Source organism: Halostagnicola bangensis, assembly GCF_054653435.1.
In genome coordinates this window covers 287,277-344,261 of the sequence record NZ_BAAIGG010000003.1, presented here as the reverse complement: position 1 = coordinate 344,261, position 56,985 = coordinate 287,277, and the positions used below count along the sequence as shown (strand labels likewise).

The window sequence follows — 56,985 nt, the reverse complement described above, 5'->3', positions numbered from 1 at the left end:
GTACGATCTGGCGTTCTTCATCGGTCTCAACGGGGACGATCTCAAGCATATTCGAGAACAGCTTGATGTAGTCGAACTCGTGGCGCTCGCTGATGAGCAGAAGCTCTAAATATGAATACGTGGAGGTGACGACGTCGTGCTCTTCTAACTCTTCCTCTGCTCGATCTTTTAGCCAGTCAGTGTCTTTGGCAAGGGCGAGGAGATAGTCTGTCTCGACGTACGCAGTCATTCCTCGCTATCCTCCACCGCGCGTTTCCCTCGATCGAATCCCGCTTCAGCATCTTTTTTGGCCTGCTCTTTCGCTTCTTCACGGAGCTCTTCTATCGCCTCACCCTCAAATGCGTCACCGGAAGCTTCACGAATCGCCTGAAGAGGGTTTTCGTCGATAGGGATGAGTTCGAGGCGATCCTCGTATTCAACCACGTGAAACCTCTCGCCATACTTCTGCCTCAGTTCTGAGGACAGGTACACCCGCCCGTGCGAATCCGTTTCCACTGACATAGGTATCAGTTTGTATGGCATGAATAAAGGTTTTATCCCAAATATCGGATGACTGTTCCATAGTCTGTCCTGTACTGGTATCATACTCGTACCCACTCACACCGGGGAGTGTCCCGAGTGTAGATATCTATAGGATTAGTGCAACACGACGACTCCGTTTGTTTCACGCCGAAACCGGTGACCCATCCGTTCACTACACCTGCCAACCTTTTGCTCTGCGTGCGGTCACAAAGCGACCGCACTCGGCAAAATCCTCAAAAGAGCGCGCCGCGCTCTTTTGGACTGGGCGATTCCTTCGGAATCGCTTGCAGTCGGCGCCCTGCGCCGACGACCTCGCGGGAGTTTCGCTCCCGCTTAGCTTCGATGAAAAGCACGTCGTCACCCCCTCAGCCGCGCCGTTGGCGCGGCTTCAAGGGATTCCTCGGCCCGCTCGCTCACTGTGTTCGCTCGCGGTTGGTGTGATATGTGTACCTTCTCCAACCTAACACACCAAAACACTCGAGCGATGACGGCGACCACATTGACTTCCTCGAGACACCCCCCAACCCCCAATCGACAGTACATTCATTATCCCCAAAAACAGTAACTAAGTCACACGTCATGGATACCGCTCACCGCGAGAGGCCGGCCACAAGACGAGTAGCCGAACCCGTCCTCGCCGTCCTTACAGTCCTGTTGGCGGCCGGGGTCGTCACCGAATCCGCGATTCTTTTCGATTCGGCCCTCGGACTGATCTGGCTCCCGGTCGCGATACTCATTCCCGGACTTCTCGCGCTGTCCGTGCTGGTCGGTGCGCTGGCACACGGCATCCGACTCGGGTCGGCAGTCCTCGATACCGGCGATCGGATTCGGCCCGGTGACACGGCTGCGACTCGAGTCCTCGCCTCGGTCGCACTCGGATCCCTCGCCGCGTACGTCCTGTTTTGGGTCGGCGCAACCCTGTACGTCCACTATCTGGCGAACGTCGGCGGTGTTTCCCCGTCGGTCTGGCCGCCGTTGTTCGGCGGGGTGCTCGGTGCCCTCGCGTTGGGACGGGCCGTGTTCTTTCAGGTGTTCCCCGAAGGACCACTGTCTCGACTGCGTGGCATGGCCCTCGAGTGAGCCGGCTTCCATGCGTACTGCGGTGTTCGTAAATCGGATGCTTTACTCGAGTGCTACGCTATTCGTATTCCTCCTTACCCTCAGTTGACTCACAGACAGCGGATGTGAGCACGCTGTCGACCGAATCTTTCGTCGTGGAGAGTACAGCCATCGTGTGCTCGAGAATATCGGCGTGGGAACTTGCGAGCGTTTTCGCGAGATCACTGTCCGTGTTCAATCGGAACGGTTTCGAGTTCTCGGTCGTCCCAGTTTGTTCGATCACGCCGAGAGCCACGAGGTTTCGGTGTTTCTTTTCGGGGAGGGCGTTGAGGCCGAGGAAATTACCGACGACGAGTTCGACGTTCGCGACCGCATAGAGGGGTTCGTCGACGCCGGGGGCGACCTACAGGCGTGTGGAACGTGTCTGGAGCTTCGCAACAGCGAGGAGAGCGAGTACTGCCCAATGTCGACGATGAGCGATCTGCTCGAGGTCGTGACGTCATCGGATCGCGTGCTGACGATCGGCTAGTCGGCGTCGAACGCTATTGTTCCCGGTATTCGTCCTGTTCCAGACGCTTCCGGCGTTGCTCGAACTCCTCGTCGGAGAGGTTGCCGCGCGCGTAAGCGATGCGAAGTTCCTCGAGCGCTGGGTCTTCTTCAGTTTCCCGGGGGCTGACGACGGCTCTATATAGCAGAGATCCTCCGACGAGGAGTATCAGAAGGAGGGGAAGCCAGGCGAGCAGCCACATCCACGTTCCGGCGGGTCCGGTCTGTGCACCGTCGTTCCACATGTGTCCACCACCCCACATGCCCATCATCGGCCAGGCGAAGACCATCAGCAATAGAGGTACGAGTACGACGGTCGCGACGACGAGCACTACGATGCGGAGGAAATCGGAATTATCGGCCATAGCTTGCACTGTGACTGCCACGGGGTTAAAATCCAAGTGCTATTTCGAGTCGTTCACAATAGCCAAAACGTTCAAGGGGCGAGTTTTGCACTCAGGCCGGCGGCACGAGCATCACGTTGCCGTTCGCTCGAGCGACCAGCTCCTCGGAAACGCTGCCGAGTAACAGCCTGCGCAACCGACTGTGACCGCGCGATCCGACGAGGATCGTCGTCGGATCGACGGTATCTTCCACGGCGAGGATTTCGTCGGCCGGATCACCCTGTCGAACCTCGATTCGGGTGTCGATGCCCCATCCCTCGAGTTGGTCGGCCAGCTCTGCCAGCCGCGTTTCGGGGTTGTCCTCTGCGAGCCCCGGATCCTTCGGCGTCTCGACGTGGACGAGTGTCGCCTCCTGGGTTGCGTGACGCAGGTACGAGAACGCCTCGAACGCGCGCTCGGCGTTTTCGGAAAAGTCCGTCGCGTACAGTAACCGCTGGAAGAGGTGCTGTCTGAGGACTGATGGCTCCTCGGCCTCGCGCTCGATTCGGTTGACGAGCAGCGGCGTCTCGGTCGTTCGCGCGAGGTTACGCGCCGTCGAGCCGATAACGCGGTTCTCGAGCGGGCTCTTCCCGCGCGAGCCGACGACCGTGAGGCTTGCACCGATCGTTTCGGCGATGCCCCGAATCCGACGGTGTGGCGTTCCACGGACGACGTGAACGTCGACGTCGAAGCCGGCGCGTTCGATGACGCGTTCGTAGTTCGCGATCGCCTTTCGGCGTCGGTTCTCGAAATCGATGCCGGGCATGCCCGCGTGGACGTTCGACGGAATTACCGTCACCAGATGCATCTCGTCGACGCCGATTCGACCGAGACACTCGAGGCAGGTCTCGTTCTCGATGGTCGCCTCGCTGGCGGCCGAGAGGTCTGTGGCGAGTACCGCTTTCATACACCCCGTAGGTTCCCACGCCATAATATTGTTTGGGTTCTCCAATATTCAAATTGATTCGGACGGCCAGTTGAGGATTGTGAACGGTAACTTCATTTACCACGATGTGTTTTCCAGGAACGGTAGCACTACCCGCGAGCGCTCGCTCACAGATCGCTCCCGCGATCGACCACAGACGTGAGCGCATCCAAAACTGCAGTATCTTCCATATATGACGCGGGCGACGCGCCGTCTCAGCGCGCACCGGGATGAGATTGGGACGTTATATCTCGATAACTTATTCAGATATTCTCGTTGGATAGGTGTGGCATATCCTGTAGTAATATTGTTCTATGATCCCAAAAGCATTATACACACTCTCCGGGTATAGAGTAATGAATAGAAATCCATGAGCCGCACACTATCAATCGTGAACGGAGGTCGGAACGCATGATCGAGTCTGCAGCGTTCCCCCCATCGGTACAGGCGACGCTCCTCGTGGGCGTCATCCTCGTTCAGGCCATCGCTCTCTACGTCGGTTACGGTGCCCTCGAGCGAGTCGCAACGCCACTGATCGAAACGATCACGAACGCCTAATCGATGGAGATACTGGGACTCAGTCTGACCCTGCTGGTGCTGTTCGTGAGCTTCGGCTTCATGGTCGGAGTTTTGTTCGGCTTCTTCGGGATGGGCGGCTCGTTCCTGATCACGCCGACGCTGTTGCTCCTCGACTATCCCGCCTCGGTCGCAATCGGGAGCGGACTGGCGTTTTACTTCGGAACCTCCGTGATCGCCGTCCTCAAACACTACGACATCGGGCAAGTCGACTACAAGCTCGGCGCGATCCTGTTCGTCGTCCTCTCGATCGGGATCGAACTCGGCAGCCGGCTTGTGTTCGGCTTAGAAGCGCTCGGAATCGCAGACCTCGTCACGGGCGTCGCCTACGTCGTCCTGCTGGCGGGGATCGGCGTGCTGTTCCTTCGCCGAGCCGCCAACCTCGAGAATGAGGACGACGACGGCGACGAAGACAGTGTCAGTGACGATGAAATCCCGGCGATCGGCCAGAAGATTCAGTCGTACACCATTCCGCCGATGATCTCGCTTACCTCCGGCGGCCGGGCGTCGGTGTGGACGATCGGGGGTGCCGGCGGGAGCGTCGGTCTCGTCTCCGGGTTGATCGGCGTCGGCGGCGGCTTCATTCGCATGCCCGCGATCTACTACCTGATCGGGACGCCGTTGACCGCAGCTGTCGGGACCAGTCTCTTCGCCGGGCTGTTCTCGGGCGCGTTCGGAACGTTTACTTATGGTATGTCCGGCAGCGTCGACCTGACGGTCGTCTCTCTGTTGCTGGTCGGCAGTGCTCTCGGCGCGCGAATCGGCTCGGCCGCGACGACGATGGTCGACGAGGACGACGTCATCGTCTACTTCGGCCTCATGATGGTCTTGGCCAGTGGCGGAATTGCGCTCTCGGAACTCGCGAACTGGCTCGGAACGGGCGCACTCGATCTGGTGAGCGTCCTCCTGCTCGTTGGCTCATCGTTTTTCGTCGCGTCGATGATCCTCTATAAGGTCGTTCAATCGGCCGGTGCGGATGACGCGGGCGCACAGCCAGCCGCCGACGGTCGTAACTGATGAGCACCATGGATCGTCTGTACAGATTTGAAGACCCAACTTTCCCGCCTGAACGCCCCCGTATTCGGCCATGATGCTCGTCGCGACCGTCGCGCTCGTGCTCGTCCTCGGTGTCACCTCCCGCGTTCTCGCGGATCGCCTGCGGATTCCGAGCGTTCTCTTTCTGATCGTCGCGGGGATTACGGTCGGACCCGAGGTGCTCGGGCTCGTTTCACGGGAGGCGTTCGGCGGCGGCCTCTCGGCGATGATCGGTGTTAGCGTCGCGATTATCCTCTTCGAGGGCGGGTACCACCTTCAGCTCGACAAACTCCAGGAAAGTCCGATGGCACTGACCCGGCTGGTCACCGTCGGCGCGGCACTCACCTGGCTCGGAACGGCCGCCGCCGTCGTCGTTTTCCTCGAGACGAGTCTCGAAGTCGGCCTACTGGTCGGCGCGCTATTGATCGCGACCGGTCCGACCGTGATCGGGCCCATTCTGCAGGTCGTCACCGTACGGGACCACGTCGCCGCCGTCCTCGAAGGCGAAGGCGTGATCAACGACGTTACCGCGGCGATTCTGGTCATCGTTGTCTTCGAAGTCCTCGTCGCCGGGGATGGGACGCCGGCCGCGCTCGTCAGCGACTTTGCGATGCGGTTAGCCGTCGGACTCGCTGTCGGCGCGCTCGTAGCGGCAATCGTTTGGCTCCTCCTCGAGCGCGGACGGTCCCGTCCGTGTGCGGCGCCGCTACACGCCCGGCTGATCGTTCTCGCCGGAATCGTCGTCGCCTACGCCGGTGCTGAAACGATCGCCAGCGAGACCGGCATCGCCGCTGCCGCGATGGCCGGGTTCGCCCTCGGCAACGTGGATCTGCCCTACCACGAGGACGTGATCGACTTCCTCGACGATCTCTCGGTCGTCGTCCTCTCGTTTATCTTCGTCGCGCTGGCAGCGTTGATTGACTTCGCGGACATCCGCGCGCTCGGGCTGGCGGGTCTCGCCATCGTCGGCGCGGTCACGCTGGTGCTTCGCCCAGCCGTCATCTATCTCTCGACGACCGACGCGCGGTTTACGCACAACGAACGGCTCTTCTTGAGCGTCGTCGGCCCGCGCGGGATTATCCCTGCGAGCGTCGCGACGCTGTTCGCCGTCGAGTTGCAGGCACTCGGCCGGCCACAGGAGGCCCAACTGCTCGCCGGAACCGTCTTTCTCATCATCTTCTCGACGGTCGTCCTCCAGGCCGGCCTCGCACGACAGATCGCGGACTACCTTGAGGTATCACCAATGCGCACGATAATCGTTGGCGGAGGTCGAGTCGGCCTCTCGCTCGCGGAACGGCTCGAACAGGACGGAGAAAACATATTGCTGATCGATCAGAACCCCAACGCGGTCGAAAAGGCCCGCAAACGCGGCCTTTCCGCGCTCGAGGGCGACGGTACCGACGCCGACGTTCTCGAGGACGCGGGCACGGACAATACGAAGACGGTCATTGCAACCACGCCCGACGACGACGTCAACCTGCTCGTCTGCCAACTCGCGAAGACGACCTTCGATGTCGAAAGCGTCGCCTCCCGGGTCAACCAGCCCGACAACGTCGACGCCTTCGAATCGCTCGGCGTCCACGCGATCGACCTCTCGATGGCGACCGCGTGGTCGCTCGAGAACGTCCTCGAGCGGCCGTCGCTGTCGGCGTGGATGAACGAACTCGGCCGCACCGGCGACGTCCAGGAAATCGAAGTGACGGCCACGGACCTCGTCGGGAAGACGATCGCCGACCTCAACGCGGAGATCCCCGACGGGGTCATCGTCGGATTGCTCACCCACCGAGACGGTGCGACGGAAGTCCCGACGGGCGATCACGAACTCCGGGATGGCGACCGCGTGACGTTCCTCGGCCAGGTCGACGCCGTCGATCGTGCCGTCAAGCGGTTCCACCCCCACGACTGAGATGGGCTGCTGTACTGGTTTCGCGCGCAACCGTTGCCCAAATCGCGGTTGCGCCGGAACTGACGTTCAGTGGTTCAAGTGGTGCGCTCACCGTCCTCGTCAGCCGCCCCAATAGTGTTGTGCAATGGGATGTATTGTCTATGGGATACACAACTATCGCCTCTTAGGGAGCCTCTCGATACTGTTCCGTTCAATCCTTGCAGCTGAGTCGACGGTTTACTCGACGCCGCGCCAGTGAGCAAGACGTCCTCGGGGTTGACCAGGCCATTCGCGGGATACTCGCGTAAATGCGCAAACGCAACCGCGAGCGTTAGTAGTCGACGAACGCCGGCGACCACACAACGGTTCGCTATCGATCATCGGAGCCATTTCCTCAGGATCGACCTCCGACAGGTGATAGTTGAATTGTCCATCTTGTGCAGTACACACAAAACCTTTAAACACAGTCGGACCCTACGAAGGAGTGATGACAACTGACGCGTACACTGGATCAGCCGATAATCCGATCGACGAACCGCTTCACGTAGAAAGCGCGGCGCACCTCGACGAAATCGTCGACGAACACGACGTCGTACTTGTCGACTTCTTCGCGACGTGGTGTGGCCCGTGCCAGATGCTCGAGCCCGTCCTCGAGAACCTAGCGAGCGAGACAGATGGCGTGATCGCGAAGGTCGACGTCGACCAGCACCAGCAGCTTGCAGGTTCCTACGGCGTCCGGGGTGTCCCAACCCTCGCACTGTTCGCGGACGGCGAGCAAGTCGAACAGCACACCGGTGCACTGCCGGCTGACCGACTCCGTGAGTTGATCGACAAATACACCGAATGAACGAGATCACAGATCAGCACGTCCATGAAATAGTGATCGTCGGATCGGGGGTTGCCGGACTCTCAGCCGCGGTTTACGCCGCGCGAGCTGACCTCGAGCCACTCGTGCTCGAGGGACCCGAACCGGGCGGCCAGCTGACGTTGACGACCGACGTCGAGAACTTTCTCGGGTTCCCGGAGGGAATTGGCGGCATGGAGCTAATTCAACGAGGAAAAGAACAAGCCGAACGGTTCGGCGCCGAGTTCGTCCACGACACCGTCGAAGACGCGACGCTCGACGACCGGCCGTTCGAACTCGTTCTCTCGAACGGGGATCTGCTTCGGACGCGTGCGCTGATCGTCGCGACCGGTGCCAGCGCTCGGTGGGTCGGAGCCGAGGGCGAGGACGAACTGATGGGCTATGGCGCCTCGACGTGTGCGACCTGCGACGGCGCCTTCCACCGCGGCGACGACGTACTCGTAATCGGGGGCGGTGACTCGGCAATGGAGGAAGCACTGTTCCTCACGAAGTTCGCCGACAGCGTCACGATGGTCCACCGCCGCGACGAACTGCGCGCCTCCGAGGTCATGGCCGACCGGGCTCGCGACCACGACGCGATCGCGTTCCGCTGGAACACCGAACTCGTCGAGATCCACGGCTCGCGAGAGGAAGGTGTCACCGGCGCGACCCTGGTGAGCCACCCCGACGGTCACCCGAAGGAGAAACTCGAAGCTGGCACCAAGGTCGAGCGCGAAGAGGTCGATGTCAGCGGCGTCTTCTACGCCGTTGGACACGTTCCCAACACCGACTTCCTCGAGGACACGCCGATCGATCTGGATGATAGCGGCCACCTCAAAACCCGAGAGGGGATGACCACCGAGACGACCGTCGAGGGCGTCTTCGCCGCGGGCGACGTGATGGATCCCGACTACCGGCAGGCGGTCACGTCAGCCGGCACCGGGAGCATGGCCGCTCTCGACGCCGAGGAGTGGTTCGAACGGCAGGCAGTCCGCGAGGCTCCGGCGGCCGCCGAAGCGACAGCCGACGACTAACCTGGGACGTCGAGATCCCTGTATCCATAGGGCATTCGAAACCGGGGGACGCACAGCTGTCACTCAGGAACGCTCTTTCAACCGGTTAGCGAGTCGGGAACGAGTCGGAAATGATAAACGCGATCTCGTCGCGGGGCCGATCGAAGACGCCGACCATCGGAATGTCTACGGTCCATATTCCCTGGACCGTGCCCGACTCGTAGGGCAGGTCAGTAAACTCCTCGAGAATGCCAGTCGCGATGATGCTTCGCCATCCCGCGTCTGTCTCGCCGTACGCGACGAACGAGACGGGGTTGTCGACGATATCCTTCTTTCCGATCGCGAGCAGGAACGAGAGTCGGAAGTAAAAGGTCTCGACTTTGGAATCGTATCCGTACGAGACCGGGAACGACGCCAGTGGCTCGTCGTGTTCGGTTGCACAGGAATTCGTTGCGTTCGTCTTTCGACGGGTGGACCCACCACGTTAACAACGAAACCGTCGTTCACGTCACACTACTAGCTTCATCTACTGGTCGAGACAGAGACCGACGCTTTCACGCCTCGACACGTCCCTTCGAGAACTCTGGCTCGAATGTTGTGACCATATGAGCGCATTCGCGATTGGGGATACCCACTACGAGAAGCCGTATGACGAACAGGAGCCAACGATCCGCCTCGGCGGTGGACGACAGTCTATGGACGTCTCCGTCAACTCCACCGTCGGAACGGTATCTAATGAGGAGTTTACCGACGAATACGACGTTGGGTCGACGACGGTCCAAAGTGCGTCCAAAGTAGATCTGTGAATGTACCGCTGGTACATCTGTCAGGATGAGGTAAATTCGGGCTGGATACAGAGCGGGAATCTCACAGACCATCACGAATCGTTTCGGCGGGTTTCCTGTGTTGAATCGCTTCGATGAGCTCGGCCTCGAACTCCGTGGCTGCGTCTGCGAGGGATTCGAGAGTCTGTTTCCCTTCCGCACGTGGCTCCTCGACGACGTCCCAGTCCAAACTAGCTGGTTCGGCGCCAACGTCGAACCTGTCGAGTGGAACCGGTTCGGCCACCTACAAACCGTGGACGTTCGCGTCGTTTTGAGCTGTCAACTCGAGGCCGTCGTGAACCGCTGTCTTCGTCAAAGCACTGCCGTCAGTCGGTATCTGGATGGTGTCGCACACGTGAGGGCCTTCAAGGATACTGATGTGGATTTCGGGTAAAGCAGTTGGCACTACCTCCTCGGTCACGGGAATCACCCATCGATCCATAACGAAGAACATCGACGGGAGCAGCATCCGGACGATCGAATTACGTGGTGACTACACACCAGATACGCCTGTGATTCTTTTACGTCCTGTAGCAACAACGGTACTCACTACCAATGATCGACGAGACAGCAAAGACGGAGGGGACAATACTGGTACCGATCGCGAATACGGAGACAGCAGAGCGGCAGTTAGACATAGCGATCGATCTTGCGATCGATCAGTCGTACGAAATCGTGCTTTTGTACGTCCTCAGCGTTCCGTCGCAGTTGTCCCTCAAGGATGGGCACCAATACCTCCTCAAAGACGAGAACGAACAGTTGCTCGCAGACGCCGCCGAGCGCGTCGAATGCCACGGCGTTCCCGTCGACACGCGGATCCGAATCGCTCGCGGCATTGCCACCGGAATCGTCGGCGCCGTCGACGCCTACGAGGCCGATACGGTCCTGCTTGGCTGGCGCGGCCGTCCGCCACGAGGTGACGTTGTACTGGGGAGCCACCTCGATACCGTCCTGCGAAACGCCACGTGTGACGTCCTCGTCAAGCGGATCAAGACGCCGACCGACGACGTCAACTCCGCTCTCGTGCCGGTCGCCGGCGGGCCACATGACAGCTTTAGCGCCGAAACTGCCGCCGCGATCGCTCGCCGTCACGACGCGTCTGTCACCCTGTTGTACGTCCTCGAATCGGACGATCCTGAGATGTCGCGACCAGAAGCGGAAGCACTCCTCGGCGAGACGGCAGGGACGTTCGACAGCGCCCAATCGATCAGTCGAGAACTCGTCAAAAGCGATAACGTCGCAGGGACGATCACCGACCGGACGGCTACCCACGATATCACCGTCCTTGGGGTCTCGAGAGGCGGGATCGTGCAGCGACGGCTCCTCGGGACCATCTCCGAGGCAGTCGGACGACACGCTTCCGGAACGGTCATACTGTCAAAGCGGTACGATCCCGTTCCATCGCGGCTCAAGCGGCTGTTGTCGTGATGTGATGGCAAAAATCGAGCTCGGTGGCGGTCTCCGATTTCGATCTTCGATCGCTGTTCGAATTGCTCCCGTCGGGGCTCCTCGAATCACTCAGCAGTGTTCAGATCGTACGGCGTCGGCCGTTCGCCGTTCGAGGACGGTGAAGACCCCATCAAAAATACATGCCGACTGAACGATGCCGTCTTCGTCGACGATCGAACACGCAGTCATAGTGTTGTAGGTAGCTAACACGCAGTCATAGTGTTGTAGGTAGCTATGGCGTTCGGTAGGAAAATGCTGCAGGGTTCTCCCGATTTCTGGGAGATCTAGCGGTTCCGTCTGATCGTGACGAACGGCAATACAGGAGCAGAAACATGTGACACGTGTAGAGTTGAGTAGTCCGTCGCCGCCGTTCGATCGTGCTGAATCTATCGGGCTCGAACGTAACACAGGAAGCAGCCGACGGCAACCGCGAACGCGATTGTTGCGTACAGCACGTCCTGAAACGACAACAGCGTCGCCGCGAGGACGAAGGCACTCGAGAGCACGGCATAACCCAGCCCCGAATCGCCCGTGGTGGGTTCAACGGGGTCGGTCCTAACGACGAGCTCGCCGCGCTCGAGCTGACCGAACACGGTATCGATCCGTGCCGGCAGTCCTGTCACGACTGGCGCGGACCGCCGAACGTCGTCTCGGAGGTCCTCGAACAACACCTCGAGTTCGCTTTCGATGAAGCCGTGATCGACGAGAAACGACCGCGTCGCAGCCAGAAAGTCGAACTCCGGATCGAGGCTCCGACAGACACCCTCGCCGACGGTGCTGACCCTGACGAGCAACATCACGTTCGGCGGAATCCGGAACGGGAAGTCGTGAAGCATCGCAAACAGTTCGGTGATGATCGCACGCCAGGTAATTTCCGAACGCCCCTCGAGCGTCTCGATCACCAGCTCGAGGACGCGACGAACCGCCACCCGATCGACCGTCGGCTCGAGAACCTCGAGCGCGATGAGGGCGTTTACCAGGCCGTCGACGTCCCGTCGGACGAGCGTCCGGTACAGGGCGGTGATGTCGGCCTGTTCCTGCTCGGTGAGCCGCTGACTCATGCCGTAGTCGTAGATGACGAGCCGTCCCGCGTCTGTGACCGCGAGATTACCCGGATGCGGGTCGGCGTGAAAGACGCCATCAATGAGCCCCATCCGCAGGTACGTTCGCGTGATCAGCGTCGCCATCTCGGTTGCGCCGAGTCCCGTATCGTCGAAGATGTCCTCGTTCGTGATTTTCGTCCCTTCGACGTACTCCATTGCGACGATCCGCTCGGAACACAGTTCCGGATATGTGTCCGGGACGACCACCCGGTCGTTGTCGGCGAGGTTGTTGCCGATCTCCTCCATCACCGCCGCTTCGCGCTCAAAATCCAGTTCGTCGCGGATAATCTCCTCGAAGTCGTTCGCGATGTTCTCGAGCGAATATCGCTGACGTTCGTCCGCGAACACGGCGACGAGCGGGATCAGTCGGCGGATAACGCGGAGATCCCGCTCGATCATCGAGACAAGGTCCGGACGACGGACCTTCAGCGCGATGCGTTCGTCCTCGTACTCGGCGGTGTAGACGTACGCGAGTGAGCCGCCGGCCAGCGGCGTCACCGCCTCGAGATCGATGACGTCGTCCAGTTCCGCTTCGACGATGTCGAACGGGTCGCCGCCGGTGTCCTCGGGGACCTCGTCTTGCAGGCTCGAGAGGACCTCGACGTAGAGCGGTGGGACAATATCGGGGCGCGTCGAGAGAACCTGCCCGACCTTGATGAACGCCGGCCCGAGATCGAGCATCGTCTGGGTCAATTTCTCGGCGCGCTCCCGATGTACGGTCTCGTCGACGGAGCGTGGGGGACCGAACAGCAGGAATCGGCGCTGGTCTCTGAGAAGCGCGATCGCGACCGGAAGGAGTCGAACGAGAACCTGCACGTACCGAGAGTAGAATCTCATCGTCGACGAACACCGGGGCCAGCGATCCGATGGTGATCCATAACCGATCGTTGACCGAGATGCTACTAATAGCTGACTGGTTTACCTGCTTCGGGACTGCGGATTCATGTCGGCCGTGGTCGTAGCTGTCGCTATGTACCGTACGATCCTCGTCCCCGTCGACGGTAGTCTCGCCTCGAACGACGCGTTCGCGTGTGCCGTGTCGCTCTCACGAGCGACCGGGGCGACCATCCGGGCTGTGTTCGTCGTCGAACCGATCGAGTACGACCTCGCGGCCAAAGACGCGTCGGCTCGAACGGCCGCCAGACAGCGCGGTCGTGAGACGCTGTCGTCGGTCGTCGGGTCAGTTACCGACTCTGGCCTCACCGTCGACCGTGACGTCCGCGAGGGCGTGCCGTATCAGGAAATCGTCGCGCTCGCACGACGTGGAGCCGATCTAATCGTGCTGGGGACCCGCGGCTCGACGGCAGATACAGGGCTGGGAAGTACGATCCAGCGCGTGTTCACCACGGCGGAGACGCCGGTTCTCGCCGTGCCGCCGGACGCGTCCCTCCCCGATGACGGGCCGCGACGTGTCCTCATCGCGACCGACGGGAGCGAGATCGGGTCCCGGGCGGCTGATCACGCGCTCGAACTCGCCGATCGCGTCGGGAGTGCGGTCGACGTCCTTCACGTGATCGACGAGACGAACCCCGCACTCGCTGACCCGTCCCAGCCGATCGCGGAACTGGCCAGAGAGGGCGGTCACGACGTCGTCGAATCGATCCGCGCCGACGCCTCCGAGCGTGACCTCTCGGTCACGATGACCGTCATGCGGGGCGTTCCGGGGACTGCGATACGCTCACACGCGAGCAACGCTGACGCCGACCTGATCGCCATGGGCACTCGCGGACACGCAACGCCGTCAGGCCAGTTACCCGGAGGAACGACCGCGCGAGTGTTGGGCCAGGCTGACCGACCGATTCTGCTCTGTGGGTAGTCATACGGACCGCTGGAAGTCGGTATCGGCATAGCTGCAATCCGTCTGCGGTTGCGCCGGGAAGTCGGGACGACAGCCGTCTCACTCGTCGTCGGGATGTGCGACCTCGAGGTCAAAATCGGCTTCCGGGAAGGCAACGCAGGTCAACACCCATCCGTCCTCAATCTGCTCATGATGGGGACTGAGAGTGAATCGAACTTGGTGCGGTTCGTCGTCGGAAATGTTTCCCAGCGAGCCGTTCCGAACGCGGCTGTGCCGGTGATGACCGCCCGAACGATCGAGAGCGGGTCTGCAGAGCGACCACGCGTTCGAAACAGTATCCAGTAACTACCTATTTCATCTCTGTTCGTCCCAGCTACCGCCGACAATATTTCATTTCCGATGGTATTTCCCCGCCCTGAAGCGCGAGGCATTCTCCTTGATTCTCCGTAAACTTTTGGAAAGACTCCTACGCTGTATAGGCAAGCTCGTATTAGGGAGCGCGAACACGCTGAAACAGTCCAAATATATCATAAAAGTTCCATCTGGTCGGTATCGACATAGCGATTCGACTCGCCACAACGCGCCGCAGAATAATGCAGTCATCAACATGTTACTCGACCCGGCACGGCGGCCTCGAGTGCGACGCATGCGGTCAGAAAAAGGCGGCGACCGCGAGAACGGCGAGCAACGCGTGCCAGACGATGGCTGTCGCTGCGACCCGCGGATCGGACGCCGGAACCGGTGGGTTACGAAATATTGCATCGTAGACGAACAGCGTCGCGACGGCCGTCCCAACGAACAGTCCGGTCTGGAACCCGAGGGCGGTCGCGATGCTTAGGAGGAACCCGCCTAACAGGCTTCCGGCGATACCGACGATGATCTTGTCGTAGTAGTCAAGCATGGGACTCCCTTCACACCAAGATATGCACCTGACACATAGAATCCTTCCGCCGATTCTCGTCAACGAGGAATTCGATGCTCCCGAACGGGGCGCCACACCCAAGACTGCGAAGTTCGACTAAGAGGAAGTCGTTTAGGGAATATATATGGACTCGACCTGCCAACAACATGTATGCACGTCCTCGTTCCGTTCGACGATAGCGATCCCGCGCGGGAAGCGCTAGAACATGCGGTGACAACGTATTCCGCTATAGATCTCACCGTACTTCACGTCGTGGAGCCGTCGATCGTGACCGACTGGAGCGACAATGCGAACGATTCCGATGCTTCGTTTCCCATCACTGCCGAGGACATGGCCGTCGAGTCGGTGTTCGAGTTCGTCTCGACAATTGCAGACGAACACGACACCACCATCGCGACCGAAGTTCTCCTGGGCTCACCGTCGCGAGCTATCGTCCAATTTGCGGAGGGGAACGACGTCGACTGGATCGTCGTGGGATCACACGGTCGTACCGGCGCGTCTCGCGTGTTGCTCGGAAGCGTGGCGGAACAGGTCGTCCGACGCGCGCCGGTTCCAGTAACGGTCGTTAGGTAACGCGAAACGTGCAGTCGCGCTCGCTACCGTCGGGGCAAACAACTTACAATATAAATGTGGGCAAATGTATAAGTCTCGCGATCCGGGAACCGTTGTTGCGAATGTACTTCGCTTACTCGGCATTGGTGTCGCCGAGAGTTGCAATGTTTCGAATTCGTTTACCGAGAGAACTTTCGGAAACTATCTCGAGTGAAGACCGATCTTCGGGAGGGAGGTCCATCGGGGTATTGGACACTCGTCAGTGACGCTTCGGCTGCTTGAGAACGAAAACGATCAGTACGGTGGCCGCTGTGCCTGCACGACTTCCGCGAGTTGCTGGTGTTCGTTGGCGAGCAGTTCGTTGAGGTCGTCGACCGTGATGATGCCGGACAGCTGGCCGTCGCTGCCGACGATCGGCAACCGCCGGACAGCGTGCTCGCTCATCAGTTCTGTTGCCCGGTAGAAACCGTCATCATGGTCGACTGTACACAGGTCTGTCGACATCACGTCCTCGGCGGTGATACCGTCGGGATGTTCGCCATCCCCGATTACCTGGAGTGTGAGATCGCGATCGGTGACGATCCCGACTGGCTTGCTGTCCTTACAGATGACGATGCTGCCGACGTTCTCGTCGGCCATCGCCGTTGCGAGTTCTTGTACTGCAGTGTCAGTGGTTGCTGTTACGACATCGCTACGCGCGAGGTTCTCTATTGGCATGGTTCGTGTCCCCGTCCCACTCTCGTGCGTATAATACTGGGGATCGTATCGTGCTGACCGGCGACGATGTCGAACGCGACGACGACTGGTTGGGCATGATCAAACGACACGGCGAGAAGCACGGGACGGTGACGGCGATTTCCGGTCTTCTACAGCGAGGACTACCCGGTCAAACTGCTCGAGCCGCTCTGTATCGTCATCGCCTCGCTCGTCGTCGGTCGGACGAATTGGGTGATCTGGGACGGCGATGTCGCCTTCGATCGACGCGAGATCGACTGCGAGGGCTATATCGCCGATCTGCGCCGGACGGTCTCGGACGACGCCTTGCTTGCTGAGTACACCGACGAAGCCGTCGTCACGCGAACTCGTCAATCCTGTTCGTGTTCCTGGAAACCTCCGCATCACCTACGAACGTATCATGCGGTTCGCGTCGATCTTTTACCGATTTGAATCCCGTAAAACGCTCGCGATCCTCGGTCTCTTTTTGGCCACCGCAACGGTCGGCATCGTCGCACTGCTGCTGGTCGCCGGAGTCGTCACGTACCTCGCACGCGACCGCTACCACGCGCTTGGAGTCGACCGGCGGACGTGACTATTCGCGGTTCCCTCACTCGTCCTCGCACCCCTGTTCGGTCTTGCCGGCATCGTGCATCCGACGTTCGTCTGGGGCGGCCGGCGCCTACCATTGGAACGACACGTTCGACGTCACTGTCATCGAAAGCGAGTAGAGCCCAGTCCTGTAGAGCCGGGTGTCACCTACTCCTCCAGGAGCCAGCCGAAGCGTTTCTCCCAGAACTCCTTTCCCGGCGGTTTCTTCGTGCGTCCGTCAGTCTTTGCCTCCCGAATCTGACGCTCGAGTACGTTTCGAGCGTCGTTGATCGCGTGCTTGGCTCCGTATCCCTCTCCGGAAGCGATGAACAGTCCACGATCAGTATACAGGCGAACGCGAGCGAGCAGTAACGACTGGCCGCGCCGCGTTTCGTCGTGCTCCTGCAAGTGGATCTTCGCGTCGAGGATGTTCATGCCGTGATCACGATCGTCGAACTTCTCGATCATCTCGACGATATCGTCGTACGAGAGGTCATCGATTAAGCTGGCCCCGTAAAGTTGCACGCCGCGATTGCCGCCGGCCTCCCAGGTGAGCGAATCGAGGACGTCGGTTTTCGTCACGATCCCGTGGGGCGAACCGTCGTCGGTCACGACGAGCGACGAAGCGTCGATATCGAACATCTTCTCGACGGTCGTTTCGAGCGTTTCGGACGGTTCAACGGTCCGAACTGGCGACGTCATGACGTCTCGAACCGGGAGATCGAGCATGCGTTCGCGTTCGCCTTCCCGTGCGCCGAATCCGCCGCGACGCGCGCGGGCCGTGCTCGAGGAAATTTCACCGCCGAAGGGGTCCACCCCGCCGGCGTCGCCGCCCTGACTCTGAACCTCGGCCCGGACCGTCAGGTCGGTGACGTCGTAGAGGCTCAGGATGCCAACCGCCGTCCCATCCTCGACGATAGGGAGGTGCGTAATTCGGTGCTCCCGGAACGTATTCAGTGCCTCGCCGAGACCCGATTCGGGGGTCAGCGAGAGCAGGTCAGTCGAGGCGGCCTCCGAAACCATCGCCGCGTCGAGGTTCGGTTTCACCGCCTCGAGGATGCTGTCGACAGTGACGACACCACACAACTCGCCGTCCTCGAAGACTGGCAATACCTGTGAATCGCTGTCAATCATCAACTGTGCGACTTTCCGAACGTCTTCGTCGGGCGCCAGCTGGGGAACGTGCCAGACCAGCGAGCCGAGTTTCTCGTTCGGTTGGCGGTGCGACGTAGCCAGTTGCCGCCGGGTGACGACGCCCTCGAACTCGTCGCCGCGAACGACGACGCCTCTCACGCCGGAATCTGCGAACGTCCCGACGAGTTTCGAGACGGTTGTGTCGGGCGTGTACTCAACGAACTCCTCCGAAACGATGGTGTCGATATTCATGGTGATTACGTGTATGGATCGGTTGTCTGACTGTACAGCAACAGGAGATCAGTCGTACGAGAGAGTTTGACAGCCAATGTCAAATACCCGGTGGTCGTTCCCACGTTTCAGGTATTTACGTTCGATCGTAAGACGAGGATATATGCGCTCACAGGACGTTCTGGCGAGATATCGTCTACATCTGGCAGCATTCGCACTCGCAATCCACGGACTCATTCATTTCCTCGGAATCGGGGCATACTTCGAAGTGATCCAGATGGCCGACCTTCCCTACAAGACGACACTGCTCGGTGGTGCCATTGACGTGGGTGATACGGGAATTCGGATCTTTGCCGTACTGACTGCCGTGGCGGGCATTGGGTTCATTATCTCGGCCGTCGGATTGGTGTCCGACTGGCGATACTGGCGGCCTCTATTGGTCGCAATAACAGTGTTTTCACTCGTCCTCACCACTCTCGATTGGACGGTCGCTTCGATGGGGACTCTGGCCAACCTGACAATTCTGGCTGTCCTCTTCGTCCAGCTGCGGCAAGCTTGATGATCCTGCTCAAGGTCGTACGAGTGCGATGAACTTCGACGAGTTCACCGGCGAGATACAGCATCGACTCGAGCTCCCGGACACTGGCCGGACGGTCCGGACGATCCGGGCTATACTCATGACGGTCGGCGAACGGATTCCTGAGGGCGCGGCCGCGGACCTCGCGGCGTCGCTTCCGATGGAAATCAAGTGGTACCTGACCGGCGCGGTCCAGGACCACGGCCAGCGGTTCGACTGGCAGGAGTTCGTCTCGCGGGTCAACGATCGCGAGGGTGATCGGACCGATCGCTCGGAGGCCGCTTACCACGCCCGGGTCATCGTCGACTTCGTGGCGTCGCAGGTGCCACCGTCGGATTTCCAACAGCTTCGAGATCAATTACCCGAGAGCGCGGACGACGGGAACTGGGGCGAACTGTTCGCGGTGGTCGATAGCGGCGGCTGGGGCGACGCCCAGGAAGCCCAGACCGGCGGTGGGCCACAACACGAGTCCGAAGCCGGCCCCGATTCCGGATCGAGCGGCGTCGAACCGGTCGACGAGACCGAAGAGTGATCCCCACGAGCACGGATCGCTACCGACTGTCGCTTTCTGTCTCCGAGAGGCGGCGCCCGATCGCATCGGCGCTGACGAGCGCGTCACGAACGTTGTCGGGCGACACCGGGAACGGTTCGTTGTGGATCGTCTCCTCGTCGGCACAGGCTGCGTCCGCGACGACTGCGAGGTCCTCGCTCGACGGGTCGTCGAGTCCGATTTCGGCTAGCGTGGTCGGCAGCCCGACCGAGGACGCGAAGCCTGCCACATCCTCGACGAACGCATCGTCGTGACCCTCGAGGACGAGTTGCGCGATCGTGCCGATCGTCACTTTCTCGCCGTAGGTCGCATCGTGGGTCGCCTCGAGTTGATATCGACGCCGCACTCGAGTAGCACGAATTCCGTCGCGATATATAGTAGCCACTGAAAGTCAGTTCATACCCAATCACACAACTGTCGTGCGATTGCTGTGTGAACAGTTTCAGTTGTTACTATTGCCCGAAGGCCTCTCGAACGGGTCTCGCCGACCCGGTTGGAGGTTAGTACCGGTCGAAGTACCTGTCCTGAACCTTCACGAAGACGGCCATCAACAGGGCAAAGACCGCGGCTGCGATCGCGATCTGGGCCCAATGGACGAGTGCGAGCGGTTCGACGTCGAACAGCAGTTGCCCGGTCGGCGTGTAGAGGACGAGCAACTGCAACGTTACGGCGACGGCGACTGCGAGCACGAGCCAATTGTTCGAGAAGAGTCCGAGCCCGTACCGGTACCGAATCGCCTGAATTCGGACGATCTCGAAGACGACGAATCCGGTAAAGACCACCGTCTGAGCAAGTCCGCGCCCCACTTCGTAGTCGGGACTCCAGCCGACGAGTGCGGCGGTCACATCGTATCCCGGGACTAGTTCGCCGTAGAAGTTGAGGGTAAACAGCGGCAACAGACAGACTGTCATAAAGAGCGCGATGCCGACGATGGACGTGATGATCCGGTCGGTGATGACGCCTTCGTCGGGCGGGCGTGGCTCTCGGTCCATGACGTCGTCTGCGGCCGGATCGACGCCCATCGTCAGCGCGGGAATGCCATCGGTGACGACGTTGATCCAGAGCACTTGGATCGGCGTAATCACGAGTCCCAGGCCCGCCAGCGTCCCCGTGAAAATCATCGTCACCTCCCCGCCGTTACCTGACAACAGATAGTTGACGAACTTGCGAACGTTGTCGAAGATGCGCCGGCCGCCCCTAACCGCGTCCCGAATCGTCGCGAAATTGTCGTCCAGCAGGACGATGTCGGAGGCTTGTTCCGTGACGTCCGTCCCGCGAACCCCCATAGCGACACCAACGTCTGCGTTCTTGACTGCTGGCGCGTCGTTGACGCCGTCTCCCGTCATCGCCACCGTGTGCCCTTTCTGCTGGAGCGTCTGGAGAATACGCGTCTTGTGTTCCGGCGACGTTCGGGCGAAGATATCGACGTCGTCGACCACCTCCCGCAACGTCTCGTCTCCCATCTCCTCGAGTTCGGGTCCCGCAATCACTGTTGCCGAGCGGAGTCCGACCTCCTCACCGACTGCCCGCGCAGTGATCGCGTTGTCGCCTGTGATCATCACGACGTTGATCCCAGCGTCGAGACAGCCCGCAAGCGCGTCCGTCACCTCGGGTCGAGGCGGATCGATCATTCCCTGCAACCCAAGAAAGACCATCTCCTGCTCGACATCCTCGTCTGGATCCTGCGCCTGCGAATCAGGAACGTCGGGTCGGTACGCAAACCCCATCACGCGCAACGCGTCCGCCGCGAACCCCTCATTTTGGGTCTCGATCTCCGTGCGCTGTTCATCCGTGAGAGAGACGGTCTCGCCGTCGACGAGTTCCCGATTACAGTGATTGAGGACGGTCTCTGGTGCGCCTTTCATGTAGGCGACCGTCCCGCTGTCAGGCGTCTCGTGGACGGTCGTCATTCGTTTGCGAGCCGAAGTAAACTCGACCTCCCCGATTCGGGGGTACCTTCCAGTCAGATCTCGGTGATCGAACCCAGCTTTCTGGGCGGCGACGAACAGTGCGATTTCGGTTGGATCGCCGAGGTAGGTACGCTCTTGGTCGGCGGACTCGTCTGTCGTAGACCCGTCGCGTTCACGGATGCCGATGTCGACGTTGTTACAGAGCATCCCACAGTGCAGTACCTTGGCGACCCTGTCGGTGTCGACTGGCTCGTCGTCCTGTAGAAACTCCCCGTCGGTGTCGTAGCCGGTCCCGGTCACTGTGTAGGTTTCACGGTTGGCGACGATCCGCTGGACGGTCATCTCCTCCTCGGTGAGTGTACCGGTCTTGTCCGTACAGATTACGTCGACCGAGCCAAGCGCCTCGACGATCGGAAGCCTGCGAACGAGAGCATTCTGGTCGGCCATCCGGCGCGCCCCGAGCGCGAGCGAGAGCGTGACGACCGCCGGAAGCCCCTCAGGGACCGCCGAAACCGCGATGCCGACCGCCGTCAGGAAGACCTGCAGCGGCGGTGTGTCGCCGATTACCAGCTCGGTGATCGCGATGATCGAGACGATGCCGATGACCCCGAGCGCGATGAGTTTGCCCAGCCGGTCCATCTCCGCCTGGAACGGCGTATCGCGCTCTTCGGCTTCCTCGAGGGCCGTCGCGATCTGCCCGATTTCGGACTCGGGGCCGGTCTCGACGACAACCGCCATCCCGGAGCCGCGCTCGACGACAGTATCCTTGTACAGCATGTTCTCGCGCTCGGCCAGTGAGGTGTCCTCGTCGACCCGACCGACTGCCTTCGAAACGCCGACGCTCTCGCCGGTCAGGGCCGCCTCGTCGACGCTCAGGTTCGACTCGTCGACGATCCGGGCGTCGGCGGGGACGATGTCGCCGGACTCGACGAATATAACGTCGCCGGGCACAACGTTCGTCGCGTCGATTTCGGTCTTCTCGCCGCTGCGTCTGACCAGCGCGTAGGTCGTCGACATCTCCTTTAGCGCCTGAATGCTCTGTTCGGCACGATAGTCCTGCAAGAAGCCGAAGGCGGTGATGAACAGGACGACACCCGCAATGACCCCAGCATCGATCACGTGGCCAACCGCTGCCATCACCGCCGCGGCGACGATCAACACCCAGATTAGCGCTGGCTTGAACTGCTCGACGAAGATTTGAAGTGGCGAAATTCCCTCCTCGGCTTCGATCTTGTTGGCCCCCTCGTACTCGAGACGCTCGCGTGCTTCAGCAAGATTTAGTCCTTCAGCCGAGGTCTCGAGACCGTCGTAGATCTCCTCGATCGGTCGCGAGTGCCAGTTCGTCGTGGCGTCAGGGTCGGCTCCCATTCGCGCTCGATCTCGGTGTTGATTCTGCTCTGGGCGTGACACGTGTACAATTTCGATTCGAATTGGTTCGTAGTCGCTTCTCGCGTTCGTCACTTGGTTGGGTCGACCGAGCGGCGATCAACTCACGGTGTGAACTTGACGGACCAGTCGCCGGTAGCTCCCCGTTGGGCCTCGACGACGACCGTCAGCTGTGATCGATTGCTCTCACACCGCCGGTCACCGGGTAACAGTCCTGTGGCTCAAGCGACGCTGCGATCGACGACGACTTGCGGAGGCCTTCGACATTGATCTCCACGTGGCATCTAACCCGATTGTCAGATACATCGGCGACGAAGTTCCATGCGTCGTCGACATCTACTTCACACGATGACGGCGTCGTGTCCTCGAGTGCCTGGTGTGAGGTCGCCGTGCCTAATTCGTTCGTCGACCAGTAGGGGAGAGGACCGACTTCACTACTGACTATGCCTGCACGCTGAACGGTCATGCGGCGACCCTACGATGATTCGATTCTTAATACCCCCAGCAACGAGTCCCTATTCTGACTGTTGGCGATTCACGATGTATCTGTTCGAAGCCCTGGAACAGGGCCACGATATCCTTACTGATGCAGCAGCTATCGCGACAGATTACGATCGTGAGACAAATACCGAAATCATCACTGAACACCCCACCACGAAATCGTCAGACAGGCCAAAGAGGCGACCGACGACACGATCGTCATCGGCAGTCACGGTCGAGAGGAAATTGCATCGGCGTACGAAACACACGATGTCGAGGTGGCCAGTGCCGTTCGGCGCGGTCATCCAGCTCACGGCATCGTCGCGTATGCCGAGGACAACGATATCATCCTCGGACGAACGGGCCGAACGGGTGTGATGCGGCTGATGGGAAGTACGGCTGATCGGGTTGTCCGATCGACTTCGATACCGGTCATCGTCATTCCGGAACCAAGCGATGACAGCTAACGGCGAACCCGCAGTGTAGTCTGTCGTTCGAATGCATCTCACCGGTGGATGGCTTTACGAGCGTTCGTGGCGAATACCGAAACGATGTCACGATCGATCCTCGTTCCACACGACGGCTCGTCGAACGCGCAGGCTGCGTTCAAGTATGCTCTCGATACTTTCCCGAACGCCCAGATCATTCTCTTTCACGCGATCGATCCGTTCGAGGTGACGCCTGCTGACGAGCAGTTACCGGCGTTGACCGACGAATGGCTAGACGACCAGCGTTCGCGAGCGGCGCAACTCTTCGAGGACGCGCGGGGAGACCTCGGAGACGAGTACGAGACGGTCGACCTCGAGAACCACGTCGAGACCGAGACGGGAATTGGCTCACCGGCCCAGACTATCGTCGCCGCCGTCGACGGCACTGACGCGGATCAGATCGTGATGGGAAGCAAAGGGCGGAGCGGCGCACCCGGGGCGCGAATGGGGAGTACGGCCGAACTCGTCGTCAAGCGCGTGGATGTTCCGGTGACGATCGTGCGCTAACGCTACCAGTCGTGGTGCCTGTCACACGTCCTCAGCACGAACGACAGTAACTACAACTGGTGATCTCCGGACGACAATCTCGGCGACGCTTCCGAGAAGCAATCTCGTCGTCCCCGTTCGGCCGTGACTCCCCATGATAATCTGATCGACGTCGTTCTTCTCGGCATACTCGACGATTTCACGCGACGGGTCCCCAGTAACACCGTCAGTCTCGAAATCCCCGTCGTAGTCCGTTGCTACCTCGCGGGCTGTATCGAAAATCTGTTCTTCTTCTTCGTTCGCTCGTTCGTACCACTCTTCGGAGCCGTGAATCGGTTCGTTTCGCATGTCGACCTCGGTTGCGGAACTGTATCCTGGATCAGACGGATCGAGGATGTGAAGTGCGACGATAGAGGCGTCGTCGTACTCGTCACATGCGAACTCGAGCGCCTGAATCGACAACGGCGAACCATCGATGGGAACGAGAAGGTTGCGAGCCATCGTTTACTCGTATCGCTCCCAGTGATAAAATGCTATCTGGAGGGGGGAGTCTCCGAGCGAACGCTCGTCGGTGGTATCGGCTGCTTGGAATACGGTTCGCACGATTGGGAGCAATCGCGCCAGACAGACGTTGACGTCATACAAATCGACGCTCGACGATCCATTCGTTTCTTGGCGTATCGGTGCGTTCGGGATTTATGTATCTTCGTGACTGACTTGAGAACGAATCGCATTCGAGTAGAGAGACTGGGTATCGAATTCACTGGTATCGGTACCGTCACGCCAGTCAATCTTGTGACCACACATCCACAGACTATGAATTACAAAGAATTTACCGGGCAGGTTCAGCACAGACTAGAATACGCCCACTTCGGACAGGCAGTCCAAGCGACTCGAGCCGTGTTGACAACCCTCGGCGAACGGCTGTACGAAGGAAAGGCAATGGATCTCGCGAGTCCCCTGCTGATGGAAATCGATTGGTATCTGACCGAAGCCGAACACGGGCAGCGCTTCGACTATCAGGAGTTTCTCGATTGCGTCGCAAACCGCACGAATGTCGATCGATCCGATGCCAACTATCACGCCCAACAGAGAGCCCCAATCGTCGCCGAGATCGTTCCAGCGGACAACATCGAGAAAGCCGATGGACAACTCCCTGACGATTATGATCGGCTGTTCGAGCTAATCGACAAAACCGAGACGTGAGCGGAACGAATTCGGATAACTACGACACTGCGCATCGGTTGACATCGAATGATCTGCCGTCCACACCACCGGGGCCGATCGCTCGCGTACCGCGACCGAAAACCGACGCCCGTGACTGGTACGATGCGTTGAGCGACTGGTACGACATCGTCGCTGATCCGTTCGAGGCACCCGCACGATCGGTTGGACTAGACGTACTCGAGGCCACGCCGGGCGAACGCGTTCTCGACGTCGGCTGTGGCACCGGCAGTGCACTCCTCGAGCTTTCGCGGGCCGTTGCTCCCGACGGCCTTGCCATCGGGCTCGACCTCGCACCCGGGATGTGTCAGACTGCGCGGGATCGGCTCACGGCGGCCGATCTCGAGCCGGACATCGTCCAGGGAGACGGGGCCACGCTTCCGTTCGCGGACGGAGTCTTTGACGCTCTCTTCGCAAGTTTTGTGCTCGAACTCTTCGACACGCCCGCGGTCCGACCGGTCCTGTCAGAGTGGAGCCGCGTGCTCGCCTCCGATGGTCGCCTTTGTATCGTCTCGCTGTCCCGACGGCGGGCCGGACCCGTGACATGGCTGTACGAAGCAGTTCATGAACGCCTCCCGACGCACGTCGACTGCCGGCCGATCTACCTCAGGGAAACGCTGCTCGAAGCCGGGTTCGTGGTCCACGATCACCGGGAGATATCCGCCTGGGGACTTCCCGTCGAAGTCGTCCACTGTGAGATCCCGTAGCGAACGGATTGACGCGTTTCGTCGGCCAGAAATTCGTCGAATCGTTACTGAACGCGACAGACTCGTGTTCCTGCGGACTGGTGTACGTCAGTTCCGGTGCAACCGCCGGGCAGTCGCGGTCACGGAGCACGGTCGTCGTCTCGGGAACAATCGTCGTCGAAACCGGCGCTCGGCGGACGACGGCCTCGCTCACGCGGCCAAGAAACGAGCGCGTAATCGGCGATTCGCCATGGGTTTCCATCACGATGTGGTCGATGTCGGTATTCGCGACCGGGAGAATCTCCGTGTGTGGCCTCCCAGTTCGCAGGAATGTCTGGAGTTTACTCCGGCGAGCGTGGCTCGCCCAACCCGATGTACCCCAACGACAGAGATAAATCCAGACCCCTTTTCTCGGGACACTCTCGGTCATCGGCCTCAAGCACAGCCCGCGTACTCTCGGCGGTATTGCACAACAACGCGCGGACGTCCGTCAAGAGCTCGCTCGGGACATACCGTCGAATCCATGAGATGTTCTGTGATGATCTCATAGCCGATCTCACGGAAGCTGACATCGATTTCGTCGTGATAGGGACGTATTGATGAAATGGAATTCCGCGGTATCTGCTGGAGTGTCACCGAAAAAGCGCTCAGGACGGTCCCCGTTCCGATGATTGCTATCAGGAAAGCGACACTATCTCATTACATCGCATTTCAATCGGATTGAGCAGTCGACAGCAGTACGCCCGTCCTCCCAAAGCGACTTGACGCCAGTAGCGTCTGTCACCTCACCAATTGTTATCCGATAGGCCATGGTACGCAGGGGTCATGGTTGACTTACGACCAAACGTCCTCTTGATCCACGCTCACGATCTCGGGCGCTACCTCGGCTGTTACGGCGTCGATATCGAAACACCTCGGATCGATTCGCTCGCTGCGGACGGTGCACTGTTCGAACGCCACTTCGCGACTGCGCCACAGTGTTCGCCGAGTCGCGGCAGCCTCATAACTGGTCGTGTCCCTCACGTCAATGGTCTGATGGGGCTCGCTCACGGCGACTGGGAACTCCACGAGGACGAACGAATCTTGCCCCAGTATCTCACCGATGTCGGCTACGAAACGCACCTGTTCGGGCTCCAGCATATCACGCAAAATACGGATCGACTCGAGTACGATCGCGTCCACTCGGAGGGGAACCTCTATCCGGGTGTCTCGCCCGCGGTTCACCAGGCGAATCGTGCCCGCAACGTTTCGGCAGTCGTCTCGTCGTTTCTCGATGCATCGGCGTACGAGGAACCGTTTTTCGCGTCGATCGGGTTCTTCGAGTGTCACCGAGTCGAGGCTGACGACGGTCGATTCGGGTTCGACGCCGAGTACTACAAGGCCGACGATCCGGACGCGGTCCGACCGCTCCCGTACCTTCCGGATCGACGAGGCGTTCGCCACGACCTCGCGGAAATGCGCGGGATGGTGTACGCCATCGACGACGCCGTCGGAACGATTCTCGACGCGCTAGCCGAGAACGGTCTCGACGAGGAGACGCTTGTGCTCTTGACGACCGAACACGGGATCGCGTTCCCGCGTGCGAAAGGAACCTGCTATGACGCGGGAATCGAAGCGGCGCTCATTATGTGCTATCCGGGGGTTATCGATGCTGATGAACGATACGACGAACTCATCAGTAATGTCGATGTCTTGCCGACGATTCTCGATCTCACCGGGATCGAGATTCCCGAGATAGTTGACGGAAAAAGTTTTGTCAGTCTGATCACCGATCGCGACGAAACGTACGTCGAGCGGGACCGAATTTTCGCCGAGATGACCTGGCACGATATGTACAATCCGGTTCGGGCCGTTCGAACGGATCGATACAAGTACGTCCGGAGCTTCTGGCATCTTCCCACCGTCTACCTGCCGACGGACGTGTTTGCCAGTGAATCCGGCCGCGAGGTCCGCGAAACCGACGGCGTCCCGCCGCGCCAGTACGAGGAGTTGTACGACCTCCACGATGCACCCCAGGAGGATGACAACGTCGTGTACGAACCCCGCTATCAGGACATTCGACAGGAACTCTCGCGGGAACTCTACGAGTGGATGGACGCGACCGACGATCCGCTCCTTGACGGTCCCGTCCTGCCAGGCGACTACGACGGTATTCAGTCGTGGCCGCACGAATCGGCGTAGCCACGGATCGGTTCCCAAAAGGGTGTCATAGAAGAGTTCGCACAGAATTGATTCTGTCCTCCCCCTCCGATAAAAGTCGAGGCCAGTAGAACTGTAAACTGAACGCTGATGTTATAACACCTTCTTCCCCAAACCAACATTTTGGTATCGGTCACCTTCTGTGCTCTAGAGGCGGAGTCGTCGGTGGATTCTCGTTTTAGCCGAAGCTACTCGACAGACGAATACTCACTGTTCACGTTCAGCGTCCCTGACTCCAGGACGAGGTGACGTGTCGCCCGTAGACAGAGTCGTTCTGGAATAGATATGCCATGTCGTTCTCGCTTTCGATTCAGCTCTCGCTCTCGTTCTCGCGCCCCTTCGCGACCGCGAGCTCGAGAAGGAAACTCGACGACGAGACAATGTCGCCGATCCCAACCGTCCCTACAGGATCCTCGACGACTCGATTAGGACAGGCGGCGACCGTTGGAGTGTAGAGGACGCCGTCATCGGCCGTCTCGTCAAGGTGGTCCGCGAGGAGTTCGATCGCCACCCGACCCTTCGCTGACGGTTCGTACTCCAGGCCAGTCTCGAGATCGCCGGGAGACGTAATGTCACCCAACGCGGCCTTCGTCGCGGCGTTGACGGCGGCAAACTCTAGCCCGCGCTCGACCGCCTCGGAAGGAAAATACGAGTCCATCACGGAGAGGTGATACTCCATCGCATGGAGTCGGAGACAGTCGACGCCGAGTTCGGCCCGGAGCGCGTCGAGCATGCGGTAGTGAGTGAGGATTTCGTCGGGCTCGAACGGGGTGTCTTCCGTCGGTTCCTTGTCGACGACCTCGAGGTCAGCGTCGTCGTGGAGGAGATTGAGTTCGTGCGTGTCCGCACCGATGACGTTCGCTTCCGGGAGGATCCACTTGTAGATGCTCTCACGGAGGTCGGCGTCGTGTGTCACGGCGTACTCGATGTGGACTTTCAAATCGTCCTCGCTCCCCGATCGGAGTCTCCGAATGACCTCTCGGGCATGGCGGTGTGCCTGTTCGTAGCCCTCTTCGACGTGGTCGGGCGTAAGGTTGTGGTAACCGGCCAGCAACGCCCCGTCGACGACGTCGCCGACCTGATCGACGTGCGTGTCGAGGTCGCCGGCGACGAGGTCGAACTCCGGGGGCCTCGAGGCAGCGATGAACCGGGTATCTTCGGTCGCCGTGACGTCAAAGAGCTCGTCGCCGGTCCTGAACTCGAACACCCAGTTGATTTTCGTTCGGTTCGTGTTGACGGCCTCCTGAAGCGGTACGGAGTCCACCTCACCGTCCTCGACCATCGGGTACGCCACTGCGTCGGGATGATCGAACATCGTGAGTTGCCTGTCTGAAAGCAGGTACGTGTACGTGACCGGCGACGCTCCCAGCGAGGAGACGAGGTTGGTCATGATCCCCGTCTGGCCGCCCATCTGCTGGCTGTCGGGTTCGAATTCTGCTTCAAGGATGGCCGCGAATTCGTCCGTCATCGCGACTTCGTCGCCTCGTCCAGCCACCATCGTGTGCGTAATCGCCGTCGCAAGGTCCCGTTTCGACGCCAGCGGACTTGACGGGTGGCGTTCGCCGGGTTCTGGCGGTCGCTCGAGGAACGCCTCCACGTCCTCGTCGACCCGGACGATTGCGTCGACGTTAGCGTTGTACGCGACGAACACCGGCAGACCGTCTAGCGCTCGGATATCGGACTCTAGCTGGGCGTGATCGTCCACCATGATACGGGGTGCTCCCAGTCCCAGAGAGTTAATGCTATCTTCTATAAAATTGTTTGTGGTGGGTCAGTCGCAAGATCGGATCCCGGTCCGTCGTTCCGGAGTCGAGTGCACCCAGGGGAGCGTCGGCGATAAACCGTCGGCGCGGCTAGCGCTCGCCCGTTGCTACGCGGACCCCAGTTCCGCCCCCTGCAACTTATTTTCGTCCGCGTGGTCAGCACTGCAGAGCGATGGGAGGAGATACATTCATCAGGCGGTTAGTGGACGTGAGTAGCGAGGACACGGGGGTCGTCGGCGGAAAGAGCGCGAACCTCGGCGAACTCGCTGGCCTCGACGTGCCCGTGTTACCGGGATTCACGACGACGGCCGGCGCGTACGACTACTACGTTGAACGGACGGGCATCCGCGAGGAGATCGAGTCGGAACTCGCCGGGGTAGACCCCGAGAACGTCGCCGACCTACAGCAGCGCGGCGAGCGGGTGCGAGCCCTGATTTCGGATGCGGAGATGCCAGCGGAACTTGAATCCGCGATCGTCGATCAGTACGAGGAACTGGCAGACCGGATCGAGATCGACGAGCCGGACGTCGCCGTCAGGAGTTCCGCGACTGCCGAGGATCTGCCGGATGCCTCCTTCGCGGGGCAACAGGAGACGTTCCTGAACGTTTCGGGGACGACGGAACTGCTCGAATCGATCAAACATTGCTTCGCCTCGCTGTTTACCGATCGGGCGATCGTCTACCGCGAGAACAACGACTTCGATCACCTCGACGTGAAACTCGCCTGTACCGTCCAGAAGATGGGGCGGGCCGATCTGGCGTCCTCGGGGGTGTTGTTCACCCTCGATCCCGACACCGGCTTCGACGAGGTCGTCGTCATCGAAGCGGCCTACGGGTTCGGCGAGCCGGTCGTCCAGGGCGTGGTCGATCCCGACAGATACGTCGTCTTCAAGCCGACTACCGGCATCGTCGAGAAGCAACTCGGCGGGAAGACCCAGCGCATGGTGCGGCGCAACGGCGGCACGAAGCTCGAGTCGGTCCCGGACGACGAACAGGGTGAGTTCGCCCTTTCGGACGGCCGAATCCGAGAGCTCACGACGTACGCAACTCGCATCGAAGAGCACTTCGACGCCCCGCAGGACATCGAGTGGCTCATCGATGGACAGCTCGAAGAACTGTTCGTTGTCCAGGCCCGGCCAGAGACGGTCCACGGGGCGACCGAGGGGAACGTCCTCCGAACGTACAGTCTCGAGGAAACCGACGAGGAGATCTTTGACGGGATCGCGATCGGCAACGCCGTGGCGAGCGGCCCTGTCCGCGTCCTCGAAGACCACCGCGAGATGGACCGCGTCGAGGACGGCGATGTCCTCGTCACGGAGATGACCGACCCGGACTGGGTCCCCGTGATGAAGAAGGCGAGCGCCATCGTGACCGATCGGGGCGGGAAGACGTCCCATGCAGCGATCGTCTCGCGCGAACTCGGCGTCCCCGCGATCGTTCGGACCGGCGACGCGACCGAGACGCTGATGAACGGCGACCCCGTGACGGTCGACTGTTCGACCGATGTCGGCCGGGTCTACGAGGGCGAACTCGAGTACGACGTCCGTGAGGAGGTGGTGGACGACCTCCCCGAGACCGACACCGAAGTCAAACTGATCCTCGGCGACCCTGCGCGAGCGTTCGCACTCTCGAACCTCCCCGTTGACGGCGTGGGATTGGCACGCGAGGAGTTCATCGTGACGTCCTACGTCGGCTATCACCCGCTGGAACTACTCGAGCGCGGCGAGGAGGAACGCTTCGTCGACGCGTTACGAACCGGCATCGCAAAGATCGGCGCCGCGTTCTATCCCGACGACGTCATCTTTCGGCTTAGCGACTTCAAGACCGACGAGTACCGCAACCTCGAGGGCGGCTGGAAGTACGAACCTGACGAGGACAACCCGATGATCGGCTGGCGGGGCGCCTCCCGGTACTACGACGAGGACTTTCGCGAGGCGTTCCGACTCGAGTGTGAGGCGCTGTGCCAGGTTCGCGAGGATGTTGGGCTGGACAACGTCACCGTGATGGTGCCGTTCTGTCGCACGCCCGAGGAGGGCGAACGCGTCCTCGAGTTGCTGGACGAGTACGGCCTTTCGCCGGACGAGATGGACGTATACGTAATGGCGGAACTGCCGTCGAACATCATCCTCGCGGATCGGTTCTCGGCGCTGTTCGACGGCTTTTCCATCGGGTCAAACGACCTCACACAGCTAACGCTCGGCGTCGACCGGAACTCAGAGCAACTCGCACCCTTGTTCGACGAGACTGATGAGTCGGTCATGCGATCGATTTCCTCACTAATTGAGGAGGCCCACCGACACGACCAGCCGGTCGGGATCTGTGGCGACGCGCCGTCGACGATACCCGAATACGTCGAGTTCCTGCTCGATACGGATATCGATTCGATCTCGGTATCGCCGGACGTCGCGGTCGAGACGTTGCTTACTGTCGCCGAACTCGAGGACGCGTGATCACGAGGACCCGATCACACGACGTCTGGAACCGTTCGTTCAGACGACACCAGGAACTAACACGAAGAATGTGTACGCAAGAATCGTCGACATCGTGGGTCCGACGATCCACATCGTGACGTACTTGATGATGGCCTCCGTTTTGAAGAGGTCGTCCGCCTCGAGGACGTCCTCGGGTTCGTCTTCTCCGATCGGCGGCACCTCGTCGAGTTCGTCCTCGGCGGTCAACGCCCCCATTACGATATCGGTGTCGGCTGTTCTGCCAGATAGCGCCTCGTGGGCAGCGACCGGTCTACTTGCACGCCCCCAGCCGAGGCCGACAATCGTGCCGACCGACGACAGCACGAGACTGATCGGGATTCCGATGGAGGAGAGGGCGGTGGTGATCGTCGCAGCCGTGAGCATGATGATCAGTGCAGCAAGAAGGGGGATGTCGCTAAGATCGCTCCCGACCGATTCCATTGTCCGACGGGCAATCGTGAACCCGCCGAGACCGATCGCGACTGTCGCGATGACGATTGCCGGTTCGGCCGTCAGTGCACCTCCGCTAACGAGCGGCGCGGCGGCGTTCGGGACGTTACTTGCACCCGCACTGAAGGCCATGTAACAGCCGAGGACGACGACGGCGGTCGTGCCGATGACCTCGCGCCAGGTCGTGTTCGGGCCGAGTGCGGGCGTCGCAAACTGGCCGTCACGATTGACGGCGAAGAGCGGACCGTCCGAGTTCTCGATCTGGACGCGCTGACTGAGCCCCGAGTAGATGTACCGGCCGATGATCGCACCGATCCAGAAGGCGAAGATCGGTGTGAAGATCCACCACGAGAGGATCCACGTGATGGTTTCGTAGTTGAGCGTGTCTGTCGCCAATCCAAGTCCCGCAATCGCCCCAACGGTCGTCATCGAGGTGGGTACGGGCACGCCGAATACGTTGGCGACGAGGATACCGAGACCGGTGAAAAAGAGCACGGCGACGCCGGCTGTGAGCGAAATCTCCATCGTGATGATCCCTTCGCTCAGCGTCTCCATCACGTTCCGGCCGACGGTCCAGCCGCCCAAAAAGACGAAGCCCGTCATGATACCCGCCGCCGTCACCTTCCTGATCAATCCCGCCCCCACGGCGGGCCCCCACGCAATCCCGGTCGACGATCCGCCGATGTTGAACCCGACAAAAATAGAGATGGCGACACCGATCACCAGAAGGGACTCGACCATCGGAGGATACTGACGGTACGAAGGCTGAAATAGGTATTCTAGCGATCGATGAACGGGCCGACTCCATTGCGGCTGTTCGATTCCCGGACACACTGGCTTCGGTTGCATGTGCGAACGGTGGCTTTCGAGTCGCTACACGGATGAAAGGTTTACCACGAGCGTCGTGGGAGGTCATATCCGGGACCATCCCGGATCTGTATGAGTACGAACCGACTAACGATTTACGCGGCCGTGACACGATATCGGAGCCAAACGCCGTCTCTCGGGGGGATCTGAACCGATGAAAGCCGTCGTCCTCGCTGGCGGATACGCGACGCGGCTGTGGCCGATCACGAGACACCGGCCGAAGATGTTTCTCCCATTCGGGGAAACCACAGTCATCGAGCGTATCTACGCCGAACTCGAGGGGGAAGCGCGCATCGACGAGGTCTACGTCAGTACGAACGAACGGTTCGCATCCGACTTCGAGACACAGTTGGGCGACAGCGAGTACGAGAAGCCCCGACTCTCGATCGAAGAGACCCGTGCCGAGGACGAAAAGTTCGGGGTTGTCGGCGCACTCGCTCAGCTGGTCAGGAGAGAGGGTATCGACGACGATCTGCTGGTCATCGCCGGCGACAACATCTTCAACTTCTCGATCGGGGACTTTCTCGAGTACTACGATCGTCGGGACGCGCCGACGATCGCCGCCTACGACGTCGGCTCGCCGGAGCGGGCAACCGGCTACGGGGTCGTCGATCTCGAGGACGACCGCGTCGTCGACTTTCAAGAAAAGCCCGACGATCCGCCGGGGACCCGCGTTTCGATCGGCTGCTACGCGTTTCCCGCGGAGACGCTCGAGTTGCTACAGACGTACCTCGAGGAAGGCAACGACCCCGACGAGCCGGGCTGGTTCGTCCAGTGGCTCCAGTCGCGGGAGCCGACGTACGCGTACACGTTCGACGGAGCCTGGTTCGACATCGGCACGCGAGAGAGTTACCTCGACGCCGTCTCCTGGCACCTCGACGGCGACTCGCGAATTGCCGAGTCGGCAACCCTCGAGGACGCGACAGTCAGATCGAACGTACACGTCATGGCGGACGCGACACTCGTCGACACCGAGGTCGAACAGGCAGTGATCTTTCCGAACGTGCGACTGGAGGCGACGAGTGTGCGCCAATCGATCGTCGACGAGAGTGCAAATCTCGAGGAACTCGACCTACACGACGCGATGATTGGTGCGTTCACGCAGGTTCCCGGCGGGCCGAAGAGGTGATTTCGCAGTCCACGTCACGGTGACTCGGCGCTGACTGGGACACAAAAAACCGGCACGTCAGCCTGCCGAACGACGTTCTCGGTCACGCTCCCGAGAAACCACTGTCCGATACCGGTACGGCCGTGGGTCCCCATGACGATCAGATCGACGTCACGGTCGGTCGCGGCCGTGAGGATCACGTCTGCCGGTGACCCGGTCCCGATTGCCCCGGAGACGCTGACACCAGTGTCGACGGCTCGCTCCCGAACTGTATCGATCGCGTCCTCGCCGCTGTGCTCGAGCGCCTGAAGGAGTTCACCCGGTTCGTTCGCCTGTGGGACGCGGTTCGTGTCGACGGAGTACACAGTGTGGACCATCGACTCCAGTCGGTTCGCCAGCGCGATTCCCCAGTCGGTCGCGATCTCGGCACCGTCACTACCGTCCGTCGGCAGGAGAAACCCGTCGAACGTGATCTCGTCGATTCCGGTTGGGTCGGCGTTCGGTGGGACAGCAAGGACGGGCGTCCGAGCCGTACGGAGGACGTTCTCCGTGACGCTGCCGAGGAGGACTCTGTCTAGCCCCGTCCGGCCTTTCGTTCCCATGGCGATGAGGTCGATCTCGCGTCGCGTCGCGTACTCCCGGATCGTCTGGAACGGCGTTCCGCGCTTGACGGTGGTCGTAACCTCGAGATCCGCATCATGAGAGCCCACCATGTCCGCGACGGTCTCGACGGCGTCTTCAGCCTCGGCCTCGAGCGACGCGTACACCGACTCCACTGCGTCGGCGATCTCGTCCAGGTCGCTGCGGACGGCGACGACCGAGAGGACGTGCACATCCGCTCCGATCCGCGACGCGAGCGCAATGGCATGCTTTGCTCCCGTGAGGGCACCCTCGCTGTCGTCTGTCGGTATCAGTATCGAGTCGATAAGTCGGCTCATGGCTATCATGTCCACCCTTCACCAGCGTAGCGGATAATGGTGTGGGGGTCGTAAGGTCTTGGCATACACCCCATCACCGGTTGCGATTCAGTTCGTCGGCGATCACATCGAGCAACTCCTCGAGCTGACGAGGCAACAGGAACCGCTCTCGAACGTGCTCGCGTGCGTTCTCGCCGAATCGCGTTCGACGATCATCGTCTTCGAGAAGGTCGCGGACGCGGTCACCAGCGCCTACCGCGTCGTCCGGATCGACGAGATAGCCGGTCTCTCCGTCCTCGATCTGTAGCGGGATACCGCCGACGTCCGACCCGACAACCGGCGTGCGCTTCCAGAGGGCCTCGGCGACGACCAGCCCGAACCCTTCTCGAAGCGACTTCTGGACGACGACGTCCGAATCACGCTGCAGAACGTTCACCGTCGTATCGGGTTGATCGGTCAGCACGTGGACGTTCGGATCGTCGACTGCCTCCTCGGCGACCTGTTCGTACAACTCCAGTCCCTCCGGATCGTCGCCGGCCATCCCGCCGACCAGCGCCAGTTGGAGCTCCGGAACGTCCTCGCTGGCGCGACGGTATGCCTCAAGCGTGCCGAACTGATCCTTCCACGGATCGAACCGGGAAATCTGCGTGACAAGCGGATCCTCGAACGAAAGGGGGTCCAGCCGATCGTGCTCGTCCGTGACCGTCTCCGGGCCGAGCAAGCGGTTTTTCTTCGTTATGGGATCGATTGAGGGGTAGATGATACTCGCTTCCGGCACTTCGAGATCGCCGACGTAGGCGGACCGGCTGAAAATCGCGTGGTCGACCCGACTCGCGTATTCGGAGACGAACGCGAGGTACTCGTCGATCGGGTCGGTGAGGTCGATGTGACAGCGCCAAACGATCGGGATATTCGGCATCGTTTCCGCCATGTGATCGAGCATCCCGAGCGGCTGTGGATCGTGGATCACGACGAGGTCGTACTCGCTCTCGTGACCCTCGAGTTCGAGGGCGTTTCGCTCGGTGACCATCCGATAGGTCGCTTGCATGTCGTCAGTCAGCGACGGCCCATCCCCCTGAAGCGCATTGTGCATCGCCTTGGTCACCTCGAAGAACTCGTCAGTGGCGTCCATGACGAGCCAGTCAGTGTCGATCTCGAGGTCGTTACAGACCGGAACGATCGAGCGGAGGAGTTCAGCGACGCCGCCGCCGGTCGCCGTCGAATTGACGTGCAGGATTCGAACGTCATCTAGATCGTCGGCGAGCGACTGGAGCCGATTTAGGCGATCCTGACCCGTCACATCGGTGTACGCGTCGATCGTTCGATCCGTGAGTGATGGCGTGTGCATCGTCCTACCCCTCGTACAACGACTGACGGTATCAGTTGCGGGGGCAGCACCGTTTGACATCGACGGACGAACAGTCATCTTCGTCACTGGCTGAGATGCCAGTGGAGTCGACATCCGAACGTAAACCACGACTGCAAAGGGTGATCTACCACTCGAAAGGATACCGCTGGTCGGCCGATCAATAGGAGACAGCGTCCTCCGAGAGACACGCCGCCCTCGGGCCCTCACTGGAGTAAGCAAGGAGATTACGACTGTTTCGTTCGATATTTCGGGGTATATCCTGGCATATGACGAGCCATTACTGGTAGTATTACGAGAGTACATATGTAATATATGGGGTATCACACTTCGTCTGAAAAATACTATTCTTTGTTGAGATCGTATCATAGAACTAATCTAACGGTGTGGAAAGAAGGGTCGGCAGATTCTCACGGTGAGGAGCTGGTATCAATATACAGGACAATAGGCAGGATACGTCACTTCTGACCTCCACGCTCGAGGACGTCGATTCCCACGAGCGATTCGCCGGTCAGAGCGCGGACGTACGCGCCGCCAGCGATCGAGACACGTGTAAAATCTTTCTCGTCGAGATCGTACAGAACAATCGAGTGGGCCGTATCACCGCCACCGACGACGGAAAAACAGTCGGTGTGGGCGATCGTCGACAGAATCTCGACGGTTCCGTTGGCGAACCGTTCGTCTTCAAACACGCCGACAGCGCCTTTGACGTACACGGCGTCGGATGTCGAGACAAGATTGGTGTAGCGATCGATCGTCTCGGAACCGATATCAAGATATGATGTGTCTTTCTCGATACCCTCCACCAAGACTTCGACTCGGTTATCGTCGTCCTCGTACGCGAGATCGGTTGGAAGGACCAGCCTGTCGCGGTGTGCCTCGAGAGTACGTTCGATCGTCTCGCTGTGGTTCGCCCACTGGTGGTCGAACAAGTCCGTCCCGGCGACATCGTACCCGAGGTCGTGACCGTCGGCACGCAAGAACAACTCGCTGATGACGCCGCCCAGACAGAACTGATCGACGACATCGGCGAGTTGCTCGACGACGGGGATGGTATCTTCGGCTTTTGTCCCGCCGAGGATCATCGTCACGGTCCCATCGAATTCCCTGTCCCGAAGGGCGGTATTTTCCCTGTATTCCTGTTCCATCACGCGACCAGCGTAGGCGTCTGTAACGAGTGGAAAGCCGACGATTGACGCGTGGGAACGATGTGCCGTCGCGTAGGCGTCGTTTACGTATGCGTCGAACGAGGTGGCGAGCGTTCGAACCAATTCTGTCTCAGCTTTCACGTCTGGCTCTTCTTCAGGCAGTTCCCCCTCGCACATCCGCACGTTTTCAAGCAGGAGTACGTCGCCGGGCTCGAGGTGCTCGATCGACGACAGCGCCTCGTCACCGTACGTATCAGCGACGAATTCGACGGACTGACCGAGGTGATCAGCGAGGATCGCTGCATGTTGCTCGAGGGAGACAAACGTGGCCCGACCCGGTCGGCCCTGGTGGGCGAGTAATGCAATCGCGTGGTCGTCAGCAAGTAACTCGCGAATGGTCTCGGTGTGGCGGGCGAATCTGCGGTCGTCCTGGACGACGCCGTCCTCGACAGGAGCGTTGATGTCGATACGGACGAGTAATCGCTGTCTGGGATCGAGGTCGTCGATGGTCGGGAACGAGGTCATGGGCAAGCGTATCGAACAGTCGTCGAATCGGTACTGGAGTGGTTCACGTCAGTGGGTGATCGTCTCCGTCATGTCGATCGTCTCAGTTTCTGCACCGACGTATCGCGCGAGATCCAGCATCTGTGTCGAGAATCCGTACTCGTTGTCGTACCAGGCAAGTATCTTGACGATATCGTTCGCGACCACCATCGCAGACTCGAGGTCGACGTAGGAGGCGAAAGGAAGACCGATGATGTCCCTGGAGACGATCTCGTCGTCGGTGTAGCCGAGGACACCTGTGAGGCCATCGTCGGCTGCGCCTCGAATAGCTTCGAGCAACTCGTCTCGCGTAACGTCTGCGTCGACGTTGACGGTGATGTCGGTGATCGATCCGTTCGGCACGGGAACGCGCATCGCCATCCCGTCGAGTTTACCCTCGAGGTCGGGGAGTACCTCGATGGTCGAGTTCGCGGCACCGGTGGTCGTCGGCACGATGTTCTCGGCAGCTGCGCGTCCGCGGCGCCGTTTGTCCATCGGACCGTCGACGAGTCCCTGGCTCCCGGTGTAAGCGTGGACGGTCAGGAGAACACCCGAGACGATGCCGAACTCCTCGTCGAGAACCTGCAACACCGGCGCGACGGAGTTCGTCGTACACGAAGCGTTCGACACGATATCTTCGCCGTCGTACTGCTCGTGATTGACGCCATAGACGAACATTGGGACGTGCTTCTCGCCTTTCGGTGGAGCTGAGATGATCACCTTGTCGGCACCGGCAGTCAGGTGCTGGGCAGCCTCGTCGTGAGTGCGGAACAGACCGGTTGCCTCGAAGGCGACATCGATATCCAGTTCGTCCCAGGGGAGGTCCACAGGCTCACGCTCGGTGAGCAACTCCACTTCGTGACCGCTAGCATAGAGTATGTTTCCGTCGCGAGAGACCCCAGGCAACCGGCCGTGGACCGAATCGTACCGGAATAGATACTCCATATCGTCGTCGTCCATCACGTCGTTGACAGCGACCACGTCGACTGCGTCCTCGGTTAGCGACGCACGCAGAATGCTCCGTCCTACACGTCCGAATCCGTTCAGCCCAATTCGAAGTGGCTCGTCTGCTGTTGCTTCGCTATCTGTGTGTTCCCTCATAGTCGTGTGGGCCACTGCCTGCAGTATATTTGTTTGCCCTGTCCAGTAACCCGTCGTGAATATCATCGACGAGACGCCCTTTGGGACGGTCGCTTGACAGCTTCGACTGATCATCGATACGGTCGTTCCCGATGAAGAGTTCGAGTAGTACTCGAGGACAGGACGATATCACCGATTCCGACCCGTGTATCGCTCCGATTTTCGGAAACACCGTCGTAACTTCGGCTATTCGCCCGCGTCGAGCGTCGACTCAAGACGATCGATCAACTCGGTGTTACCGATGTGCAGGGGGACCCGGTCATGGAGGTCAGTTGGTTCGACATCGAGGAGCGATTGGGTACCATCGGAGGACCGGCCACCGGCCGTCTCGACAATGTAGCCGATCGGGTTCGCCTCGAACTGGAGTCGTAGCTTGCCGTCAGGACTATCCTCAAGGGCGGGATAGGCGAAGATGCCGCCATGTGTGAGGATCTGATTGACGTCGTTGATCATCGCCCCGCTATAGTGGAGTTCGAGTTCGGTCTCGATTTCGCTGGCGAACTCGCGGAATGCATCGGTCCAGTTGGGGACGCGCCCGCCAAACCCGTAGACTCGCGGCGTCTCGGGGAGCGTGCTATTCTCAGTAACGACGCTTCGCTCACCGCCTATAATTTCGTACTCAGTCACCGTATCGTCGCGAGCACATACCATGGTGGTTATCGGACCGTAAATTACGTACCCTGCCGCGACGAGGGCAGTGCCACGGGCGGGCAAGGGTTCGTCGTAGATTCCAAACACCGTCCCGAGTGGGTTATTCGATCGGAGGTTCGACGTGCCATCGAGGGGATCGATAGCGACGGATAGAGCACCATCACCGTGATTCCCGACTGCCGTTCGTTCCTCACTCGCGTACTGTGCAACCCCATCGATTGCCGAGAGGCGTTCTGCCAGCAACTCGTCGGCATACACGTCGGCCTTGACCTGAATCTCACCGCTCGGGTTTTCGTTCCCAGCTGTCTCTCGTCGGCCGACGAACCCCTGTCGGATGTCGCTGGTCGATCGGGCGATCGTTGCGATTATCTGATCAGTAGTTGAATCGATATCGGTCATATGCTGAGTGTAGCATCGACGGTCTCTCCCTCGTAGATACCCTGACCAAGGTCGTGATCCATCGTCAGGATCGGTATCGGTTCGTTTCGGGCGATCGTAGTGTTATGGAAGGGTACCATCCATCGAAGGTCCCACAGTTGGGTATATATCGTTGACGGTCATTTTGGTTGGGCAAACAATACATCAGCACGAGTTTATCGAGGGCCGCTTCAGAAGTCGGTTTCTGGCGATCTCCCACAGTCAGGTCGCGTATCCGCCGGCCAAGGCGACGGCTTCCATGGATTCAGATCGCCGCGGAAGGGACGTTCGTAGTTAGTGTCGTCGTGATAACTGTGCGACTCAGTGGAACGCTCGAGGCCACCGAGATCGGTACGTGTCTCGCCGTCGATTGCTGGCCATACTCGCAGTCCTCCGGGGTGGTTCCTACCGACGGCTCCCGCGACCGCGGTAGTAAACCGTTCATCGGTATCGATGGCCTGTCTCATTGTCCGGTCGTCGTTCGAACGCCGTACGCTAACTCGCTGGGTCCGGTAGTGAGACCCACTATGGACTTTTCGAGCGCGTAATTCGAATCCTGCCGCCGAGCGCTGGATGAGGTTCCAGAGTTCGTCGCGTACAACGCGACCAGCCGGGTCGGCGAGGAACTCGAGTCGTTGCTTGAGGGGCGGTCGAACCCAGCGCGCGGGCCGCCATCGAGGCCGTTGGACTCGAAGCGGGAACTCGCTGCGACGAACGCAAAGGAGACACGTAGCGATCGATCGTGGACGACGGCTCGCTCGGACCTCAGGTCGATCGAAAGCAACGCGCCGGTCAAGCGCGTCGAGATCGATAATTTCGTCGTAATCACCCGGAACGATGGACCTGTCGAGTAGCGGATCAGCAGTCGCGACCATCCACCCGTAAAGTTGCACCGAGAGGTCCAGTCGCACGTCTGATAGCACGGTTCGTCGACGACGTTGTCGTCCTCCTTTGGTGCGTCTCGAATGTCGTCCCGAGAGGCGATCGAGGCCTCTCCGTGACGTTCCCTGTTCGATCGATCGTTGCTCAGTCCGGGACACTCTTTCGGCCTGTCAACTTGTCGGGATCGAGTCGAAAGCCGTGGAACTCGATTTCGTCCCGCGGTCGCTCGAAGATGTCGACTGTGGGAATCCGGACCGCCCACATCCCCTGTACGGCGACCGATTCGGGATGTGCATCGGCCAACTCCTCGAGGGTACCGGTCGCGACGACGCTGCGCCAGCCGTCGTCCGTTTTGGCGTACATCACGAACGACACTGGATTTTCAATGACGTCGTCTTTGCCGGTCCCCGGGGGAAACGAGAGTTGGAAGTAAAACGCCGCGTCGGCCGCGTAAAACCCATACGAGACTGGGAGCGACGCCGGAGGCTCGTCCGGCCCAGTCGCGAACGAGAGGACGCCGATCCCACCGGTACCCAGCAAGTCGTTGCGTTCGGCTTCGGTCAGGTTCGTCCAGCGGAGTCCTGTCATCCCGTACCGCTACGCTCGCCGCGCCGAAAAATTGAGGGGATGCTATCCTCTTATATTGAGAGTTTTCGAAACCGTACCTGGCAACGTACGGCGCTCGAGCGAGCGCCACGATAGGTCGAGCCCGGGGAGCGATCTATGTGTATTGACCTCGTTCCACACGGTACGGATGACGATAAACGAACTCACCGACTACGGCATGGAACGGATGACGGACGAAGAAATCGAGCAGTTTCTCGAGACCCGGAGCCTCGGTATCATCGGCTTACCGACGGGGGAGGCACCCTACTTAGTCCCGATGTCGTACGGATACGACGGAGGATCGACGCTGTACTTCATCTACGTTGTCGGGTCGGAGAGTCGGAAAGCGACTCTCTCCGATCAGGCCGATACCGTCAGTTTCCTCGTCTACAGCGCCGAGACGATGTTTCATTGGCGAAGCGTCCTTGCAACGGGGTCGTTACGCCAGCTCTCGGAGGACGAGCTATCGACAGTCTCCGACGCTCAGACCCCCATCTGGCGGCCGGAACTCCTCGAGACGGCGAGCGAAATAGAGTCGACTCAGGTCTACGAACTGACGGTCGACGAGTGGACGGGAATTCGACACGCGATCGAACCTCCGACGTTCGCCCAGCGCTCGAGTCGGGAGCAATCGAATTGACGTCCTTCCCGCGCTAAAGTTCTCGCACTTTTGCAAGCGCCCGCATCGGTCATCATCTCTCCGCGAGGCTCAAGCATCGATCGGATGACGTGAAGAAACCGCTAACCTGGAGACTGTGCGGACCGTCTCGTCGTGGTTGTTTTACCGTTGTCAAACCGGGAGCGTTCCCGAACAGTTGCTTGTGATGTCCCATGTTATCATTTATCAGAACCTTGCGCCAATACGCAGGTAGGAATGTCTTAACAGACCGAGACCGAACTCGAGGTCGCAGAGTACACGCTCGGACTGGTCGGACCGAACCAGGAGTGGACGGGACGATGGTCGACGGCGGGACCGTCAGGACGCACACGCCACCTGCGTGCTGTGGTCCGATGATCACACCGGCGTTTCATGGCGGTCACGAGGTGACGAAGCCGATCGCCGACTCGCCGAGGGTCGATCACATCGTGATCGGCAGCCACGGTCGCTCGGGACCGTCACGCGTGTTGCTCGGGAGTGTCACCGAACGGGTCGCTCGACGCGCACCCGTTCCGGTGACGATTGTTCGATAATTGTCGGAGAGCGTCCGTGCGGCTCACTCATCGGCTTCGAGACACGCCGTCGTTCGCCGTGCCGTATCGCGCAATAGCATCTCATCGTCGGTGAACACTTCGACCGAGACGGTGCCGTCGAATCCCGCGAAGTGCTCCGTCACGATGTCATAGTCGATTTCACCGGCGCCGATCGGAAGGTGCGTATCACCGCGGCTTCGCGCGTCGTGGACGTGTAGGTGCGACACGAGATCGCCGTAGCGCGAGCAGAACCGATCGATGCCGTCGTTGCCGTCCTCCATGTACGCGTGTCCGACATCAAAACAGACCCTCGTCTCGGTCTCGCGGGCGAGGTCGCCGAGGACGGTCAGCTGTAACCCCTGCTTTTGGTGGCCGACGTTTTCGACGACGAGTTCGATATCGGCGTCTGCGGCGGCCGCCCCGATCGCGTTGAGTTGCTCGGCGAAGAGCCGCCGATGGTCCGTATTGTATGGGTTGCGGGCCGTCGCGTGGAGAACGGCTTTCTCCGCGCCGACGGACCCAGCCCAGTCAAGCAGCCGCGTCTGATACTCGACGATGGCCTCGTTGATCTCCGGAACCGGCGTCACGACGACCTGCTTGAACGGTAAATGGACGCACAGATCGGCCTCGGCGTCGCTGAGTATCGTTTCGAGTCGGTCGACGTTGATCTCGTTGAGCGCCGTCCCTTCGCCGAGCGCAAACTCCGCCAGATCGAACCCCTCGATCGTTTTTGCCATGCGATCGAGCGAGTCACCGACGGTCAGGCCACAGTCCATACCCACTCATACGCTGCCCACCTTTTAATGGCAGCGTCGATCGACGGCGGTCGTGACCATGACGGCCATCGAACCTCGCCAGTTGTTGTCGTCCATATCGCCCGTTCATACGGAAGGCTGTAACGATGTTCCGGTGTGCCTACATCACGGTTCGGGGTATGTCGGTACTGACGTATCACAGCCTTTACTGTTCGATGTGCTCACCGCCCCCTAATTTTCGTCGTTGGAATGGTAGCGACCACGGGTGGAGGGACTCGGTTGGACGAATCTAACCGCAGCCGAACGCAACGACTTCCTGGATACCGGCGGCGCCGGCGCCCTTACGTTCGCGACCGAGTCGGACGATCCGCTGGCGTCGCTGACCGTTTCCTACGGGTACTACGCCGAGGCCGAAGCGTTCTACTTCCGCCTCTCGTTCCCGCCGAGGACGCACAAACCCGACATCATAAACAACCTGGTGTCGTTCGTGACCGACGCCAAGACGGACCACGGCAGGCGCAGCGTCGTCGCGACCGGCGTCCTCCAAGAGCTGGCAGACGTGCCGTACGAATCGGTCGCCGTACAGGGAATGTGGGCGGTCAACATTCTGACGATACTCGATCAATTCTCGCGACGCACCGACCGACTATCGAATTGTTTCTAAATACAATTCACACAATTATAATAACCAGTTATCATTGGCTTCTATATATCTAGCTAGTGTCCGATGATATGATATCGCCCGTCCCGATGATGCACCCCGAAGACGCGGGTGTGCGTCGAACGCGTTCGGATATCCTGAGCTTTGTTCAGGTCTTCGTCACCGAGATACGCTGAGAGGCTGTGGGTTGTGACTTGCATCATCTTCGCACAGACCACATGGCTCAATACGGTCTCGTCAACCTGCGTTGTGTGAATGATATACTATATACTTATGAAAATTGACGAAGAGTATTTGTTTTCCAATGTGTGTCCGAATCAAGTGGTTGGTTCATATATCGTTATCGATTACATGACATCTGCCCCACCATTTGAAGTAGTCATCGCTGGTGGCCAGCGTATGCCGCCGATCGAGATCGACGATCTCACCAAACGATACGGAGATCTCGCTGCGAACGACGCAGTTACGTTCGACATCGAGAGCGGAGAAATATTCGGCTATCTCGGTCCGAACGGGGCAGGGAAGACGACGACGATTCGACTGCTGCTCGGGCTCATTAAACCAACCGCTGGAACGGCACACGTCCTCGGCGCCAACATCCGAAACCGACGGGCGCTCACCGAGGCCAAAGCCAACATCGGCTATCTCCCGGATACGCTCGGATTCGAGGAACGACTGACTGGAAACCAGATACTCGATCACTTCGCACGAATGCGCGGCGACGAGCGACGCGAAGAGCTTCTCGACCTGTTTCTCCCGCCACTGGAAAAGCCAGTCGAGACATATTCATCGGGAAACAAGCGAATGCTCGGGATCGTTCAGGCGTTCATGCACGATCCAGACCTCGTTATCATGGACGAACCGACGGCCGGACTCGACCCACTCAAGCAGGATCGACTCCATCAGTTCCTCGAAACTGAACGCAACGCTGGAACGACCATTTTCCTCTCGTCACACGTCCTGAGCGAGGTTCAGCGTATCTGCGATCGCGTGGGGATTATTCGAGCGGGTAAACTGGCCGCTCTGGAAAACGTCGAGAACTTGCTCACGCGCAGCGGTAAAGACGTGTGGGTCCGCCTGGACGATCCGGTCGAGGACGCGCGGTTTCGCACTGACGACATGATCGATATGGAGGTAACTGACGCGACGATTCAGTTTACCTACACCGGCGACGTGAAGACGCTGTTGGCGCATCTCGTCCAGTTCGAGGTCGCCGACGTCGATATCGGCGATCCACAACTGGACGATATCTTCAAACACTACTACGGTGATGAGGGTGGAACTGAGAACGCACCCGCAACCGGAATCGAGGAGGACACCACAGCGGAGGCAGAATGACGGCGATCCTGCGCACCGAATCCGGCAAACTGCTGCGTAGTTCGGTACTACTGACAGGGATGTTTGCGCTGCTCTCGGCGTTTATGTTCGCCGCCTTCCCAGGCTTTGCGGAGGAAGCGGAGTTCGTCGAGGAGGCGTTTCCGCCGGTCCTCATCGGACTCTTCGGATTCGAAGCGCTGCACACGATTGAGGGGTTCGTCGCCAGCTACCTCTTCTCGCTCATCTGGGTCCTGTTCGCCGGCATGTTCTTCGCGTACGTCAGTGCGGGCCTGATCGTCGAGGACGTCCGGACCCGAAAGATGGATCTCATCCTGTCGAACCCCGTCTCGCGAGAGTCAGTCGTCCTCCAGAAGGTGGCCGCGCTCTGGGTCCCCCTCGTCGTGGTGAACGTCGGCCTGTTGGTCGTGCTTCTCGCGGGTGCAAACGTCCTCGGCGAGTCGCTCGACCCGATCGATCTGGGAGTGGCGCTCCTGCTCAGCGTTCCTTATTTGCTGGTCTGTGCCGGAGTCGGGATCGTGCTGTCCGTGACCGTCGACCGCGTCGAAACTGCCCAAGCCAGCGCGTTGGGACTGGTGTTCGTTCTCTGGCTGGTCGACGGGTTATCGAACATGGATCCCGATTTCGGGTGGGTGGGACAGTTCACACCAAGTCGGTACGTTACGCCGACGGACGTCCTCGTACACGAGGAGTACGCCTACGGGGAAGCCGGAATTCTCCTCGCGGTTTTTCTCGTCCTGCTGGGACTCGCTGTCTTCATCTTCACACGGAGGGATATCTGAGATGACTATCACGCCCACGACAGTCGATAACCGCGTCCACCGGTTCCTCAACGACGGCGTGGAGGGATCACCATGACGGCCATACTGCGTCTGGAATCCAGAAAGCGTATTCGGAGTTCGGTCGTGCTGGTCGTCGTTTTCGCGCTTCTCTCAGCTCTCTACTTCTCGATGTTTCCGAGCATCGAAGAAGACATCGAGGCGCTCATGGAGGGGTTTCCGGACTTCTTTTTCGACCTGTTCGGCATCGAAGCGCTGCACACGATCGAGGGATTCATCGCCGCGGAGATCTACTCGTTTTTCTGGGTAGTCCTCGTTGGCATCTATTTCTCGTACGTCGGTGCCGGGCTGATCGCCGGAGACGTCCGTGGTCGCAAGATGGATCTGACGCTCTCGAATCCCGTCTCGAGGGAGTCGGTCGTGCTCCAGAAGGTGGCGGGACTGTGGGTTCCGCTGGTCGTGCTGAACGTCGGGGTTGCCGTTATCGTCTACGTGGGGGCACTCGTGATCGGGGAGCACATCAACCCCGTCGCCATCACGATGGTACACCTGCTGTCGGTCCCCTACCTGCTGGTTTGTGCCACCTTTGGACTCGTGGCCTCCGTTGTCCTCGACCGCGCGAGAAGTGCCCGGGCGACGGCGCTGAGTCTAGTGTTCGTCCTCTGGTTGCTCGACGGCGTCTCCCAGCTGGATCCGGAATTCGAGTGGGCCGGTGTCCTCTCGCCCAGTCGCTACTACGACGAAACCGCGATCCTCGTCCGCGAGGAGTACGCCTATTTCGATGCCGTCATTTTGGTGGGGGCGTTTCTCGTCTTACTGGGGGTTGCGACCGTCGTCTTCACACGACGAGACATTTGAACGGATCCAGCCGTTCGTCTGTGTATCGGGCACCTACCAGTCAGCTGAATCGAACGATGGTGGGGGCTATATTGAAATTACTCGTGTACGAGGACTGATGACATCGAACCGACGGGACATCCTCGAACGCGCAAGCGCAACGGCAGTAATCAGTACAGTCGGACTGGCGGGCGCGACGACAGTCGGGGCGCACCCGCGCCCACGTCCAGCAGTCGACGACGGCCTCCCGGAGTACAGTCGATGGCTCACACTCGATACCGGTGACCTCGAGTTCGTCTCCGTCGACTGGGAGACCGTCGGCGAGTATGTCGAAGCCGAACTCGAGCAAGCACAGACGGAAGACGACCCGGAACTGCCCGCGGAGTTCGAAGCCGATCCGATGATCGCGCCCGTTTCAGAGGGAATGATCTCGATGTACTTCTTCATCGGGCTCACCCTCGCCCCGTACGGACTGGGCAGGCTCCTCGACGAGACGACGTTCGAATCGACGCCTCAAGACCTGGTGTTGACCGACGCGACGTTCGTTGCGACGGGCATCGAGGACGCCGAAATCGACGCACAGCTGACCCAGGAGACGGCGATCGAGTTCATCAGGCAGTTCGAACGGACGGACGAGATCGGAGACTACGATGTGTACACGCCGGTCGAGGATGTAGAGGAGGACGATGTGATGATCGCCGTCGGCGATGAGGCGCTCGTCGTCGCTGATAGTATGGCCATCGACGCAAGCGACGATTCAATGGCGATACTCGAGACGGCCATCGGCGCTTCGGACGGCGAAATAGACAGAGCGACCGACGAATCCGAATCGTTTGAATGGCTCGTCGAGACAGGTGGTCACGGCGACATCACCGTCGGACAGCACGGCGATCCAGTCGAGGACGATGGATTCGTCGACCTTGACTTCGAGGGACTCGAAGACGCCGAAGGGATCGTCTCGTCGCTCACCGTCGAGGACGAGACAACGTCGACCGGCGACTTTGTGGCGATTATCGACAATCCAGACGAGGACGAGCTGGAGGATTTCGTCGGTGCATCTGGCGAAGACCAATCGGTGTCTGTCGATGGTGATCGCGTGACTGCGACAGCGACGTGGCGAGAGGAGACCGTGACTGGGACCCAATCCCTACAATTCCTGAAGTAAGTAGGATTCCTACGTGGTTGCTGGCCTGATTGACAAGTTTGTGGACCGGGCTGGCGCGGCGCTGTTTCGTCAAGCGTGAAAAGTGAGGCGGTACGGTTTTGTGGTGCTCTATGCCAAAAATCGACCGCCTCAGCGGGTGTAACGACTGGGTCGATTTGAGTTTTGTGGAGCATGAGCGGACAGCGATTGCGTCAGGGTGTTCGCTGTCCGGCTTCACGCGACCGGTTATTCGCTTCGAGAGACACAAGCGATTCTTCGCTTGATCGGTGTTGAACGCTCTCATCAAACAATCCGAAACTGGATACATCGGTTGGCTGACAGCATTCCAGACCCGCCGATGTCCACAAGAGCGTAGTACTTAAGATAATATTCAAACATTTCCTTATCCACTATCACGCCTTTTGAACGACACAGCCTTCGGTACACCTGTTCGACTGCGAGAGTGGGATGTTTCGTACAAGAGAACAGGTCATATCGTAGACCGGCAAATATCCCACCTTACGGGCCGGGAAGTCGTTCGAAAGATCTGAGATCTGTCGTGATCACGAGAGAGTTTCGCTCACTCGGACGACCTGGCTCATTTACGGCGAGGAGGATGTCACATCAGACAGCGTTATCTTCTCAGCACCTTCCAAACAGGCAACAAAACGTTGTTCCGCCCACGCTATTGCCTCGGGGGTATTGTTTCGTACGTTGAACGCAACCGTATTCTTCTCGTGTTCATCAATATCACATACGAATCTGCATCTGTCTCTGCGATCGGAATTGTATACGGGATATGACTAGTCGATCGGAATAATTCGAACTTCGTGGTGTTCGCTTTCAAGAAGCAGCTCATGTGTCACGAGATAACGCGAGGCGACTCCATCGAGGGCGCTGCAAACGCTAGTCGAATGTTGAATGATCTGCCTGTTCTTATGGACATTATTTAGATAAGCTGGTTCAAGTAGTATACAAAGCTTTGCAGTCAGGTTTCGGCGGTAGGTGAATCAGCGCTTCTATAATAGTTTCTAAACTGGGAAGTTCGTCGTTTTACCTTCTGAGAGATATGCTCGACAGCGGTCCGATTTCCGTGGCGCTCGTATCGAAATCGGTGACCGTGTCGATGAAGTGCAGCCTGTAATCAGGGTACAGAATCGACGAGAAACACGGCGTTCTCGATGTCGTGTTTCTCGAAGAACTCGGAGAGGAAAATCGAAGTAACAGCTGTATTTCGGGTCGGAGAGAGCCCCACATAGAGATACCCGTCGATTTGTGGATCGGCCACAACGTACAGCTAGTAGCGCTGGTCGATGAGTTGGATCACCGTTTCGTCGACCGCGACGTGATCTGGTGAGTTACCATCTGTGGGCTGTATCTCTACCTTCTGTACCCAGTTGTGAACGGTGGGTCGAGCCCACTCGACACCGAACCTCTCGAATATAGAAACAGTATCTGAAAGCGATATTCCGCGAAAGTGGAGCTGGATACTGAGGCGCATCAGCTCGCACGGTGTCGCTTCTCGCTCCACAAAACCCAACTAAATCTCTGTACTAGAACCGCTGAGGCTGGTGGATTCTGATATAGGAACCATAAATTCCACCACCTCGCTCCTTTAATCTCTAATCTGAACATCGCCCACCGCCATTCTTGTGGCTTGTCACATCTGGCGCGTATAGTGGTTGAATAAAATGTCTGCACCGTCGAATATAGGGGACTGAAACGATATCGAATCACCGATCTGAATGCAGACCAGTTGGCGGTTACAGAGCGCCTCGAGTCCATATAGGCAGTAGAGGTATACTCACCTACGAACCTCGTGTCACAAGCAGTCAGACGGGCTGTTCGAGGCCCGGGCGATGCATCCAGTGTAAGTGCTGGACCTGCCACGGTGACCGGATCGCACGAAAAGCGGCCGCGGCGGTCAGTTGCCGAGCTGCTCGAGTTCGAATGCGTACTCGCCCGATGTCACCTCGACGACGACGTGGTCGTCAGTCCGCTCGATCCCCTCGATACCGGAGTGGTTCGGTCGGGTGCGGTTCCCGTTGTTCCAGATCGTCTTACCGTCCTCGCGGACGCGGACCGAATCGCCCTCGAGCGCCGGTATTTCGACGGTTGCCGTCGAATTGCCGGGGATCGTCACGTCGAGCGCGACGCCCTGACCGTCGCGCCCCTTACCCGACGTTTCGACGAGCTCCCAGCTCGATTCGACAGTTCCCCGGACCGTGTCCGTCTTCCCGCTGGCCGACTCGAGGTCGTCGACCGGCTTGGGGGCGATCCGGACGTGCTCGAAGCCGGGCTCGCCGACCTGAATGCCGGCAAGGTGTTTGTAGAACCACTCGTCGGTCACGCCCAGGAAATGGTGGTTCCACGACCGCGAGTCCAGCTCCCAGAACTCAAGCAGCGATGTCCGGTCCTCCTCGATCCAGAGGCCCCAGCTGGGATAGTCGGTCTGGGTCGCAACCGTATAGGCGACGTCGTGGTGGCCGTACTCAGTGAGTACCGGAAGCAGATACTTCGTCCCGAGCGTGGCCGTATTGAGGTGACCGTCGTGGGTTTCCACGACGTTCTCGACGAGGTTCTCCACGACGACATCCTCGTCTTCCTCGGGAACCATATCGAACGCGAGCGGGAAGAGATTCGAGGTCTGGAGGTACTCGTCGTGGTCGCCGGTCCGGTAGTAACCCAGGTCCGTATCGAGGAACTCGTCGTTGAAGTCCTCGCGAATCTCCTCGGCTAGCGTTGCCCATTCATCGGCTTGTTCGTCCTCGCCCATGAGGGCCGCCGTCTCGGCGAGCACCTGCACGAACCGGTAGTAGTAGGCCGTCGACGTGATCGGCACCTCCATATCGGCGTCGGTCAGCGGGGCGTCGCCCCAGTCGCCGAGTCCGACCGGGAGGACGTGACTGTCCTGGTATCGACTGACCGGTTCCTCGTGATCCGAGATCCGAGGATCGAGATTGTCCAGTTCATCGAGGATGTCCCCCTCGGACCACAGCTGGATCCAGGCAATGTAGTCCTTCCAGCCCTCGTAGTGTGTCTCGAGGATGCGCTGGTCGCCGTGGTACTGGTAGACCCACCACGGGATGAGGATGTACGCCGCGTCCCAGCCAGGCGTCGGTCCCAGCGCCCAGCCGGGACTCAGCTCGGGCTCGTCGAGAAAGCTGTATCCCGGCGTCGGGACGATCGTCGACGTCTCTCCGTGCTCGCGCTGTGAGTCGCCGAAGTCGCGGATCCACTTCGTCCAGAAGCGAGCCATGTCGTAGTTGTAGATGCCCGCTTCTGCCGTCAACTGAGCGTCGCCCGTCCACCCGTTCTTCTCCAGTTTGGGAGTGTCCGTGGGCAGGCCCTGCATGTTGTTGCGGTACGCCCACAGCGTGGTCTCGTGGATCTGATTGAGCAGTTCGTTCGAGGACTCGAAGCCGCTCTCGACGCCCTCGTCGAACGCGGTGTGGACGTACTTTGCCTCGAGCGCGTCGGGGGTCGGTTCGCCCGGGAAGCCCTCGACCTGTACGTACCGGAAGCCCTTGTAACTGTAACCGGGCTCCCAGGTCTCCGTTCCGCCATCCCCGACGATGTAGTGATCGCGCTGCATTGGAGCGTAGATAAGGAAGTTCGAGTTGTCTACCGTCCCATCGTCGTTGAGTTTCTCACCGTAGCTCACCGTGACTCCAGTTCCCGCTTCGCCGTCGACGGTCAACTCGGACCAACCGGTCATGACCTGTCCAAAGTCGAAGACGTAGATGTCCTCTTCTGGCTCGGTGATCTCGACTGGTTCGAGGGTGTCTCGCACTCGCATCGGATGGACGTGTTGCGGGGTTAGTTCGCCACCCGGATCGTCGACAACCGGCGGGGTAGCCCAGTCGCTGTCGTCGTAGTCCGGCTCCGTCCACCCCGGCTTCTCCGCTCGAGCGTCGTACACCTCGCCCGAGAACAGCGAGTCGAACCGCGTCGGCCCGTCGGTCATCGTCCAGTCGTCGCCGGTGACGATGGACGTGCTCGTCCCGTCCGTGAACTCGACGTTCAGCTGAACGATCGCCTGCGGGTCGCTCCACCATGGAGCGGTCAAGGCCCAACCCCAGTCGTGATCCGCAACCATCTCTCCGAACCGGAGGCGGCCGAGTGCGATCCCGATGGCGTTCATTCCAGCGTCTATGTACTCCGTGACGTCGTACGTCGAGTAGAGGATCGTCTCGTCGTACTGCGTCTGGGCCGGCTCGAGTACGCGATCGCCGACCCGCTCGCCGTTAAGGTGTAATTCGTAGCAACCAACTCCGCTGACGTGGATCCGTGCCTCCTCGACGTCCGTCTCGAGGTCGACCTCGGTTCGAAGGAGCGGCTCCGGGCGGTCGTCGTAGTCGCCCTCCTCGAGGAAGTCGTAGTCGATCCGGTCGTCCGCATCCCACTCGCCGTAATTGGGACCGATCCACTCGCCCTCCCAGTGGTCGTCATCGTGTGGGAGGGCCGTCACGAACTGTACCGGCTCGCTCCAGCCTGCGGAGTTGCCGTCGCCGTCGCAGACGCGAACCGCCCAGTAGTAGGTCGTATCCGGCTCGAGGGGCGGGCCGTCGTAGGGCACGTTGACCGACTGCGAGGATTCGACCTCGCCGCTATCCCAGACAGCCCCAGTGCCGTCTTCGATGGCCGCACAGTTCTCGGCCACCATGATGCGGTAAGACGACTGGGACGCGCCGCGCGGACCGGTCAGTTCCCACGAGAACCGCGGCGCCTCGAGCTCGCCGCCGTCGGATTCGCCAGCAGTAGGGAACACGTTGTTCGGCTCCTGGGCGTACTCGACCAGCAGGTTCGTCGGGGTAACCGACCCGTTCCCAATTTGGTCGTCGCCGCCAGCCGCAACTGTCTGCGTGCCGGCACCCGCAACCATCGAGGCGCTCGCGAGCGCACCCGTATACCGCAGGTAGTCCCGGCGATCGATCAGCCTGCCGTGTCGTTGATCCGCCCTGTTCGAGTTCGCCGTCGTGGAATCGTCGTTGCTGTTACTCATGGTTTACATCTTCACCTAACGATCACGCTCTTCGTATCGATCGAGCACGATCGTCTTGATTCCTGGTAACACACACCAGGATCGTCACTTATGTTATCTATCATCAATAATAAATCTTTTGTTCAACTGAATGTCAATCCAGATGATTGACGTTCCGTTTCGGCCTGTGTGACTACCAATGCTGTCAGGAAACCCAACGGAAAGGAACGCTCCGGGCGGTCGATTTTCGAGTTGTTCGAGTTCGAACGTACTTGCCGGCCCGACATCGACAATTCCGCGCTGACGGATTCGAACCGGTCTCAGATCTCGTTTCGAATCGCCAGTTCGAGCGTCGCTGCGGTGACGCGAGCATCTCTGACCTGGAGCGCAACGGTGCCACCGTTGAACGTCGACGGAATCGCTTGCCAGCCAGTCGTCCGGATGCCGGGACCGTCGTCGACGGGTACCGGATCGCCAGCCTCGATCGTTCCGCCGGCGGTCGTTGCGGCGAGTCGAACCGCGGCGTCCCCGTCGGTATCCTCGTGGGCTTCCACTCGAGCGGTCACCTTCGCGTACAGCGGCGTCGCCGGCGTCGCCCGACGTACCCCGAGTGACGTCGGCGTGTCCGTGAACTCGCCTTCGGCGGACGCCACCGGGGCCGTCCCCTGGAGCCCAGTGGCGTCGACGGTGAGCATGTGAGCGAGCGGCTTTGCCGTTCCCCCGCTTGGGACCGGCGAAACGGTCTCCTCGTATGGGAGCGGGTCGCGATAGGCCACCTCGAGAGTAGCGTTGTTCACCTGCGCGGTCGCATCGTCCGATTCCGAGCGCATCTCCAGGGTCGCGTACCCGGCGCGCATCGCCTGCGGGACACACACCCACTCGGTAGTCAGCGTCACGGGTTCGTCGCCGCCCGCGTTGACGACGGGGTCGCCGGCGGTAGTACCGTGCTCGCCGTGGACCGCGACCCTCGCCTCGGCCGAAACGTCGTCGACTGCCGTCTCGAGTTCGACGATCGCCCGGGCATAAACGGGGGAGGCGGGGACGGTCGTCTCGGTGAGCGCCAGGGCGGCACCGGCGTCGACGAACTCCGTACTTGTCGTGGTCGCCGGCGCGTCCGCCAGTTCGGTCGCGACGTACGTGGTTAGCTCTCCCGCGTCGAGTTCGAAGTCCGTCTGCTCGACCGTCCGGTCGTCGCGCTCGAGCCGTGCCGGATCGACGTCGGTGATGGCGAGAACTTCTCCGGCGCTCCAGGGCACGTCACCGACGTTCTGCTGGTGGTCGACGTAGCTCAGTACCCGATCCTCGCGCCACCGCTCACGGTCGATGTGGATATCGCTCCACGTCATGTTCCGTCGGTAGAGGACGGATGTACTCCACTCGCCGTCGAGTTTCTCGACCAAAAGCGGCCACCCGCCCTGCTCGAAGTCGCGGGTGAGGATGTGGACGTCGCCGTCGTCGCCGACGACGACACCCATGCGTCCGATCGGCGAGGAGACTACCCCGCCGCCGCCGAGGTTGACGTCGTCCGTCCGGTTCGTCGCCGCCTCGGTCACCCACTCCGCCGCGTCGGGGTCTCGATAGGCGTGGTAAATCTGGGTGTGACCGCCCTCGTCGTCGCGGTAATAAGTAACATGCGGGGCGTCGTTCCGCGGGTCGTAGCTCGACCAACCCTGGTTGATGAAGTTGCTGCCGGGCTCAATCGGGTCGACGACCTCGGTGTCGCCGAACGTAATCGGCAGGTCGTAGGGAGTGCCGTCGCTTTGCTCCCAGGTCTCGCCGCCGTCGGTGCTTCGGGCATAGGAGAGGTCGACGTTCGTCTGGACGTCCCAGGTCTCCCGGAAGTTAAAGAAGTAATGGAGCGTTCCGTCGCCGGACTCGACGAGGTTCCACATGTAGGAGTTGAACTCGGCCTCGCCATCGACAAGCGGGTGTTGCAGCGGTTCCCACGCGTCGGCGTCAGGATCCCAGCGATTCATGATCCACTCGCCCACGCCCGAGGAACCCTCCCGGTGAGCCTCGAGCAGCGTTCCGTCCCGTAGGCGGGTGAACTCGACGTAGGTGACGCTCTCCTCGTACTCGCCGGTCATCCCGACGCGTTCGTCGCTCCAGGCCGTGATGTCTTCGGGCTCCTCGCTGCGACGCCACAAAATCTCGGAGTCGCGAGTGTTGTAGTTCAGGAAGACGTGACCCTCGGGCCCGACGCCGATTGCCGGCGTCCAGTGGCCGTCACGGACGTCGATCTCGATCTCCATCTCGTGTTGTTCCCACTCGCCCTCGGGAAGGTCCCGCGCCGCGACGATCAGTTCACCGGGGTGGGTCCAGTACGCGAAGTACTGGCGGTCGCCGTACGTCGTGAGCCGCGGCATGAACGGCGGCGTGTCCGTCTGCGCGTTTCCGAGTCCGTTCTCCGTGAGAACGGACCGCCTGAGCGCTGATTGTGAGTCGTTTCCGCTCCCAGGTTCGACGCTCGCCGTCGACATTCCCACGCCGAGCGTTCCTGTCGTGCCAACCAGTCCGCTGGCGGCGAGAAACGTCCGCCGTCGGACGGCGGATGACGATTCGGTTCTGTCCTCGTTGGTAGCCGTGTTTCGGGTCATGTGATCGGTGGTACTACTACTGAGCGTTCGATTCACGTCCACCGGCCAGTATTTGCCGTATGTTCACACTGGACAGCGATGCCCGTTGGCCGAGTCGATTCTGTAGCTGTCTCGTTACAGACCTGGTGGACGTTCATTCCCGCCCTATCGTTCGCGACAATATCAATTATCATAATTGTTTTGTCGCTTCGTTATCACTCCGTGCTACCGACGGAAGAAAACTCGTGTGGAACGAAACCCGACTACTGTCGTGAGATTGCAAGGAGGAGAATTAGTTAGTAT

54 protein-coding genes and 5 pseudogenes (1 of these 59 cut by a window edge) are annotated in these 56,985 nt (G+C 60.1%); 31 read left to right on the top strand and 28 right to left on the bottom strand.

Annotated features, from left to right (window positions below; translation table 11 throughout):
* Both ACYQ14_RS19605 and ACYQ14_RS19600 read right to left on the bottom strand, forming a co-directional pair.
* Positions 1-229 carry the 5' portion of a PIN domain-containing protein gene (locus ACYQ14_RS19605; RefSeq protein ID WP_283838982.1) on the bottom strand. It extends 158 nt beyond the left edge of the window, so 229 of the gene's 387 nt are visible here — the first part of the coding sequence; its start codon is at positions 227-229; the stop codon falls past the left edge of the window.
* A complete protein-coding gene (locus ACYQ14_RS19600; protein WP_283838981.1) occupies positions 226-501 on the bottom strand; it encodes an AbrB/MazE/SpoVT family DNA-binding domain-containing protein in 276 nt (91 codons plus the stop codon). The genes ACYQ14_RS19605 and ACYQ14_RS19600 overlap by 4 nt, the downstream gene beginning before the upstream one ends.
* Before the next feature lie 600 nt (positions 502-1,101).
* Here ACYQ14_RS19600 and ACYQ14_RS19595 point away from each other — a divergent pair.
* Together ACYQ14_RS19595 and ACYQ14_RS19590 are read left to right on the top strand one after the other, a co-directional pair.
* A complete protein-coding gene (locus tag ACYQ14_RS19595) occupies positions 1,102-1,602 on the top strand; it encodes a hypothetical protein (protein ID WP_459890656.1) in 501 nt (166 codons plus the stop codon).
* Positions 1,603-1,852: 250 nt separating this feature from the next.
* Complete coding sequence (locus ACYQ14_RS19590) at positions 1,853-2,110, top strand: DsrE family protein (RefSeq protein ID WP_459890654.1); 258 nt, start codon at positions 1,853-1,855, stop codon at positions 2,108-2,110.
* Between the two features lie 13 nt (positions 2,111-2,123).
* Here the strand turns inward: ACYQ14_RS19590 and ACYQ14_RS19585 are convergent, their stop codons facing one another.
* Together ACYQ14_RS19585 and ACYQ14_RS19580 are read right to left on the bottom strand one after the other, a co-directional pair.
* Positions 2,124-2,492, bottom strand: a complete 369-nt coding sequence (locus ACYQ14_RS19585; protein ID WP_459890652.1) for an SHOCT domain-containing protein — start codon at positions 2,490-2,492, stop codon at positions 2,124-2,126.
* A gap of 91 nt (positions 2,493-2,583) precedes the next feature.
* Entirely contained in the window at positions 2,584-3,417 is an 834-nt protein-coding gene (locus ACYQ14_RS19580; protein WP_459890650.1) for a universal stress protein, read from the bottom strand.
* Positions 3,418-3,846: 429 nt separating this feature from the next.
* Between ACYQ14_RS19580 and ACYQ14_RS19575 the strand changes: the two genes are divergently transcribed.
* From ACYQ14_RS19575 to ACYQ14_RS19555, 5 genes are all read left to right on the top strand, one after another.
* Positions 3,847-3,993 (top strand): DUF7512 family protein, encoded by a 147-nt coding sequence (locus ACYQ14_RS19575; protein ID WP_459890648.1) that lies wholly within the window; start codon positions 3,847-3,849, stop codon positions 3,991-3,993.
* A 3-nt stretch (positions 3,994-3,996) separates the two neighbouring features.
* Entirely contained in the window at positions 3,997-5,028 is a 1,032-nt protein-coding gene (locus ACYQ14_RS19570; RefSeq protein ID WP_459890646.1) for a sulfite exporter TauE/SafE family protein, read from the top strand.
* A gap of 73 nt (positions 5,029-5,101) precedes the next feature.
* A complete protein-coding gene (locus tag ACYQ14_RS19565) occupies positions 5,102-6,952 on the top strand; it encodes a cation:proton antiporter domain-containing protein (protein ID WP_459890737.1) in 1,851 nt (616 codons plus the stop codon).
* A gap of 466 nt (positions 6,953-7,418) precedes the next feature.
* Entirely contained in the window at positions 7,419-7,778 is a 360-nt protein-coding gene (gene trxA, locus ACYQ14_RS19560) for a thioredoxin (RefSeq protein ID WP_459890644.1), read from the top strand.
* Positions 7,775-8,809 carry an NAD(P)/FAD-dependent oxidoreductase gene (locus ACYQ14_RS19555; RefSeq protein WP_459890642.1) on the top strand — a complete coding sequence of 345 codons (1,035 nt, stop codon included), beginning with the start codon at positions 7,775-7,777 and terminating at the stop codon, positions 8,807-8,809. The genes trxA and ACYQ14_RS19555 overlap by 4 nt, the downstream gene beginning before the upstream one ends.
* 85 nt (positions 8,810-8,894) lie before the next feature.
* Here ACYQ14_RS19555 and ACYQ14_RS22115 read toward each other — a convergent pair whose 3' ends face one another.
* Positions 8,895-9,206 (bottom strand): hypothetical protein, encoded by a 312-nt coding sequence (locus ACYQ14_RS22115; RefSeq protein WP_488193337.1) that lies wholly within the window; start codon positions 9,204-9,206, stop codon positions 8,895-8,897.
* A gap of 187 nt (positions 9,207-9,393) precedes the next feature.
* Here ACYQ14_RS22115 and ACYQ14_RS19550 point away from each other — a divergent pair, with 187 nt between their 5' ends.
* A complete protein-coding gene (locus tag ACYQ14_RS19550; protein ID WP_459890640.1) occupies positions 9,394-9,594 on the top strand; it encodes a hypothetical protein in 201 nt (66 codons plus the stop codon).
* 61 nt (positions 9,595-9,655) lie between these two features.
* Here the strand turns inward: ACYQ14_RS19550 and ACYQ14_RS19545 are convergent, their stop codons facing one another.
* On the bottom strand, positions 9,656-9,802 hold the full coding sequence (locus tag ACYQ14_RS19545; RefSeq protein WP_459890638.1) for a hypothetical protein: 147 nt from the start codon (positions 9,800-9,802) through the stop codon (positions 9,656-9,658).
* 365 nt (positions 9,803-10,167) lie between these two features.
* Between ACYQ14_RS19545 and ACYQ14_RS19540 the strand changes: the two genes are divergently transcribed.
* The gene (locus ACYQ14_RS19540; protein ID WP_459890636.1) at positions 10,168-11,040 is read left to right on the top strand and encodes a universal stress protein; all 873 of its coding nucleotides are present in this window, start codon (positions 10,168-10,170) and stop codon (positions 11,038-11,040) included.
* A 407-nt stretch (positions 11,041-11,447) separates the two neighbouring features.
* Here the strand turns inward: ACYQ14_RS19540 and ACYQ14_RS19535 are convergent, their stop codons facing one another.
* On the bottom strand, positions 11,448-13,001 hold the full coding sequence (locus tag ACYQ14_RS19535) for an ABC1 kinase family protein (RefSeq protein WP_459890634.1): 1,554 nt from the start codon (positions 12,999-13,001) through the stop codon (positions 11,448-11,450).
* 133 nt (positions 13,002-13,134) lie between these two features.
* Between ACYQ14_RS19535 and ACYQ14_RS19530 the strand changes: the two genes are divergently transcribed.
* Positions 13,135-13,980 carry a universal stress protein gene (locus ACYQ14_RS19530; RefSeq protein WP_459890632.1) on the top strand — a complete coding sequence of 282 codons (846 nt, stop codon included), beginning with the start codon at positions 13,135-13,137 and terminating at the stop codon, positions 13,978-13,980.
* 51 nt (positions 13,981-14,031) lie between these two features.
* Positions 14,032-14,307 carry a hypothetical protein gene (locus ACYQ14_RS19525; RefSeq protein ID WP_459890630.1) on the top strand — a complete coding sequence of 92 codons (276 nt, stop codon included), beginning with the start codon at positions 14,032-14,034 and terminating at the stop codon, positions 14,305-14,307.
* A gap of 307 nt (positions 14,308-14,614) precedes the next feature.
* Here ACYQ14_RS19525 and ACYQ14_RS19520 read toward each other — a convergent pair whose 3' ends face one another.
* A complete protein-coding gene (locus ACYQ14_RS19520) occupies positions 14,615-14,863 on the bottom strand; it encodes a DUF8015 family protein (protein WP_459890628.1) in 249 nt (82 codons plus the stop codon).
* Between the two features lie 171 nt (positions 14,864-15,034).
* Between ACYQ14_RS19520 and ACYQ14_RS19515 the strand changes: the two genes are divergently transcribed.
* On the top strand, positions 15,035-15,457 hold the full coding sequence (locus tag ACYQ14_RS19515; protein WP_459890626.1) for a universal stress protein: 423 nt from the start codon (positions 15,035-15,037) through the stop codon (positions 15,455-15,457).
* A gap of 273 nt (positions 15,458-15,730) precedes the next feature.
* Here ACYQ14_RS19515 and ACYQ14_RS19510 read toward each other — a convergent pair whose 3' ends face one another.
* Both ACYQ14_RS19510 and ACYQ14_RS19505 read right to left on the bottom strand, forming a co-directional pair.
* The gene (locus ACYQ14_RS19510) at positions 15,731-16,153 is read right to left on the bottom strand and encodes a CBS domain-containing protein (protein WP_459890624.1); all 423 of its coding nucleotides are present in this window, start codon (positions 16,151-16,153) and stop codon (positions 15,731-15,733) included.
* Between the two features lie 99 nt (positions 16,154-16,252).
* Positions 16,253-16,525 (bottom strand): hypothetical protein, encoded by a 273-nt coding sequence (locus ACYQ14_RS19505; RefSeq protein WP_459890622.1) that lies wholly within the window; start codon positions 16,523-16,525, stop codon positions 16,253-16,255.
* A gap of 46 nt (positions 16,526-16,571) precedes the next feature.
* Here ACYQ14_RS19505 and ACYQ14_RS19500 point away from each other — a divergent pair, with 46 nt between their 5' ends.
* Positions 16,572-16,745 carry a hypothetical protein gene (locus ACYQ14_RS19500; protein WP_459890620.1) on the top strand — a complete coding sequence of 58 codons (174 nt, stop codon included), beginning with the start codon at positions 16,572-16,574 and terminating at the stop codon, positions 16,743-16,745.
* Between the two features lie 164 nt (positions 16,746-16,909).
* Here ACYQ14_RS19500 and ACYQ14_RS19495 read toward each other — a convergent pair whose 3' ends face one another.
* Complete coding sequence (locus tag ACYQ14_RS19495; RefSeq protein ID WP_459890618.1) at positions 16,910-18,127, bottom strand: CBS domain-containing protein; 1,218 nt, start codon at positions 18,125-18,127, stop codon at positions 16,910-16,912.
* Positions 18,128-18,269: 142 nt separating this feature from the next.
* On the opposite strand from ACYQ14_RS19495, the gene ACYQ14_RS19490 reads away from it, so the two are divergent.
* Positions 18,270-18,665 (top strand): ABC transporter permease, encoded by a 396-nt coding sequence (locus tag ACYQ14_RS19490; RefSeq protein WP_459890616.1) that lies wholly within the window; start codon positions 18,270-18,272, stop codon positions 18,663-18,665.
* Between the two features lie 28 nt (positions 18,666-18,693).
* On the top strand, positions 18,694-19,215 hold the full coding sequence (locus tag ACYQ14_RS19485; protein WP_459890614.1) for a DUF2267 domain-containing protein: 522 nt from the start codon (positions 18,694-18,696) through the stop codon (positions 19,213-19,215).
* A 19-nt stretch (positions 19,216-19,234) separates the two neighbouring features.
* On the opposite strand, the pseudogene ACYQ14_RS19480 reads toward ACYQ14_RS19485, so the two are convergent.
* Both ACYQ14_RS19480 and ACYQ14_RS19475 read right to left on the bottom strand, forming a co-directional pair.
* Positions 19,235-19,564, bottom strand: a pseudogene (locus ACYQ14_RS19480) (glycerol dehydrogenase); the annotation flags it as partial.
* Positions 19,565-19,733: 169 nt separating this feature from the next.
* Positions 19,734-22,511 (bottom strand): cation-translocating P-type ATPase, encoded by a 2,778-nt coding sequence (locus ACYQ14_RS19475; protein WP_459890612.1) that lies wholly within the window; start codon positions 22,509-22,511, stop codon positions 19,734-19,736.
* Positions 22,512-23,188: 677 nt separating this feature from the next.
* Here ACYQ14_RS19475 and ACYQ14_RS19470 point away from each other — a divergent pair.
* Complete coding sequence (locus ACYQ14_RS19470) at positions 23,189-23,476, top strand: universal stress protein (RefSeq protein ID WP_459890735.1); 288 nt, start codon at positions 23,189-23,191, stop codon at positions 23,474-23,476.
* A gap of 84 nt (positions 23,477-23,560) precedes the next feature.
* Complete coding sequence (locus ACYQ14_RS19465; protein ID WP_459890610.1) at positions 23,561-24,004, top strand: universal stress protein; 444 nt, start codon at positions 23,561-23,563, stop codon at positions 24,002-24,004.
* Between the two features lie 21 nt (positions 24,005-24,025).
* On the opposite strand, the gene ACYQ14_RS19460 is transcribed toward ACYQ14_RS19465, so the two are convergent.
* A complete protein-coding gene (locus tag ACYQ14_RS19460; RefSeq protein ID WP_459890608.1) occupies positions 24,026-24,484 on the bottom strand; it encodes a universal stress protein in 459 nt (152 codons plus the stop codon).
* Positions 24,485-24,799: 315 nt separating this feature from the next.
* Between ACYQ14_RS19460 and ACYQ14_RS19455 the strand changes: the two genes are divergently transcribed.
* Positions 24,800-25,189: a DUF2267 domain-containing protein gene (locus tag ACYQ14_RS19455; RefSeq protein ID WP_459890607.1), complete on the top strand. Its 390-nt coding sequence runs from the start codon at positions 24,800-24,802 to the stop codon at positions 25,187-25,189.
* Between the two features lie 38 nt (positions 25,190-25,227).
* On the top strand, positions 25,228-25,914 hold the full coding sequence (locus ACYQ14_RS19450) for a class I SAM-dependent methyltransferase (RefSeq protein ID WP_459890605.1): 687 nt from the start codon (positions 25,228-25,230) through the stop codon (positions 25,912-25,914).
* Here the strand turns inward: ACYQ14_RS19450 and ACYQ14_RS19445 are convergent.
* Positions 25,814-26,323, bottom strand: coding sequence for a universal stress protein (locus tag ACYQ14_RS19445; protein ID WP_459890603.1), 510 nt, complete (start codon positions 26,321-26,323; stop codon positions 25,814-25,816). The two genes, ACYQ14_RS19450 and ACYQ14_RS19445, sit on opposite strands and share 101 nt — an antisense overlap.
* 395 nt (positions 26,324-26,718) lie before the next feature.
* Between ACYQ14_RS19445 and ACYQ14_RS19440 the strand changes: the two genes are divergently transcribed.
* Entirely contained in the window at positions 26,719-28,074 is a 1,356-nt protein-coding gene (locus ACYQ14_RS19440; RefSeq protein WP_459890601.1) for a sulfatase family protein, read from the top strand.
* A gap of 328 nt (positions 28,075-28,402) precedes the next feature.
* On the opposite strand, the gene ACYQ14_RS19435 is transcribed toward ACYQ14_RS19440, so the two are convergent.
* The gene (locus tag ACYQ14_RS19435) at positions 28,403-29,800 is read right to left on the bottom strand and encodes an ADP-dependent glucokinase/phosphofructokinase (RefSeq protein ID WP_459890599.1); all 1,398 of its coding nucleotides are present in this window, start codon (positions 29,798-29,800) and stop codon (positions 28,403-28,405) included.
* A 227-nt stretch (positions 29,801-30,027) separates the two neighbouring features.
* Here ACYQ14_RS19435 and ppsA point away from each other — a divergent pair, with 227 nt between their 5' ends.
* Entirely contained in the window at positions 30,028-32,304 is a 2,277-nt protein-coding gene (ppsA, locus tag ACYQ14_RS19430; protein WP_459890597.1) for a pyruvate, water dikinase, read from the top strand.
* 39 nt (positions 32,305-32,343) lie between these two features.
* On the opposite strand, the gene ACYQ14_RS19425 is transcribed toward ppsA, so the two are convergent.
* Positions 32,344-33,516 (bottom strand): inorganic phosphate transporter, encoded by a 1,173-nt coding sequence (locus ACYQ14_RS19425; protein ID WP_459890595.1) that lies wholly within the window; start codon positions 33,514-33,516, stop codon positions 32,344-32,346.
* A 280-nt stretch (positions 33,517-33,796) separates the two neighbouring features.
* Between ACYQ14_RS19425 and ACYQ14_RS19420 the strand changes: the two genes are divergently transcribed.
* On the top strand, positions 33,797-34,771 hold the full coding sequence (locus ACYQ14_RS19420; RefSeq protein WP_459890592.1) for a nucleotidyltransferase family protein: 975 nt from the start codon (positions 33,797-33,799) through the stop codon (positions 34,769-34,771).
* Positions 34,772-34,785: 14 nt separating this feature from the next.
* On the opposite strand, the gene ACYQ14_RS19415 is transcribed toward ACYQ14_RS19420, so the two are convergent.
* From ACYQ14_RS19415 to ACYQ14_RS19385, 7 genes are all read right to left on the bottom strand, one after another.
* Positions 34,786-35,688: a universal stress protein gene (locus ACYQ14_RS19415; protein WP_459890590.1), complete on the bottom strand. Its 903-nt coding sequence runs from the start codon at positions 35,686-35,688 to the stop codon at positions 34,786-34,788.
* 73 nt (positions 35,689-35,761) lie between these two features.
* A complete protein-coding gene (locus ACYQ14_RS19410) occupies positions 35,762-37,015 on the bottom strand; it encodes a glycosyltransferase (RefSeq protein ID WP_459890588.1) in 1,254 nt (417 codons plus the stop codon).
* Positions 37,016-37,491: 476 nt separating this feature from the next.
* Complete coding sequence (locus ACYQ14_RS19405; RefSeq protein WP_459890586.1) at positions 37,492-38,706, bottom strand: phosphoglycerate kinase; 1,215 nt, start codon at positions 38,704-38,706, stop codon at positions 37,492-37,494.
* A gap of 48 nt (positions 38,707-38,754) precedes the next feature.
* Positions 38,755-39,825, bottom strand: coding sequence for a type I glyceraldehyde-3-phosphate dehydrogenase (gene gap / locus ACYQ14_RS19400; RefSeq protein WP_459890584.1), 1,071 nt, complete (start codon positions 39,823-39,825; stop codon positions 38,755-38,757).
* Positions 39,826-40,050: 225 nt separating this feature from the next.
* The gene (locus ACYQ14_RS19395; protein ID WP_459890582.1) at positions 40,051-40,914 is read right to left on the bottom strand and encodes a class 1 fructose-bisphosphatase; all 864 of its coding nucleotides are present in this window, start codon (positions 40,912-40,914) and stop codon (positions 40,051-40,053) included.
* A gap of 481 nt (positions 40,915-41,395) precedes the next feature.
* Positions 41,396-41,761, bottom strand: a complete 366-nt coding sequence (locus tag ACYQ14_RS19390; protein ID WP_459890580.1) for a hypothetical protein — start codon at positions 41,759-41,761, stop codon at positions 41,396-41,398.
* A 197-nt stretch (positions 41,762-41,958) separates the two neighbouring features.
* Complete coding sequence (locus tag ACYQ14_RS19385; protein ID WP_459890578.1) at positions 41,959-42,402, bottom strand: pyridoxamine 5'-phosphate oxidase family protein; 444 nt, start codon at positions 42,400-42,402, stop codon at positions 41,959-41,961.
* 166 nt (positions 42,403-42,568) lie between these two features.
* Between ACYQ14_RS19385 and ACYQ14_RS19380 the strand changes: the two genes are divergently transcribed.
* From ACYQ14_RS19380 to ACYQ14_RS19370, 3 genes and pseudogenes are all read left to right on the top strand, one after another.
* Positions 42,569-43,060 (top strand): pyridoxamine 5'-phosphate oxidase family protein, encoded by a 492-nt coding sequence (locus ACYQ14_RS19380; RefSeq protein WP_459890576.1) that lies wholly within the window; start codon positions 42,569-42,571, stop codon positions 43,058-43,060.
* 285 nt (positions 43,061-43,345) lie between these two features.
* A pseudogene (locus ACYQ14_RS19375) lies at positions 43,346-43,479 on the top strand (acetamidase/formamidase family protein); the annotation flags it as partial.
* Positions 43,480-43,611 (top strand): annotated as a pseudogene (locus ACYQ14_RS19370) (universal stress protein); the annotation flags it as partial. It abuts the pseudogene before it with no gap.
* Between the two features lie 23 nt (positions 43,612-43,634).
* Here the strand turns inward: ACYQ14_RS19370 and ACYQ14_RS19365 are convergent.
* Entirely contained in the window at positions 43,635-44,387 is a 753-nt protein-coding gene (locus tag ACYQ14_RS19365) for a sugar phosphate isomerase/epimerase family protein (protein WP_459890574.1), read from the bottom strand.
* 244 nt (positions 44,388-44,631) lie between these two features.
* On the opposite strand from ACYQ14_RS19365, the gene ACYQ14_RS19360 reads away from it, so the two are divergent.
* From ACYQ14_RS19360 to ACYQ14_RS19335, 6 genes and pseudogenes are all read left to right on the top strand, one after another.
* A complete protein-coding gene (locus ACYQ14_RS19360) occupies positions 44,632-45,030 on the top strand; it encodes a pyridoxamine 5'-phosphate oxidase family protein (RefSeq protein WP_459890572.1) in 399 nt (132 codons plus the stop codon).
* 396 nt (positions 45,031-45,426) lie between these two features.
* On the top strand, positions 45,427-46,365 hold the full coding sequence (locus tag ACYQ14_RS19355; protein WP_459890570.1) for an ABC transporter ATP-binding protein: 939 nt from the start codon (positions 45,427-45,429) through the stop codon (positions 46,363-46,365).
* Positions 46,362-47,144, top strand: coding sequence for an ABC transporter permease (locus ACYQ14_RS19350; RefSeq protein WP_459890568.1), 783 nt, complete (start codon positions 46,362-46,364; stop codon positions 47,142-47,144). Before ACYQ14_RS19355 ends, ACYQ14_RS19350 begins: the two co-directional genes overlap by 4 nt.
* A gap of 72 nt (positions 47,145-47,216) precedes the next feature.
* A complete protein-coding gene (locus tag ACYQ14_RS19345; RefSeq protein WP_459890566.1) occupies positions 47,217-47,999 on the top strand; it encodes an ABC transporter permease subunit in 783 nt (260 codons plus the stop codon).
* Between the two features lie 97 nt (positions 48,000-48,096).
* On the top strand, positions 48,097-49,143 hold the full coding sequence (locus ACYQ14_RS19340; RefSeq protein ID WP_459890564.1) for a hypothetical protein: 1,047 nt from the start codon (positions 48,097-48,099) through the stop codon (positions 49,141-49,143).
* Positions 49,144-49,253: 110 nt separating this feature from the next.
* Positions 49,254-49,480: pseudogene (locus ACYQ14_RS19335) on the top strand (IS6 family transposase); the annotation flags it as partial.
* Between the two features lie 630 nt (positions 49,481-50,110).
* Here the strand turns inward: ACYQ14_RS19335 and ACYQ14_RS19330 are convergent.
* The 3 genes and pseudogenes from ACYQ14_RS19330 to ACYQ14_RS19320 form a co-directional block, all read right to left on the bottom strand.
* A pseudogene (locus ACYQ14_RS19330) lies at positions 50,111-50,662 on the bottom strand (IS6 family transposase).
* Positions 50,663-51,046: 384 nt separating this feature from the next.
* The gene (locus ACYQ14_RS19325) at positions 51,047-54,127 is read right to left on the bottom strand and encodes a family 78 glycoside hydrolase catalytic domain (protein ID WP_459890562.1); all 3,081 of its coding nucleotides are present in this window, start codon (positions 54,125-54,127) and stop codon (positions 51,047-51,049) included.
* 299 nt (positions 54,128-54,426) lie between these two features.
* Positions 54,427-56,703: a BNR repeat-containing protein gene (locus ACYQ14_RS19320; protein WP_459890560.1), complete on the bottom strand. Its 2,277-nt coding sequence runs from the start codon at positions 56,701-56,703 to the stop codon at positions 54,427-54,429.
* Between the last annotated feature and the right edge of the window lie 282 nt (positions 56,704-56,985).

Bases quoted from the DNA above. Each gene is read 5' to 3' on its own strand.
- ACYQ14_RS19440 (WP_459890601.1), top strand. From the start codon at position 26,719: ATGGTTGACTTACGACCAAACGTCCTCTTGATCCACGCTCACGATCTC.
- gap (WP_459890584.1), bottom strand. From the start codon at position 39,825: ATGAGGGAACACACAGATAGCGAAGCAACAGCAGACGAGCCACTTCGA.
- ACYQ14_RS19530 (WP_459890632.1), top strand. From the start codon at position 13,135: ATGTACCGTACGATCCTCGTCCCCGTCGACGGTAGTCTCGCCTCGAAC.
- ACYQ14_RS19500 (WP_459890620.1), top strand. From the start codon at position 16,572: ATGCGGTTCGCGTCGATCTTTTACCGATTTGAATCCCGTAAAACGCTC.
- ACYQ14_RS19585 (WP_459890652.1), bottom strand. From the start codon at position 2,492: ATGGCCGATAATTCCGATTTCCTCCGCATCGTAGTGCTCGTCGTCGCG.
- ACYQ14_RS19595 (WP_459890656.1), top strand. From the start codon at position 1,102: ATGGATACCGCTCACCGCGAGAGGCCGGCCACAAGACGAGTAGCCGAA.
- ACYQ14_RS19405 (WP_459890586.1), bottom strand. From the start codon at position 38,706: ATGACCTCGTTCCCGACCATCGACGACCTCGATCCCAGACAGCGATTA.
- ACYQ14_RS19520 (WP_459890628.1), bottom strand. From the start codon at position 14,863: ATGCTTGACTACTACGACAAGATCATCGTCGGTATCGCCGGAAGCCTG.
- trxA (WP_459890644.1), top strand. From the start codon at position 7,419: ATGACAACTGACGCGTACACTGGATCAGCCGATAATCCGATCGACGAA.
- ACYQ14_RS19320 (WP_459890560.1), bottom strand. From the start codon at position 56,703: ATGACCCGAAACACGGCTACCAACGAGGACAGAACCGAATCGTCATCC.
- ppsA (WP_459890597.1), top strand. From the start codon at position 30,028: ATGGGAGGAGATACATTCATCAGGCGGTTAGTGGACGTGAGTAGCGAG.
- ACYQ14_RS19485 (WP_459890614.1), top strand. From the start codon at position 18,694: ATGAACTTCGACGAGTTCACCGGCGAGATACAGCATCGACTCGAGCTC.
- ACYQ14_RS19420 (WP_459890592.1), top strand. From the start codon at position 33,797: ATGAAAGCCGTCGTCCTCGCTGGCGGATACGCGACGCGGCTGTGGCCG.
- ACYQ14_RS19445 (WP_459890603.1), bottom strand. From the start codon at position 26,323: ATGACCGAGAGTGTCCCGAGAAAAGGGGTCTGGATTTATCTCTGTCGT.
- ACYQ14_RS19515 (WP_459890626.1), top strand. From the start codon at position 15,035: ATGCACGTCCTCGTTCCGTTCGACGATAGCGATCCCGCGCGGGAAGCG.
- ACYQ14_RS19325 (WP_459890562.1), bottom strand. From the start codon at position 54,127: ATGAGTAACAGCAACGACGATTCCACGACGGCGAACTCGAACAGGGCG.
- ACYQ14_RS19565 (WP_459890737.1), top strand. From the start codon at position 5,102: ATGCTCGTCGCGACCGTCGCGCTCGTGCTCGTCCTCGGTGTCACCTCC.
- ACYQ14_RS19575 (WP_459890648.1), top strand. From the start codon at position 3,847: ATGATCGAGTCTGCAGCGTTCCCCCCATCGGTACAGGCGACGCTCCTC.
- ACYQ14_RS19395 (WP_459890582.1), bottom strand. From the start codon at position 40,914: ATGACCGATATCGATTCAACTACTGATCAGATAATCGCAACGATCGCC.
- ACYQ14_RS19380 (WP_459890576.1), top strand. From the start codon at position 42,569: ATGACGATAAACGAACTCACCGACTACGGCATGGAACGGATGACGGAC.
- ACYQ14_RS19410 (WP_459890588.1), bottom strand. From the start codon at position 37,015: ATGCACACGCCATCACTCACGGATCGAACGATCGACGCGTACACCGAT.
- ACYQ14_RS19365 (WP_459890574.1), bottom strand. From the start codon at position 44,387: ATGGACTGTGGCCTGACCGTCGGTGACTCGCTCGATCGCATGGCAAAA.
- ACYQ14_RS19385 (WP_459890578.1), bottom strand. From the start codon at position 42,402: ATGACAGGACTCCGCTGGACGAACCTGACCGAAGCCGAACGCAACGAC.
- ACYQ14_RS19350 (WP_459890568.1), top strand. From the start codon at position 46,362: ATGACGGCGATCCTGCGCACCGAATCCGGCAAACTGCTGCGTAGTTCG.
- ACYQ14_RS19600 (WP_283838981.1), bottom strand. From the start codon at position 501: ATGTCAGTGGAAACGGATTCGCACGGGCGGGTGTACCTGTCCTCAGAA.
- ACYQ14_RS19550 (WP_459890640.1), top strand. From the start codon at position 9,394: ATGAGCGCATTCGCGATTGGGGATACCCACTACGAGAAGCCGTATGAC.
- ACYQ14_RS19460 (WP_459890608.1), bottom strand. From the start codon at position 24,484: ATGGCTCGCAACCTTCTCGTTCCCATCGATGGTTCGCCGTTGTCGATT.
- ACYQ14_RS19490 (WP_459890616.1), top strand. From the start codon at position 18,270: ATGCGCTCACAGGACGTTCTGGCGAGATATCGTCTACATCTGGCAGCA.
- ACYQ14_RS19570 (WP_459890646.1), top strand. From the start codon at position 3,997: ATGGAGATACTGGGACTCAGTCTGACCCTGCTGGTGCTGTTCGTGAGC.
- ACYQ14_RS19535 (WP_459890634.1), bottom strand. From the start codon at position 13,001: ATGAGATTCTACTCTCGGTACGTGCAGGTTCTCGTTCGACTCCTTCCG.
- ACYQ14_RS19345 (WP_459890566.1), top strand. From the start codon at position 47,217: ATGACGGCCATACTGCGTCTGGAATCCAGAAAGCGTATTCGGAGTTCG.
- ACYQ14_RS19355 (WP_459890570.1), top strand. From the start codon at position 45,427: ATGCCGCCGATCGAGATCGACGATCTCACCAAACGATACGGAGATCTC.
- ACYQ14_RS19495 (WP_459890618.1), bottom strand. From the start codon at position 18,127: ATGAATATCGACACCATCGTTTCGGAGGAGTTCGTTGAGTACACGCCC.
- ACYQ14_RS19465 (WP_459890610.1), top strand. From the start codon at position 23,561: ATGTCACGATCGATCCTCGTTCCACACGACGGCTCGTCGAACGCGCAG.
- ACYQ14_RS19340 (WP_459890564.1), top strand. From the start codon at position 48,097: ATGACATCGAACCGACGGGACATCCTCGAACGCGCAAGCGCAACGGCA.
- ACYQ14_RS19475 (WP_459890612.1), bottom strand. From the start codon at position 22,511: ATGGGAGCCGACCCTGACGCCACGACGAACTGGCACTCGCGACCGATC.
- ACYQ14_RS19540 (WP_459890636.1), top strand. From the start codon at position 10,168: ATGATCGACGAGACAGCAAAGACGGAGGGGACAATACTGGTACCGATC.
- ACYQ14_RS19555 (WP_459890642.1), top strand. From the start codon at position 7,775: ATGAACGAGATCACAGATCAGCACGTCCATGAAATAGTGATCGTCGGA.
- ACYQ14_RS19415 (WP_459890590.1), bottom strand. From the start codon at position 35,688: ATGAGCCGACTTATCGACTCGATACTGATACCGACAGACGACAGCGAG.
- ACYQ14_RS19435 (WP_459890599.1), bottom strand. From the start codon at position 29,800: ATGGTGGACGATCACGCCCAGCTAGAGTCCGATATCCGAGCGCTAGAC.
- ACYQ14_RS19425 (WP_459890595.1), bottom strand. From the start codon at position 33,516: ATGGTCGAGTCCCTTCTGGTGATCGGTGTCGCCATCTCTATTTTTGTC.
- ACYQ14_RS19510 (WP_459890624.1), bottom strand. From the start codon at position 16,153: ATGCCAATAGAGAACCTCGCGCGTAGCGATGTCGTAACAGCAACCACT.
- ACYQ14_RS19580 (WP_459890650.1), bottom strand. From the start codon at position 3,417: ATGAAAGCGGTACTCGCCACAGACCTCTCGGCCGCCAGCGAGGCGACC.
- ACYQ14_RS19455 (WP_459890607.1), top strand. From the start codon at position 24,800: ATGAATTACAAAGAATTTACCGGGCAGGTTCAGCACAGACTAGAATAC.